This window comes from Pseudomonas sp. EU05-FHT14B02 (assembly GCF_058791055.1).
Genome location: NZ_JBYTDD010000009.1, coordinates 115344 through 173014, shown reverse-complemented (window position 1 = coordinate 173014; position 57671 = coordinate 115344). Strand labels below are relative to the sequence as shown.

Here is a 57671-nt window from a genome sequence, read left to right as displayed (position 1 = left end):
CCCCCGATGCCACCGTCAAGCTGTAACGGCTTTCACGGACGCTACTGTTAATCGCTGCCAAGACTTGTCAGCACACCGAATCCTCTGATCGAGATACACAAGTGATCGAAAATCTACGCAACATCGCCATCATTGCCCACGTTGACCATGGTAAGACCACCCTGGTAGACAAACTCCTGCGTCAATCCGGCACCCTGGAGCGCAACGAGCTCAACGACGAGCGCGTGATGGACTCCAACGACCAGGAGAAAGAGCGCGGTATTACCATTCTGGCGAAAAACACCGCCATCAACTGGAACGGCTACCACATCAACATCGTGGACACCCCGGGCCACGCCGACTTCGGCGGCGAAGTTGAACGCGTAATGTCGATGGTCGACTCCGTTCTGCTGCTGGTTGACGCTCAAGACGGCCCTATGCCGCAAACCCGTTTCGTGACCAAGAAGGCTTTCGAAGCCGGCCTGCGTCCGATCGTGTGCATCAACAAGGTTGACCGTCCAGGCGCGCGTCCGGACTGGGTTCTGGACCAGATCTTCGACCTGTTCGACAACCTGGGTGCCACCGAAGAACAGCTGGACTTCAAAGTCGTCTACGCCTCGGCCCTGAACGGTATTGCCGGTCTGGACCACACCGAAATGGCTGAAGACATGACCCCGCTGTACCAGTCGATCGTCGACAACGTACCGGCGCCGGCTGTTGACCGTGAAGGTCCGTTCCAGATGCAGATCTCCGCACTGGACTACAACAGCTTCCTGGGTGTTATCGGCGTTGGCCGTATCGCCCGTGGTCGCGTCAAGCCGAACACCCCGGTTGTGGCTATCGGCGCCGACGGCAAGAAGCGCAACGGTCGTATCCTGAAGCTGATGGGTCACCACGGTCTGCACCGTGTAGACGTTGAAGAAGCTGCTGCAGGCGACATCGTGTGCATCAGCGGGATGGATTCGCTGTTCATCTCCGACACCCTGTGCCACCCGGACACGGTCGAAGCGATGAAGCCGCTGACCGTCGACGAGCCAACCGTTTCCATGACCTTCCAGGTAAACGACTCGCCATTCTGCGGTAAAGAAGGCAAGTTCGTGACTTCCCGTAACATCAAGGAACGTCTGGACAAAGAGCTGCTGTACAACGTTGCACTGCGCGTTGAAGAAGGCGACTCGGCTGACAAGTTCAAGGTTTCCGGCCGTGGCGAACTGCACCTCTCGGTACTGATCGAAACCATGCGTCGCGAAGGCTTCGAAATGGCTGTAGGCCGTCCGGAAGTGATCATCCGTCTGGTTGACGGCGTGAAGCACGAACCGTTCGAAAACGTCACCATCGACCTGCCGGAAGAATCCCAAGGCAAGGTGATGGAAGAGATGGGCCTGCGTAAGGGCGACCTGACCAACATGGTGCCGGATGGCAAGGGCCGTGTACGTCTGGAATACAACATCCCTGCTCGCGGTCTGATCGGTTTCCGTAACCAGTTCCTGACCCTGACCAACGGTGCTGGCATCCTGACCTCGATCTTCGACCGTTACGACGTGATGAAGTCCGGCGACATGTCCGGCCGTCAGAACGGCGTTCTGGTTTCGGTTGAAACCGGTAAGGCGCTGACCTACTCCCTGGAAACCCTGCAGGCGCGTGGCAAGTTGTTCGTAGAACACGGTCAGGAAATCTACAACGGTCAGATCGTTGGTCTGAACAGCCGTGACAACGACCTGGGCGTTAACCCTACCAAGGGCAAGAAGCTCGACAACATGCGTGCTTCGGGTAAAGACGAAACCATCGCTCTGGTTCCACCTGTTCGCTTCACTCTGGAACAGGCTCTGGAATTCATCCAGGACGACGAGCTGTGTGAAGTAACTCCTAAGTCCATCCGTCTTCGCAAGAAGATCCTGGACGAAAGCGAGCGTACCCGCGCTGCCAAGAAAGCCAAGGCATAAGATTTAGCCCTGGCTGAACGAAAACGCCCCCGGTCGAGAGACCGGGGGCGTTTTTGTTTGTCTGGGATTTATGCGGTGTTTGTTCGGGCCTCATCGCGAGCAAGCTCGCTTCCACAGTGTTCGAGGTGAACCACAAATTGTGTGAACACCACAGAACCCCTGCGTTAGCGGCCGATCAGCCGCCACTGGTTTCAGGAAATATCAGAACCGCTCGATACTCCGCGAACTCCGCTCGCGCTCCACTTCCTTGGGCTTGTACGCGCAATACCCTGGCCGCGGGCCGATTTTCGGATGATTGCGGCAGGTATCCGGGCGCTTATCATAAATAGTGCACAGACGGCTCTTACGATCCAGGTACAGGCAATCGTTGTTGCTCATGCGTTGGAGGGTAAAGATCCCTGACTTCTGATTGAAGCGTTCGACCAAGCCCTCCTTTTGCAGGCGCTTGGCGATGTTCTTCGGCGGATCACCCAGCTCGAACTCATCGACCACGCCGATGCGGATCAGATCCTTGATCTTGACCTCGACGGGCAGGGTGCAGCAGCTGGACATGCACGAGCCGCACATCGGGGCAGAGTACTTGGCCCAGGTATCGAGGCGGTCGATCTCTGCGGCAGCGATCAGGTTCGGCTTCATCATCGTTTGTTACCAGCGTGTGCATCAGGGCGCGCGATCATACCGGGACTGGTGGATTTTTGAACAACCTTTCGCCAGATTTTTTCACAGCTGGCCAATAAACCGCTAATCCGGCACGGCCCCTGCATTGAATCAGGTACACGACAATGTATTGCCGACCCGATTCGCACTTACAGGAAAAACTGCCGAACCAGAGCCTCTACCGCCTGTCAGACCGTCTAGGCTCAGACAACTCCAAGCTCGCTCGAGGTCCTATCGATGACTCAAGAACCACTTGTTCGAGAAGCAGAGGTGGCCGCATTCCGCGATGCCGTCTTGACCAAACTCACTTATGCAGTAGGTAAAGACCCGGATCACGCCTTCGACCACGACTGGTTCGAAGCCATTGCCCTGGCCGCGCGGGATCACATGGTCGAGCACTGGATGGACCACACGCGGCAGATCTACCGCAAAGGCCAGAAGCGCGTTTATTACCTCTCGCTGGAATTTCTCATCGGTCGGCTGCTGTTCGACAGCCTGAGCAATCTCGGCCTGCTCGACGTGGCCCGCGAAGCTCTGACCGAACTCGGCGTCGACCTTGAGCGCATCCGTACGCTGGAGCCCGATGCGGCCCTGGGCAACGGTGGCCTCGGGCGCCTGGCGGCGTGTTTCCTGGAAAGCATGTCGACCCTCGGCATCGCCGGTCATGGCTACGGCATCCGCTATGAGCACGGGTTGTTCCGTCAGGCGATTGTCGATGGCTGGCAGCAGGAGCAGACCGAACACTGGCTGGATTTCGGCAACCCTTGGGAGTTCGAGCGGCCGGAAGTGGCTTACACCATCGGTTTCGGCGGCAGTGTCGAGACCCTGACCGACGACACCGGCAAATCCCGACAAGTCTGGTCCCCGGCGGAAACTGTGCGGGCGATCGCCTACGATACGCCGGTGGTCGGCTGGCGCGGGGCGAGCGTCAACACCCTGCGCCTGTGGCGTGCCCGGGCCATGGAAGATCTGCATCTAGAGCGTTTCAACGCCGGTGACCACCTGGGCGCCGTGGCTGAAGTGGCCAGGGCCGAAAGCATCTCCCGGGTGCTGTACCCGGCGGACAGCACCGAGGCCGGCCAGGAGTTGCGCCTGCGCCAGGAGTACTTCTTCGTCGCCGCCTCATTGCAGGATCTGCTGCGCCGCCATCGCAACATGCACACCTCGGTGCTGACCCTGGGCGATCACGCCTCTATCCAGCTCAACGACACTCACCCCTCGATTGCCGTGGCTGAACTGATGCGGCAACTGGTCGACGTGTATGACGTGGCGTGGGATGCCGCGTGGCAGGTCACCGTCGATACGCTGTCCTACACCAACCACACATTGCTGCCCGAAGCGCTGGAAACCTGGCCGGTCGGCTTGATGGAACGCATGTTGCCGCGGCACATGCAGATCATTTACCTGATCAACGCCCACCACATCGACTCCCTGCGGGCCAAAGGCATTCACGACTTCGACGTACTGCGCGCGGTGTCGCTGATCGAGGAAGACAACGGTCGCCGGGTGCGCATGGGCAACCTGGCGTTTCTCGGTTCCCACAGCATCAACGGTGTGTCCGGGCTACACACGCAGCTGATGCGTCAAACGGTGTTCTCCGAACTGCACAAGCTCTACCCGGAGCGGATCAACAACAAAACCAACGGCATCACCTTCCGTCGCTGGTTGTATCAGGCCAACCCCGAGCTGACCTCGATGCTGGTCGATGCCCTTGGCCCCGAGGTGCTGGATAACCCGGAAGAGCGTTTGCTCGCCCTTGAGCCGTTCGCCGAGAAAAGTGCATTCCGCAAGGCGTTTGCCGAGCAACGCCTGCACAGCAAAAAAGCCTTGGCGTACCTGATTCATGAGCGACTGGGCGTGGCGGTCAACCCGGCGGCGATGTTCGACGTGCAGGTCAAGCGAATCCACGAGTACAAGCGCCAGTTGCTCAACCTGATGCACACCGTGGCGTTGTACCAGGCGATTCGAGCGGAGCCTGAAATCGACTGGGTGCCACGAGTGAAAATCTTTGCCGGCAAGGCAGCCGCGAGCTATCACCAGGCCAAACTGATCATCAAGCTGACCAACGACATCGCCCGGGTGGTGAACAACGACCCGACCGTGCGCGGCTTGCTCAAAGTGGTGTTCCTGCCCAACTACAACGTCAGCCTGGCGGAGAGCATCATTCCGGCGGCGGATTTGTCCGAGCAGATCTCCACCGCCGGGTTCGAAGCCTCTGGCACCAGCAACATGAAATTCGGCCTGAACGGCGCTCTGACTATCGGCACCCTGGACGGGGCCAATGTGGAAATGTGCGAGCGCATCGGCGACGGGCACATGTTCATCTTCGGTCTCAGCGCGCAACAGGTGGAGGCGCGCAAGCAGAACCATGAGTTCAGTGCGGTGCCGGATATCGCCGCGTCCCACCGTCTGAACGATGTGCTGCAAGCGATTCGAGGCGGGGTGTTCTCGCCGGATGATCCGTCCCGTTACACCGGGTTGATCGATTCGCTGGTGGACTACGACCGCTTCCTGGTCTGCGCTGATTTCGATTCCTACTGGCACGCCCAGATGCGCGTCGAAGCCCACTGGCACGATTCGAAGGAGTGGTGGCGCTCGGCGGTATTGAACACGGCGCGGATGGGCTGGTTCTCGTCGGACCGGACCATTCGCGAGTACGCCACGGAAATCTGGAAAGCACTGGAGTAGTTTTCGGTCAGAACTGCGAGCAAGGCCCGGTTGTTGACGGGCTGGGTCGATATACTAGGCGCTGGATTACCGGGCGGCAGGGTTGATCAGATTCTGAACACACCACAATCCCTTGTGGGAGCGAGCTTGCTCGCGATAGCGCACTGACATTCAACATTAATGCTGAATGTTATGGCCTCATCGCGAGCAAGCTCGCTCCTACACTGGGTTGTGGTGTTTTCGCACTAGACTGATCAGACACTGTACCGCTTGGACTTGCCTCATGATGGGGCCGCTTAGGGATATCGACCATGCAATGGATGTTCATGCTGATAGGGCTGGTGCTCGGCTGGATACTCGACGAGTCATTCAGCGATGCGCTGCTGGGCGCGTTGTTCGGATTGGGTATCGGCCAGGCCCTTCGCATGGCTCGCATGGACTCGCAGGCAGTCGAGCAGCAGCGTTTGCTGGAACAGGCGCAGGTAGCGCTGCAGGCGGTCGAGCAACGGCTGGCGCTGCTTGAAGCATCGGGCGTCAAGGCGCCGGAAACCCGCGAGCCACTTGTCTCACCTGAAACCATCCTCGATGAAGCACCTGCCGCAGCCCCGGAGTTGGTCTGGGAGCTGCCGCCCGAACTAGAGCCGATCGCCGCAGCGGCCACCGAAACCAACCGTTCGCAGCCCGCCGATGCCTGGAAGTCCGAGCCGATCGCTCGCCAGGCACAACCACCTGTCCCTCCGCGTGGCCCGAACCTTATCGATCGCGCCATCAGCCGTGCCCGGGCCTGGTTGTTCGGTGGCAATACCGTGTTGCGGGTCGGCGTGGTGCTGTTGTTCCTCGGCCTGGCCTTTTTGCTGCGCTATGCCACCGAAGGCGTGGTGGTGCCGGTTGAGTTGCGGTACGCAGGCGTTGCGGCGGCAGCCTTGGGGTTGCTCGGGCTGGGCTGGTGGTTGCGGGCGCGCAACAGCAGTTATGCGTTGATCCTGCAAGGGGCCGGGATCGCCGTGTTGTACCTGACGGTGTTTGCCGCGATGCGCCTGCATCCGCTGCTCGATCCCACGGCGGGGTTTGGCCTGCTGGTGGCGGTGACAGTCTGTTCGGCGATTCTCGCCATTACCCAGGACTCCCTGGGGTTGGCCGCCGCTGCCGCACTGGGCGGATTCGCCGCGCCGCTGCTGGCCTCCACCGGCGCCGGCAGCCACGTCGCGCTGTTCAGCTACTTTGCCCTGCTCAACGCCGGCATCTTCGCCATCGCCTGGTTCAAGGCCTGGCGGCTGTTGAATGTCATCGGGTTCAGCGGCACCTTCGGCATCGGTTTCGCCTGGGGCCTGCGTTCCTACTCGCCGGAGCAGTTGTGGAGCACCGAGCCGTTTCTGATTTTGTTTTTTCTGATGTACCTGGCCATTGGTCTGCTATTCGCCCGTCGCAGGCTGCTGGAAATGAGCGATGCACCGGCAGAGAGCAGTCGCGAATCGCTGCTGCAATGGTCGGCGCGCAAGGGCGATTACGTCGACGGTACGCTGCTGTTCGGTCCGCCGCTGGTGGGTTTCGGCTTGCAGTTCGCACTGGTGCAGCATCTGGAGTTCGCTGCGGCGTTCAGTGCCTTGGCGCTGGGCATGATTTACATGGGGCTTGCCCGTTGGTTGATGGCCGGGCGCACGCTGTTGCTGGGGGAAACCTGCCTGGCCTTGGGCGTGATCTTCACCAGCCTGGCGATTCCGCTGGGGCTCGATGCACGCTGGACGACAGCGGCGTGGGCGGTGGAGGGCGCGGGGATCTTCTGGCTCGGTCTGCGTCAGCAAAGGCCCCTGGCCCGGGCGTTTGCCTTGCTCCTGCAGCTGGGCTCGGCGCTGGTGTTTCTCAGCGAGCTGCACAACAGCGAGAGCAGCCTGCTCGGTGGTGTACCGCTAGGCGCGCTGTTACTGGGCGTTGCGTTGTTGTTCAGCTTCTACCAGTTGCGTAAAGCCTTGCCGGAGCAGATCAGGCCTTGGGAGCTAAAAGGTCTGCCAGTCCTGGCGTGCCTCGGGTTGGCGTTTCTCTATTTGCTGGCGCCGTTGTTTTTCTTCAGCCACGGCACGGTGATCAGTTGGGCCTTGGCCGGGGCGTTGACGTTGTTGGTTGGCTTGCGCCTGCCATCGCGCACATTCGTGTTCACCGCGCTCACTGTGCAACTGTTGGGTGGTGCACTGTTCCTGGCGACGGGGCCGCTGTTCAGTGAAGGACTGAGTCCACTGGCTCATGCCGGATTCTGGGCGCCGCTGGTGTTGGGGCTGGCAGCGATGGTCGGGGCCTGGCGTTTGCAGATGGGTCATTCGCCCGAAGCATTCGAAGGGCTGAGCCTGTTGCGATTGTCCCAGGCGTTGCTGGTGTGGGGCGCAGGCTGGTGGGCGTTGGCCTGGGTCATCGAAGTGCTGCATTTTGCGTCGCTGCCGATGCAGGCGACTTTGTTGTTGAGCGTCGCAGCTGTGAGTGTTGCGCTGTGGACGGTGTTGGCGCTGCGCCTGAAATGGCCGTCACTGGGGGGGCTCAGTACGGTGTTGATTCCCGCGGCGGCGCTGGTGCTGCTCGCGGCCTGGCACTCGCGTTACCACCCGGCGGCCAACGTCGGCTGGCTGGCGTGGGCCGCCGTGTTCGTGGTGCATTTCATGTCCCTGCGACGCCTGGCACCCATGCTGCCAGCACACGTGACGAGTGTCGCCCATGTGCTCGGCTGTTGGCTGTTGATGGGGGTGCTGGCGCTGGAGCTGCGTTATGGCCTGCTGGTGTTGTCCGAGCAATACAACGCTTGGCGCTGGTTGGGTTGGGCGATTCTGCCAAGTCTGTATCTGGTGCTGATGGCGTCGCCTCGCGCGTGGCCGTGGCCGGTGGCGGCGTACTCGAGGGAGTACCGTGTATACGCCGCCGCGCCGCTGGCGTTGCTGATGCTTGGTTGGTTCTGGCTGGCGAATGTCGCCAGTGACGGCAACGCCGAGCCATTGCCCTACGTGCCATTGATCAACCCGCTGGAGCTGGGCTTGTTGTTCGCGCTGTCCGGCGTCTATGTCTGGTCCCGCAGCGCCATGACACAACTGGCGCTGTACAAGGATTACGCCGCCATCGTCACGCAAGGGGTCGCAGGTGCCTCGCTGTTCGTGTTCTTTACGGCATTGGTAATGCGTACGGCGCACCATTGGGGCGGGGTGCCGTTCGAGCTGGACCTGTTGCTGGCGTCGATGCGTGTACAAGCCGGCCTGTCCATCGTCTGGACCTTGATGGCCCTGAGTCTGATGATCGGTGGCCATTTGCGTCGCCACCGCGAAGTCTGGTTGATCGGCGCCGCCTTGATAGGTGTGGTCGTGGCCAAGCTGTTCTTTGTCGAATTGAGTAATCGCGGCGGGCTGGCGCGGATCGTGTCGTTTATCGGTGTCGGCGTGTTACTGCTGGTGGTGGGCTATTTCGCCCCGCTGCCGCCCAAGCGTGCCGAAGCTGTGCCGGATAACGAGAAACCGGTCCCGGAGTCCGAAGGAGTGTCGTCTTGAGTCAGAAGCTGAACCTGGGTTGGCTGGGCGCTGTTGCCATGGGCGTAGTGTTGTCGGCGGTTGCCCAGGAAAAACCGGCGGACTTCACCACCCAAGTGCCTTTGTCGGTGACGGGCGAAGGGCCCTGGTATCGCCTTGAGCTGCCCCTGAACGTACAACTGAATGCACGGCAGGCCGATCTGAGCGATGTGCGTGTGTTCAATGCGGCGGGCGAAGTTCAGGCTTATGCCCTGGCCCGGGAAACGGCGCGGAGCAATGAAGCGCGCACCTTGACCGAGGTGAAATGGTTTCCGCTGTACAGCTCGGTGGACGCCACTGAAACCGCGCCGAGTGTGCGGGTGCAATCGAGCACCAACGGCACATTGGTCGAGGTGCAGCCCTCCAGTCAGCTGGAGGCGGGTGAGGAAGAACTGCGCGGCTGGTTGCTCGATGCTTCGGCAATCAAGGCGCCGTTGCAGCAGTTGGTTCTGGACTGGAGCAGCGAGCGCGACGGCTTCCAGCGTTTCACCGTCGAAGCCAGCGACGATTTGCAGCATTGGCAGTCCTGGGGCGAAGGGCAGGTGGCGCGCCTGACCTTTTCCGACGAGCGGGTCGAGCAGCATGAAGTCAACCTGCCGGGCCAGTCGGCACGCTACCTGCGGTTACTGTGGATCACGCCGCATTCGGCACCGACACTGACTTCGGCGCAACTACAGAGCGCCAGTACCCGCAGCCTGCCGCTGCCGTTGGTCTGGTCCCAAGGGTTGACCGGCAGCAGCGTGAAGGCGGGTGAATACACCTGGCAGTTGCCGATGGGGCTGAATGTCGAGCGGGTGCAGATCGAGTTGAGCCAGCCCAACAGCCTGGCGCCAGTGAGCCTGGCCGGCCGTCGCGACAGCAGTCTGCCATGGCAGTCGTTGGGCAGCGGTTTGCTCTATCGCCTGGCCCAGAACGGTCAGGATGTGGTGCAAAACGAATTGCAGTTGTCCGGGCAGATCGTCCAGCAATTGAAGCTGACCGTGGACGAACGCGGTGGCGGCCTGGGTGATCAGGCGCCGACGCTGAAGTACGCCGTGCGCGTCACACAACTGGTGTTCCTGGCGCGCGGGTCTGGGCCTTACACGCTGGTCGTGGGGAATGCGACGGCGAAGGCGGCGAACCTGCCGCTGTCGACGCTGATTCCGGATTACAGCCCGGCGAAGCTCGCGACCTTGGGCAGGGCCATTGTGGATGTCGGGGCGGTTGTCTCGAATGCATCGACAGAGAAAACGCTGGCGACGACGGATACCCAGTGGAAGAAGTTCGGCTTGTGGGCGGTGTTGTTACTCAGTGTCCTGTTCCTGGCGGCGATGGCGTTCAGCTTGCTGCGCAAACCCTCTGTCAAATCCTGAAGAAGGCTGGCGCTTCGCGCCATTCGCGAGCAAGCCCGCTCCCACACTGGATCTGCTTCGTGGCACAAATGGTGTGTGTACAGCTGGTCCAATGTGGGAGCGGGCTTGCTCGCGAATACGGACTGCCGATCACCAAAGTTATCGAAATCTGGTATCCATTCGAGCTCCACGCGCGGCCCATTTCCTACTACGCTCATCCCCGCACATGAACTCTCTTTGGCCGATCACGTCTGATAGGAGGAAATGCGCCCCGACTCGCGTTAAACTGCGCGGGTTTTTAGCCCCCCCCCATTCCACCGGAGCCTTCCATGTCCCGCGTTACCTTGAGTCGCTATTTGATTGAGCAGACCCGCAGCAACAACACTCCTGCCGATCTGCGCTTCCTGATCGAAGTGGTGGCGCGTGCCTGCAAGGAGATCAACCACGCCGTGTCCAAAGGCGCCCTGGGTGGCGTTCTGGGCAGCATGGGCACTGAAAACGTCCAGGGCGAAGTGCAGAAAAAGCTCGACGTGATCTCCAACGAGATCCTGCTCGAAGCCAACGAATGGGGCGGTCACCTGGCCGGCATGGCGTCCGAAGAAATGGACAATGCCTACCAGATCCCGGGCAAATACCCGAAAGGCGCGTACCTGTTGGTATTCGACCCGCTGGACGGTTCGTCGAACATCGACATCAACGCCCCGGTCGGCACCATCTTCTCGGTACTGCGTTGCCCGAATGAATACCTGAGCCAGAACGAGCCCTTGAATGAAAAGGCTTTCCTGCAGCCAGGCACCCAGCAAGTGGCCGCCGGTTACGCGATCTACGGCCCGCAGACCATGCTGATCCTGACCCTGGGCGATGGCGTGAAAGGTTTCACCCTGGACCGTGAGATGGGCAGTTTCGTACTGACCCACGAAAACATCACCATTCCTGAAGCCACCCAGGAATTCGCCATCAACGCTTCCAACCAGCGTCACTGGGAAGCACCGGTACAGCGCTACGTCAGCGAATTGCTGGCCGGCGATGAAGGTCCGCTGAAAAAGAACTACAACATGCGTTGGGTTGCCGCGATGGTGGCTGACGTGCACCGCATCCTGACCCGTGGCGGTCTGTTCATGTACCCACGCGACAGCCGCGAGCCGTCGAAGCCGGGCAAACTGCGCCTGATGTACGAAGCCAACCCGATGTCGTTCCTGGTGGAACAGGCAGGCGGCGCGTCCACCGACGGTCACCAGCGCATCCTCGACATCCAGCCGGAAGGCCTGCACCAGCGTGTTGCGGTGTTCCTCGGTTCGAAAGAAGAAGTTGCCCGCGTCACGGCTTACCACAAGGAATAAACCATGACCGCGCCCTGGCAGCCGTTGCTTGATTGGTGGTTCGGAAGTTTCGGGTCAGCGAAGGAAGTGGCGGCGCAGAAGGGCAAGTTGTGGTTTGGCAAGCGTGACAGCCAGGACCTCGAAGCGCGTGAGCGTTTCGGGGGCCAGGCCGAGCAGGTACTGGCCGGCGGATTGACCGAGTGGATGCAATGTCCCGAAGGTTGGCTGGCCCTGGTGCTGTTGCTCGATCAAATCCCGCGAATGATCTTTCGCGATACTCCCAAAGCATTCTCCGGCGACTCCCGCGCACAAAAACTGGTAGCCCAAGGTATTGCGGCGGATTTCGATCGCCAGTTGCAGCCGATTCAGCGGGTGTTCATCTATCTGGTGTTCGAGCACAGCGAAAACCTCGCGGTGCAAAACGAAGGTGTCTCGCGCTATATCGAACTCGTGGCGCAGCAGCCTGAGGCTGATCAGGCACTGTTCAGCGATTATCTGGACTATGCCGAGCGGCATCAGCAAGTGATTGCGCAGTTTGGACGTTTTCCGCATCGCAATGCGGTGTTGGGGCGGGAGTCGACGGCTGAGGAGTTGGAGTTTCTGTCGAAGCCGGGCTCTCGGTTCTGATTTTTCGTTGTAGCTAAGGCCGTCATCGCGAACATGCTCGCGATGAGGCCAGTGAGGTTGCCTTAGATCCTGAAACTACCCACCAACTGCTTCAACCGCGCCGCCTGCTGCTCTAGATCGGCACACGCGCGCAAGGTCGACTGCAGGTTCTCCACACCTTCCTGGTTCAGTGTGTTGATTTCGGTGATGTCGACGTTGATCGACTCCACCACGGCGGTCTGTTCCTCGGTCGCGGTGGCCACCGACTGGTTCATGCCGTCGATCTCCCCGATGCGCTGGGTCACGCTGCCCAGGCGTTCGCCCGCCTGGTTGGCGATACCGACGCTGCTTTCGCTCTGACGCTGACTGTCGGTCATGATGCCCACTGCTGCCCGGGCGCCGACCTGCAGCTCCTCGATCATCGTCTGCACTTGCTGCGCCGAGTCCTGGGTGCGGTGAGCGAGGTTGCGCACCTCATCGGCCACCACGGCAAAACCACGGCCGGCCTCGCCAGCACGGGCCGCTTCGATGGCGGCGTTGAGTGCCAGCAAGTTGGTCTGCTGGGAGATGCTGGTGATCACTTCCAGGATCTGCCCGATGTTGACCGTGTTGCTGTTGAGGGTCTCGATGTTGCCGCACGAGTCGCTGATCTTGGCCGACAGTTGCTGCATCGCCGCGATGGTTTTATCCACCACCTGTTGACCGTCTTCGGCCAGGCTGCGGGCATCGCTGGAATGTTGCGAGGCGAGGGCGGCGTTCTGGGCGATTTCCTGGGCGGCCGCACCGAGCTGGTTGATCGCCGCGGCCACGCTGCTGGTGCGCGAGGCTTGCTGGTCGGAGTTGAACATCGACGAGTTCGAGGCGGCGACTACCCGCAGCGCCACTTCGTTGACTTGGCCGGTGGCCGAGGAAACTTCGATGATCGAGGTATGGATGCGTTCGACGAAACGGTTGAACGACAGCCCCAGCGCGCCGAATTCGTCGTGGCCGTGAATGGTCAGGCGTTTGGTCAAGTCACCTTCGCCTTCGGCGATGTCATGCATAGCGCGACCCATGGTCAGCAGCGGTTGCATCAACAGGCTGATCAGCATGCCCAGCAGGGCGATGATGATCACCACCGCAATGACCATGGCGATGATCGCCGAGGTGCGGAATTCGCTGAGCATCGAGAACGCGGTTTCCTGGTCGAGTACCAGCGCTACGTACCAGTCCGCTGACGGCACGCCGTTGACGTGGGTGAAAGAGACAAACTGACGCTTGCCGTCGATCTCGACTTCCTTCATGCCCGGGCTGACTTTCGGCGCGCCGTTGGGGTAGGCCTCGCTCAGGTTCTTGAGTACCAGCTTGCTGTCCGGGTGAATCAGGATCTTGCCGTCGGCACCGACGATGAACGCATGGCCGTGACCGCCGAAGTTCAGCGAGTTGATGATCGCGCTGACGCTGGACAGGTCGATGTCGGCGCCGGCGACACCGATCATCTGGCCCAGGTGCTGCACCGGGGTGGCGACTGTGATCACCAGCTTGCCAGAGGAGGCGGCGATGTAGGGTTCGGTGACGATGGTCTGTTGCGCACTATTGGCCGCTTTGTACCAGCCACGGGCGCGCGGATCGTAGTCCGCCGCGCGGTTGCCCGCCGGAACCGAGAACATCACGCCGTCGGCGCCACCGAAGTAACTCAGCTGGAAGTTACCGGTGTAGGCGGGCAGATCGATGATTCGTTTCAGGCCAGCGGGAGCATTGCCGTCGGCGTTGATCTGTTGGGCCATCGACTGCAGCAACTGCATGCGGCTTTCCAGCCAGGTTTGGATGTTGCTGGTGGTCAGGCTGCCGAGCTCCTGCATCGAGGCTTCGGTACTGTTACGCAAGGTTTCGCGTTGGCGATAGTCGTTGAACAGGATGAAACAAGCGAATGCGACGGCCACCACGAGGGCGGCAGCCAGCAATATCTTGTGGCTGAACTTCATGTTTCTGGTCATGGATGAGCTACCGCAGAGGGGCTGTTCTACAAAATGAGGGAGCAAATGCCACTGGCGTGGCTTTGCGTTGCATTTATGTCGACTGAACGGCGCCAAAGATTAGGCGAATTCTCTGAAAAACGACGAATTGCCCGGTAAACAGGCAAAGTGGCTGATTTTCGGCAAAAGGTAGACGAGTGGCCCGATAAATAGCCTGCCGGGCAGGGAACCTGACAGGGGTTTTCTCTTCTAAGCTTCAGCTTGGCAGCCATGCCAATCCCCTACGCCCCCCGGAGTTTCACCATGTCGTTGCGTTCCATCGCCCTGCTTTCGTTCTGCGTATTGCTCGCTGCCTGCAGCAAGGTCAATCAGGAAAACTACTCGAAGCTCTCCGCTGGCATGGCCAAGGCCGATGTGGAGACCCTGTTGGGCAAACCCGCCGATTGTTCAGGCGCGCTCGGCATGTCCAGCTGCACCTGGGGCGACAAGAATAGCTTTATCAGCGTGCAGTTCGCCGGTGACAAAGTGCTGATGTTTTCCGGCCAAGGCCTGAAGTAAACCGGGGCGATCGCCCACGGGAGAAAAATAATGAAGCGGTTATTGATCATCCTTTTTGCCGGCCTGGTGTTGGCCGGCTGTGCCACGTCTGGCCAGGACCCATTGGCCCCCAAAACGGTCAATAGCGTCAATCTCAAGCGCTACCAGGGCACCTGGTACGAGCTGGCTCGTATGCCGATGTACTTCCAGCGCGACTGCGCGCAGTCCGAAGCCCATTACACGCTCAAGCCCGACGGCAACCTCGCGGTGCTGAATCGCTGTCTGACGGCGCAATGGCAATGGGAAGAGGTCAAGGGCACGGCTTATCCACAGGTGCCCGGCAAGAGCGACAAGCTGTGGGTCGAGTTCGATACCTGGTTTTCCAGGCTGATCCCGGGTTCGGCGAAAGGAGAATACTGGGTGCTGTACGTCAGCGATGACTACAAGACCGCCATCGTCGGTGACCCGAGCCGCAAGTATCTGTGGCTGTTGTCGCGCACGCCGACCGTGAACGGTGTGGTACGTGAGGAGTTGCTGAGCAAGGCACGTCAGCAGGGGTACGACACCACGCGGCTGATCTGGCGGGCCTCGGAAAAGCAGATGGCCGAGACGTCCAACTGATTACAGATAACACTGTGGGAGCGAGCTTGCTCGCGATAGCGGACGGTCAGACAACATCAATGTTGAATCTGATGGCCCTATCGCGAGCAAGCTCGCTCCCACAGTTGTTTTGTGTCAGCCCAGGAGTTCGCGCAGGACTTGAGTGAAGGCGCGGCTGCTTTCTTCCTCGTCGGCATGCCGCCCGTCACGCACTACCCACTGGCCATTGACCAACACATCCCGCACCTGGCGATCGCCGCCGGCAAACAACCAGCGGTTGAGAATTCCGTCGCCGCTGGCCGTTGCAAGATACGGGTCGTTGCCATCGAGCACTAGCCAGTCGGCGCGCTTGCCGACTTCCAGAGCGCCAATCGGCTGCCCCAGCGCCTGGGCACCACCATCCAGCGCGGCATCAAACAGCGTGCGGCCGACCATTGGCTGATCCGCGCCATACAGACGATTACGTCGTTGGTCGCGCAGACGCTGGCCGTATTCCAGCCAGCGCAATTCTTCCACCACACTCAACGACACATGGCTGTCGGAACCGATGCCCATGCGGCCGCCCTGGGCGAGGAAATCCACCGCCGGGAAAATCCCGTCGCCAAGGTTGGCTTCGGTGGTCAGGCACAGGCCGGCGATGGCGCGGCTCTTGGCCATCGACGTAACTTCTTCCGGGTTGGCGTGGGTCGCGTGGACCAGGCACCAGCGCTGGTCGACTTCGACGTTTTCGTACAGCCATTGCAGCGGACGACGACCGCTCCAGGTCAGGCAGTCGTCGACTTCCTTCTGCTGCTCGGCGATGTGGATGTGTACCGGGCATTGTTTGTCGCTGGCGGCCAGCACTTCGCTGATCTGTTGCGGCGTGACCGCGCGCAGCGAGTGGAAACACAGGCCCAGGGCCTGCGCCGGCTGCTGCGCCAGGAGCGGTTGCAGGCGCGATTGCAGCTTGAGGTAATTTTCGGTGCTGTTGATGAAGCGGCGCTGACCGTCGTTCGGAGTCTGGCCGCCGAAACCGGAGTGGCTGTAGAGCACCGGCAGCAGGGTCAGACCGATACCCGCGGAACCTGCGGCCTGGCTGATACGCAGGGCCAGTTCGGCCGGGTCCGCGTAAGGCTGGCCGCTGATGTCATGGTGTACGTAATGAAATTCCGCCACCGACGTGTAACCGGCCTTGAGCATTTCGATGTACAGCTGACGGGCGATGACGCCGAGTTGTTCCGGGCTGATTTTTCCGACGAGGCGATACATCAAATCGCGCCAGGTCCAGAAACTGTCGTTCGGATTTCCCGCCACTTCCGCCAGCCCGGCCATGGCCCGCTGGAAGGCGTGGGAGTGCAGGTTCGGCATACCAGGCAGCAGCGGACCGCTCAACCGCTCGGCGTCATCTGCATGGGAATCGGCCTGGATATGGGTCAAAACGCCGTCGGCGCTAACCTCAAGACGTACATTGTTGGCCCATCCACTAGGCAGCAGCGCGCGTTCGGCAAAGAAGGCGGACATGGTTCAGCACCCCATCGTGTGTTATTTGTATATACATATACAGACGTTTGCCTGCCCGGTAAACTCCGGCAAGCTAGCAATCTCTTTTCAACGAACAAGGATTAACCGTGCCGACTCCGCCTCCAGTCTCTCCGTTGGCCGCGAACATGGGCGACAGTCCGGCGCCCTTGTACGCCCGCGTCAAACAAATGATCACCCAGCAAATCGACAGCGGAAACTGGCCGCCGCACTACCGCGTGCCGTCGGAAAGCGAGCTGGTCAGCCAGCTTGGCTTCAGTCGCATGACCATCAACCGTGCGCTGCGCGAGATGACCGCCGATGGCCTGCTGGTGCGCATGCAAGGCGTCGGCACGTTCGTCGCCGAGCCGAAAAGCCAGTCTGCACTGTTCGAGGTGCACAACATCGCCGACGAAATCGCCTCTCGCGGTCATCGCCACACCTGCAAGGTCATCACCCTTGAAGAAGAGGCCGCCGGCTCCGAGCGCGCCCTGGCCCTGGACATGCGCGAAGGGCAGAAGGTGTTCCACTCGCTGATCGTACATTTCGAAAACGATATTCCGGTGCAAATCGAAGACCGTTTCGTCAATGCACTGGTGGCGCCGGACTACCTCAAGCAGGACTTCACCCTGCAAACGCCCTACGCTTACCTGAACCAGGTCGCGCCGCTGACCGAAGGCGAGCACGTGGTCGAGGCGATCCTGGCTGAGTCGTCCGAATGCAAATTGCTGCAGATTGAAAAAGGCGAGCCGTGCCTGCTGATCCGTCGCCGCACCTGGTCCGGCCGTCAGCCGGTGACCGCCGCCCGCTTGATCCACCCCGGTTCCCGTCATCGTCTGGAAGGTCGGTTCCATAAATGAATCAGTTAAAGGTTTTACGCGCCAAGGATTACCCGCGCATGCCGTGGAAAAACGGCGGCGGCAGCACCGAAGAAATCACCCGCGATGCCGGCACCGGTCTGGATGGCTTTGGCTGGCGCCTGTCGATTGCCGACATTGGCGAATCGGGCGGGTTTTCCACCTTCGCCGGTTACGAGCGAGTGATCACTGTTTTGCAGGGCGATGGCATGAGCCTGACGGTGGATGGCCAGGATACTCGGCCACTGTTACCGCTGGACCCGTTTGCCTTCAGCGGTGAAAGCAAGGTTTCCTGCACATTGCTTGGTGGTGCGATTCGCGATTTCAACCTCATTTACGCACCGCAGCGTTACGCCGCGCGGTTGCAGTGGTTGTCGGGCGAGCAGCGGTTTTTCAGTGAGGCGGGGACTGTGCTGGTCTTCAGCATCAGCGATGCGCTTGAAGTAAAGGTCGGTACCAGCGCTTCACAACTGGGTCGCCACGATTGCCTGCAACTGGTCGGTAACACCGGATTGCTGGAAGTCTCCAGCAATGGCGCCTGCTGCGTGATCGAACTCATCGCACGCTGATACACCATCCCTGTAGGAGCGAGCTCGCTCGCGAATAACCCAAATTCGCCGCTGGGCATCTGGTTCTACGCGTTATCCTTCACGACCATCGCGAGCAAGCTCGGCTCCTGCAGGGGGCCATGGTTGCCCGCGATGTTGTGCTACCCCTCAGACCGTTTCCGTCCGCGCACCAACTTGTTACCGAACGCCCCAGTGTGGCGCAAAACCACGCTCAAGTAACAACCCGCCTATCCTCCAAAAAATCCCCTCGAAAAATTTCATCTACGCCAAAACCCTTGTTCCAAGGGCTCTCCAGCTGTTTCCGAACTTTTCTTGAATGCTCATCCAACAAGTTGGCCGCTTGATTGCATATGCTTGTATGTACAAGTAAAGACGTATGCGTATGAGTCACGAAGACTCAACCATCGTCCACTGATTCGCCGGTGTGCACTGATGCCCATTGGCTTGCTCGCCCACTGCCTGGGTTGGTTTGGATTGATTGCTGAGGAGTTCTTTTCGTGACCGAGAATAAACGTACCAAGTTTCGCGACGTCGAAATCCGTGCCGCACGCGGTAACAAGCTGACCGCCAAGAGCTGGCTGACTGAAGCGCCGCTGCGCATGCTGATGAACAACCTCGACCCGGAAGTCGCCGAGAACCCTAAAGAACTGGTGGTTTACGGTGGTATCGGTCGCGCTGCACGTAACTGGGAATGCTACGACAAGATCGTCGAAAGCCTGACCAACCTGAACGACGACGAGACCCTGCTGGTGCAATCCGGCAAGCCGGTCGGCGTGTTCAAGACCCACAGCAACGCCCCGCGCGTACTGATCGCCAACTCCAACCTGGTTCCTCACTGGGCGAGCTGGGAACACTTCAACGAACTGGACGCCAAAGGCCTGGCCATGTACGGCCAGATGACCGCCGGCAGCTGGATCTACATCGGCAGCCAGGGCATCGTCCAGGGCACCTACGAAACTTTCGTCGAAGCCGGTCGCCAACACTACAACGATGACCTCAAAGGTCGTTGGGTCCTGACCGCAGGTCTGGGCGGCATGGGTGGTGCTCAACCTCTGGCTGCAACCCTGGCCGGCGCTTGCTCGCTGAACATCGAATGCCAGCAAGTCAGCATCGATTTCCGCCTGAAAAGCCGCTACGTCGACGAGCAAGCCAAAGACCTCGATGACGCACTGGCCCGCATCGCCAAATACACCAAAGAAGGCAAGGCGATTTCCATCGCCCTGCTGGGCAACGCGGCGGAAATCCTGCCTGAACTGGTCAAGCGCGGCGTGCGCCCGGACATGGTCACCGACCAGACCAGCGCCCACGACCCGCTCAATGGTTACCTGCCAGCAGGCTGGACCTGGGACGAATACCGCGCTCGCGCCAAGACCGAACCTGCCGCCGTGATCAAAGCCGCCAAGCAATCGATGGCCGTGCACGTTAAAGCGATGCTCGACTTCCAGAAGCAAGGCATCCCGACCTTCGACTACGGCAACAACATCCGTCAGATGGCGCAAGAAGAAGGCGTGGAAAACGCATTCGACTTCCCGGGCTTCGTACCGGCCTACATCCGTCCACTGTTCTGCCGTGGCATCGGCCCGTTCCGTTGGGCTGCACTGTCGGGCAACGCTGAAGACATCTACAAGACCGACGCCAAGGTCAAGGAACTGATCCCGGACGACGCCCACCTGCACAACTGGCTGGACATGGCCCGCGAGCGCATCAGCTTCCAGGGTCTGCCAGCACGTATCTGCTGGGTTGGTCTGGGGCTGCGCGCCAAGCTGGGTCTGGCGTTCAACGAAATGGTCCGTAGCGGCGAGTTGTCCGCGCCAATCGTGATCGGCCGCGACCACCTGGACTCCGGTTCGGTATCGAGCCCGAACCGCGAAACCGAATCGATGCAGGACGGTTCCGACGCCGTTTCCGACTGGCCTCTGCTCAACGCCCTGCTCAACACCGCGAGCGGCGCGACCTGGGTGTCCCTGCACCACGGCGGCGGCGTCGGCATGGGCTTCTCCCAGCATTCGGGCATGGTGATTGTCTGCGACGGTACCGATGAAGCAGCCGAGCGTATTGCTCGCGTTCTGCACAACGACCCGGCCACCGGTGTCATGCGTCACGCCGATGCCGGTTACCAGATCGCCATCGACTGCGCCAAGGAACAAGGGCTGAACCTGCCGATGATTACCGGCAAGTAACGCTGTACGGCTTTATGTGGGAGCGAGCTTGCTCGCGATGAGGCCGGCACATTCAACACTTGTGCTGGCTGACAGATTGCTATCGCGAGCAAGCTCGCTCCCACAGAAAAGCAGATCACAACGACGCTCAGTGAACTATTAGAACAATCCACAGAGGTTGAACCATGGCTGTTAACAGCGAACGTGCAGGCAACAAACCGTTGATCGAGAAGCGTTCGATCGACTACATCCCGGAAGCGGAAAGACACGGTCGTCTGTTTAGCCAGTTCACCCTGTGGATGGGTGCCAACCTGCAAATCACCGCGATTGTCACCGGCGCATTGGCCGTGGTCCTTGGCGGTGATGTGTTCTGGTCGTTGATCGGTCTGTTGATCGGTCAATTACTGGGTGGTGGCGTGATGGCGCTGCATGCGGCGCAAGGCCCCAAGCTTGGCCTGCCGCAGATGATTTCCAGTCGGGTACAGTTCGGCGTGTACGGCGCGGCCATCCCGATCGTGCTGGTGTGCTTGATGTACCTGGGCTTCACCGCAACGGGAACCGTGTTATCCGGTCAGGCGCTGGGCCAGTTGTTTGGCGTTAGCGACACCGTCGGTATCCTCCTTTTCGCCAGTGTCATCGTCCTGGTCACGGTGCTCGGCTATCGGGTGATCCATTGGATCGGCCGTGTTGCCAGTGTCATTGGCGTGATCGCCTTTGTTTATCTGTTCAGTCGCCTGATGAGCCAGGTTGACGTTGGCGCACTGTTGCAAATCCGCCACTTCAGCTGGAGCAGTTTCTTGCTCGCGGTATCGCTTGCGGCGTCCTGGCAGATCGCGTTCGGCCCTTACGTGGCTGACTACTCACGCTACCTGCCGAGCAATATTTCCTCGGTGAAAACCTTTTTCGCCGCAGGTGCGGGTTCGGTCATTGGCGCACAGGTGGCGATGGTCCTCGGCGTGTTCGCTGCCGCTTCGGCGAACGGGCAATTCGCCGGTCACGAAGTGGCCTACATCGTTGGTCTGGGCGGTACCGGTGCCACTGCTGCGCTGCTGTACTTCAGCATCGCGTTCGGCAAGGTCACCATCTCCACGCTGAACTCCTACGGTAGCTTCATGTGCATTGCGACCATCATCAGCGGTTTCCGTGGTGACCTGAAGGTAACGCACTTGCAGCGTCTGGTCTTCGTGCTGGTCATCGTCGGTGCTGCGACCCTGATGGCGTTGCTCGGTCAGCACTCGTTCCTCGGCGCGTTCAAGTCTTTCATCCTGTTCTTGCTAGCGTTCTTTACCCCCTGGAGCGCGATCAATCTGGTGGACTACTACTGCATCACTCGCGAGCGCTATGACGTACCGGCTCTGGCCGATCCGAATGGTCGCTACGGTCGCTGGAACCTCCTCGGTATCAGCGTCTATGTGTTCGGTGTGCTGGTGCAACTGCCGTTCATCTCCACTAAGTTCTATACCGGTCCGCTGGTGGCGGTCCTGGGTGATGTGGATATTTCCTGGGTCATCGGCCTGGTGCTTCCCGCCGCCCTGTATTACCTGTGCGCAAAAAAATGGCACGGCACAGTGCCAGATCGTTTGACCCTGCCGGTCGAGCAGGGCGCGATCACCGAACAAAAGCTGAATGTCGGTCGCGCTGCGGCGCAGGCCTGATTGGACGTGGACAGGGCTGGATGCCTCTTGACTGCCGTAAGCCAATTCATGATTAGGAGCGTCATAACAATGAAATCGAACAAGACCCTGCTGACCGCATTGCTTTCCATGGGCCTGCTTGCCAGCGCTGGCGCCACTCAGGCGGCGGGTTGGTGCGAGTCGGGCAAACCGGTGAAATTCGCCGGTTTGAACTGGGAAAGCGCCATGCTGCTGACCGACGTGATGCAAGTCGTGCTGGAGAAAGGCTACGACTGCAAGACCGACAGCCTGCCGGGCAACTCCATCACCATGGAAAACGCCCTGAGCAGCAACGACATTCAAGTGTTTGCCGAAGAGTGGGTCGGCCGCAGCGAGGTCTGGAACAAGGCTGAGAAGGCCGGCAAAGTCGTCGGTGTCGGCTCCCCGGTTGTTGGCGCAATCGAAGGCTGGTACGTGCCGCGCTACGTGATCGAAGGCGACGCCAAGCGTAAGCTGGAAGCCAAGGCTCCGGACCTGAAAAACATTGCTGACCTGGGCAAATACTCGGCGGTGTTCAAGGACGCCGAAGAGCCTTCCAAGGGCCGTTTCTACAACTGCCCGGCCGGCTGGACCTGTGAGCTGGACAACAGCGAAATGCTGAAAAGCTACGGCCTGGAAAGCACCTACACCAACTTCCGCCCAGGCACCGGCCCGGCGCTGGATGCCGCGGTGCTGTCGAGCTACAAGCGTGGCGAGCCGATCCTGTTCTACTACTGGTCGCCAACGCCTTTGATGGGCCAGATCGACGCGGTGAAACTCGAAGAGAAACCAGGCGTGAACAAGACAGTGACCATCAAGGTCGGCTTGTCCAAGACGTTCCACGACGAAGCGCCTGAACTGGTGGCCGTGCTGGAAAAGGTCAACGTGCCAATCGACCTGCTGAACCAGAACCTTGGGCGCATGACCAAAGAGCGGATCGAATCACCAAAACTGGCCAAGATCTTCCTGAAGGAACATCCTGAAGTCTGGCACGCATGGGTGAGCGAAGACGCAGCCAAAAAAATCGACGCGGCCTTGTAGGTTGGGCTTCTCCGGCTGTCGGCAACGGCAGTCGGACGCTTGATCGCAACCCCTTGATTGAGAGTCTCTTATGTTTCCCGAAAGCTTTACCTTTTCCATCGCCGACTGGGTCAACGGTTGGGTCGATTCGCTGGTTACCAACTACGGCGACGTTTTCCGCAGCATCTCCGACACCCTGCTGTGGGCCATCGTCAATCTTGAAGGCCTGCTGCGTGCTGCACCCTGGTGGCTGATGCTGGCGATCGTGGCCGGTGTGGCCTGGCACGCGACCCGCAAGGTCGTGACCACCGCCGTCATCGTTGGTTTGCTGTTCCTGGTGGGCGCGGTCGGCCTCTGGGACAAGCTGATGCAGACCCTGGCGCTGATGATGGTGGCCACGGTCATTTCGGTGCTGATCGGCATCCCGTTGGGCATCCTCTCGGCGCGCAGCAATCGACTGCGTTCGGTGCTGATGCCGTTGCTGGACATCATGCAGACCATGCCGAGCTTCGTGTACCTGATCCCGGTTCTGATGCTGTTCGGCCTGGGCAAGGTCCCGGCGATTTTCGCCACGGTGATCTACGCCGCACCACCACTGATCCGTCTGACCGACTTGGGTATTCGCCAGGTTGACGGCGAAGTGATGGAAGCCATCAACGCCTTCGGTGCCAACCGCTGGCAGCAACTGTTCGGCGTACAACTGCCACTGGCCCTGCCGAGCATCATGGCAGGGATCAACCAGACCACCATGATGGCCCTGTCGATGGTGGTGATCGCCTCGATGATCGGTGCCCGTGGCTTGGGTGAAGACGTGCTGGTGGGGATTCAGACCCTCAACGTCGGGCGTGGCCTTGAAGCCGGTCTGGCGATCGTGATTCTGGCTGTGGTGATCGACCGCATTACACAAGCATACGGTCGTGCACGGCATGAGGTGAGCAAATGAACAACGCAACCGTGAGCAAGATCGAAGTCAAGAACGTCTTCAAGATTTTCGGCAACCGTTCCAAGGATGCGCTGGCCATGATCGGCCAGGGCAAGACCAAGGACCAGGTTCTGGCCGAAACCGGCTGCGTGGTCGGCGTGAACGACCTGTCGCTGAGCATCGGCAGCGGCGAGATCTTCGTGATCATGGGCCTGTCGGGCTCAGGCAAGTCGACCCTGGTGCGCCACTTCAACCGCCTGATCGACCCGACCAGCGGCGCGATCCTGGTGGACGGTGTGGACATCCTGCAATACGACATGGAAGCCCTGCGCGAATTTCGTCGGCGCAAGATCAGCATGGTGTTCCAGAGCTTTGGCCTGTTGCCGCACAAGAGCGTGCTGGACAACGTCGCCTACGGCCTGAAAATCCGTGGCGAAAGCAAAGCCATGTGCGCTGAGCGTGCGCTGCACTGGATCAACACCGTGGGCCTCAAGGGCTACGAAAACAAATACCCGCACCAGCTATCCGGCGGCATGCGTCAGCGTGTGGGTCTGGCCCGCGCCCTGGCGGCGGACACGGACATCATCCTGATGGACGAAGCGTTCAGCGCCCTCGACCCGCTGATCCGCGCGGAGATGCAGGACCAATTGCTGGAGCTGCAAAAGACCCTGCACAAGACCATCGTCTTCATCACCCACGACCTCGACGAGGCCGTACGCATCGGCAACCGCATCGCGATTCTCAAGGACGGTCGCCTGATCCAGGTCGGCACGCCAAGAGAGATCCTGCATTCGCCGGCGGATGAGTATGTCGACCGCTTTGTGCAGCGTCGGGCGGCGGTGGTTTAAAAAGTTTGTGCCGGCTGTGCTGGCCTCATCGCGAGCAAGCTCGCTCCCACAGTGGATCCCCGGTGTTCACAAAACCTGTGGGAGCGAGCTTGCTCGCGATAAGGTCGGTAAAGCTGCATCAATATTCAGGTTTGTACGCACGAGGTTAATGATGTCCCAGGCTGAAAAAATCGTTATCACCGAGTCGCAGGTCAGTTGGCAGGATGTGGTCGCCGTTGCCCGTCATGGCGCACAGCTTGAACTGTCGGCACCGATCTGGGCGCGCATCGAAAACGCGCAGGCCATCGTCCAGCGCATCGTCACCAGCGGCGAACGTGCCTACGGCATCAACACCGGCCTGGGTGCGCTGTGCAACGTCTCGCTGCAGGACGAACAACTCAGCCAGTTGTCGCGCAACACCTTGCTCAGCCACGCTTGCGGCGTGGGTGCACCGCTGACCGACGAGCAGACCCGCTCGATCATGTGCGCGGCCATCGTCAACTACAGCCACGGCAAATCCGGTCTGCACCGTCAGGTCGTCGAAGCGCTGCTGGCACTGCTCAACCGGGGCATCACTCCGCAGGTGCCGTCCCAGGGCTCCGTGGGTTACCTGACGCACATGGCGCACATCGGCATCGCGCTGCTGGGCGTGGGCAATGTCAGCTATCGCGGGCAGATCGTTTCTGCGCAGCAAGCGCTGGCCGAAGAAGGTCTGCAAGCAGTCAAGCTCGGCGCCAAGGACGGTTTGTGCCTGGTCAACGGTACGCCGTGCATGAGTGGCCTGAGCTGCCTGGCGATTGCCGATGCCACGCGCCTGCTGGAATGGGCCGATGTGATCGGCGCCATGAGCTTCGAAGCCCAGCGCGGGCAGATCGATGCGTTCGACGCGGAGATCATCGCGCTCAAGCCGCACCCGGGCATGCAACAGGTCGGGATCAACCTTCGGGCCTTGCTCGACGGCAGTGAAGTGATCGCCCAGAGCAAAGGCATTCGCACCCAGGATGCCCTGAGCATTCGCTCGATCCCGCAGGTGCACGGTGCTGCGCGCGATCAACTGGTGCACGCGATCAAACAGATCGAAACCGAACTCAACGGCGCCACCGATAACCCACTGGTGCTGGGCACTGCGGACAATTACCGTGTGGTGTCCCAGGCCAACCCTCATGGCCAGTCCGTGGCAATGGCGGCGGACCTGCTGGCGATCGCCATGGCGGAAATCGGCTCCATCGCCGAGCGTCGTCTGGACCGTTTGATCAACCCGCACGTCAGCGGCCTGCCGGCTTTCCTGGTGGCCAACCCGGGCGTGAACTCAGGGATGATGATCGTGCAATACGTGGCCGCTTCGCTGTGCGCGGAGAACCGTCAATTGGCGCAACCGGCAGTCCTCGACAACTACGTCACGTCCGGTCTTCAGGAAGATCACCTGAGCCTGGGCACCAACGCCGCGCTGAAGCTGCATCGCGCGCTGGAAAACTGCACGCAGATCCTCGCCATCGAGTATTTGCTGGCGGCCCAGGCGTTTGAATTTTTGAAGGAGCAACGCTTTGGTGCGGGCACCGATACCGCTTGGCGTCTGCTGCGTGAGCGAGTTCCTGCCTACGACCAGGACCGCTGGCTGGCACCAGACATTGCCGCCGCTGCCAGTGTTCTGAAAGACCCTGTTTTACTGCAAAAAATCTTACCGAATTTGAACTGATTTCCCTATAAAACCAGCGTGCCAAGGCGCCACCCCCTCAAAAAGGGGGAAGCGACGGACAACGGACATCTCCGGAGCGTCTGGTTAGTTAATAGCTAACTCTCAAAAGGAGCACAAAAATGACTGCGCTAAATCTGATTCCCGGCCAACTGACCCTCGCCCAACTGCGTGACGTCTATCAGCAGCCGGTGAAACTGACCCTCGACAACAGCGCCTCGGCCCAGATCGAAGCCAGCGTTGCCTGCGTGGAACAGATTCTCGCCGAGAACCGCACCGCCTACGGTATCAACACCGGTTTCGGCCTGCTGGCCTCGACCCGCATTGCCAGCGAAGACCTGGAAAACCTGCAACGCTCGCTGGTGCTGTCCCACGCCGCGGGTGTTGGCCAGCCGATCAGCGATGAGCTGGTGCGTTTGATCATGGTGCTCAAGGTCAACAGCCTGAGCCGTGGTTTTTCCGGCATCCGCCGCGTGGTGATCGACGCGCTGATCGCCCTGATCAATGCCGAGGTTTACCCGCACATTCCATTGAAAGGCTCGGTCGGTGCTTCCGGTGACCTGGCGCCTCTGGCCCATATGTCGCTGGTGCTGCTGGGTGAAGGCAAGGCTCGCTACAAGGGCGAGTGGATGGACGCCACCGAAGCGCTGAAAGTTGCTGGTCTGACCCCGCTGACTCTGGCCGCGAAAGAAGGCCTGGCGCTGCTCAACGGCACTCAGGTGTCCACCGCATTTGCCCTGCGTGGCCTGTTCGAAGGTGAAGACCTGTTTGCTGGTGCCTTGGCACTGGGCGGCCTGACCGTTGAAGCGGTTCTGGGCTCGCGCTCGCCGTTCGACGCCCGCATCCATGCTGCCCGTGGTCAGAAAGGCCAGATCGACGCCGCCGCCGCTTATCGCGATCTGCTGGGCGAGCGCAGCGAAGTCTCCGACTCCCATGAAAACTGCGAGAAGGTACAAGACCCGTACTCCCTGCGTTGCCAGCCACAAGTCATGGGCGCCTGCCTGACCCAGTTCCGTCAAGCGGCCGAAGTACTGGCGATCGAGGCCAACGCCGTTTCCGACAACCCGTTGGTTTTCGCCGCTGAAGGTGACGTGATCTCCGGTGGCAACTTCCACGCCGAGCCGGTGGCCATGGCCGCTGACAACATGGCCTTGGCCATTGCTGAAATCGGTTCCCTGAGCGAGCGCCGTATCTCGCTGATGATGGACAAGCACATGTCGCAACTGCCGCCGTTCCTGGTGGCCAACGGCGGTGTGAACTCCGGCTTCATGATCGCCCAGGTGACCGCAGCGGCATTGGCCAGCGAGAACAAGGCGTTGTCCCATCCGCATTCGGTGGACAGCCTGCCGACTTCCGCCAACCAGGAAGACCACGTATCGATGGCTCCGGCGGCTGGCAAGCGCCTGTGGGAAATGGCCGAAAACACCCGTGGGATTCTCGCGGTGGAATGGCTGGCGGCAGCCCAGGGCCTGGACCTGCGCAATGGTCTGAAGACTTCGCCAAAACTGGAAAAAGCCCGTGCCATTCTGCGTAACGAAGTGCCGTTCTATGAGAAGGACCGCTTCTTCGCGCCGGACATCAATGCGGCGTCTGAACTGTTGGCCTCGCGTTGCCTGAACGAACTGGTGACGGCGAAGTTGCTGCCTAGCCTGTAATTGCCCCTTCGCGAGCAAGCCCGCTCCCACATGGATTGCGTTGAACCTGTAGGAGCTGGCTTGCCAGCGATTCGATTTTGCGTCGAATAACAATAATTAGGGACGAGAAATGCAACAGCCAGAAAAAGGTTTGAAACGCGGGCTATCTGCCCGACATATTCGCTTCATGGCGCTGGGGTCGGCAATCGGCACCGGGCTGTTTTATGGATCTGCCTCGGCCATTCAAATGGCCGGTCCTGCGGTACTGCTCGCTTACCTGATTGGTGGCGCGGCGGTGTTCATGGTCATGCGCGCCCTCGGTGAGATGGCGGTGCACAACCCGGTGGCCGGCTCTTTCGGCCAGTACGCCAGCACCTACCTGGGGCCGATGGCGGGCTTCATCCTCGGTTGGACCTACGCATTCGAAATGGTCATCGTCGGCATGGCCGATGTCACTGCATTCGGAATCTACATGGGCTTCTGGTTTCCGGAGGTTTCCCGCTGGATCTGGGTGCTGGGTGTCGTTTCCATCGTTGGCGGCCTGAATCTGTGCAACGTCAAAGTCTTCGGTGAAATGGAGTTCTGGCTGTCGCTGCTCAAGGTCGCGGCCATCGTCGCGATGATCCTGGGTGGTTTCGGCATCATGTGGTTCGGCATCAGCTCGGCCCCCGGCCAAGCGACCGACATCAGCAATCTCTGGAGCCACGGCGGCTTCATGCCCAATGGCATGGGCGGTCTGATTGCTTCGTTCGCGGTGGTGATGTTTGCGTTTGGCGGTATTGAAATCATCGGCGTAACAGCAGGTGAAGCCAAAGACCCGCAGCACGTGCTGCCCCGGGCGATCAATGCCGTACCGTTGCGTATCCTGCTGTTTTACGTGCTGACGATGCTGGTGCTGATGTCGATCTTTCCATGGCAGCAGATCGGCAGCCAGGGCAGCCCGTTCGTGCAGATTTTCGACAAGCTGGGGATCAGCTCGGCGGCCACCATCCTCAACATCGTGGTGATCACGGCGGCGATTTCGGCGATCAACAGTGACATTTTCGGCGCTGGCCGCATGATGTTCGGTCTGGCCCAGCAAGGTCATGCACCCAAAGGCTTCGCCCGCCTGTCGCGCAATGGCGTGCCATGGATGACGGTGGTGGTGATGAGTGCTGCGCTGTTGCTGGGTGTGTTGCTGAACTACCTGATCCCGGAAAACGTGTTCCTGCTGATCGCTTCCGTCGCGACCTTTGCCACCGTGTGGGTCTGGCTGATGATTCTGGTGACCCAAGTGGCCATGCGCCGGTCCATGAGCGCCGAGCAGGTTGCACAACTGAAGTTCCCGGTACCGCTCTGGCCTTACGCGCCGGCGGCGGCTATTGCCTTCATGCTGTTCATTTTCGGCGTGCTGGGCTATTTCCCTGACACCCAGGCAGCGCTGATCGTCGGCGTGGTCTGGATCGTGTTGCTGGTACTGGCTTACCTGACGTGGGTGAAACCAGCGGCGGGCCAGGCAGCCCTGGTGACGCAAGATCCTACTTTTTCTCATCGATAACCTAATGGAGGCCACGGATGAAAACTCTCTGGCAACACTGTCACGTCGCAACCATGGCACAAGGCGTCTACTCGATCATCGAGGACGCCGCCATCGTGACGTCAGGAGCGCACATTGAGTGGATCGGCCCGCGCGGTGAGTTGCCGGCGGGCGAGTACCCGGCCGTCAATGATTTGAACGGGGCCTGGGTCACGCCGGGCCTGATCGACTGCCACACTCACACGGTGTTTGGCGGTAACCGCAGCGGTGAATTCGAACAGCGCCTGCAAGGCGTCAGCTACGCGGAAATCGCCGCCAACGGCGGCGGTATCGCCAGCACCGTACGCGCCACCCGCGCAGCCAGCGAAGATGAACTGTTCGCCAGTGCCGCCAAGCGCCTGAAAAGCCTGATGCGTGATGGCGTTACCAGTATCGAAATCAAGTCTGGCTACGGTCTGGACCTGGCCAACGAGCGCAAGATGCTGCGTGTGGCCCGCCGCCTCGGCGCCGAACTGCCGGTCAGCGTGCGCAGCACCTGCCTGGCGGCTCACGCCTTGCCGCCGGAGTACAAGGATCGCGCTGATGACTATATCGATCACATCTGCGCCGACATGCTCCCGGCCTTGGCTGCCGAGGGGCTGGTCGACGCCGTGGATGCGTTTTGCGAGTACCTGGCGTTCTCCCCGGCGCAGGTTGAGCGGGTGTTCATTACCGCCCAGAAACTGGGCCTGCCAGTGAAGCTGCACGCCGAGCAGTTGTCGTCGCTGCATGGCTCGAGCCTGGCGGCGCGTTACCACGCGTTGTCCGCCGATCACCTGGAGTTCATGACCGAGGACGACGCCATCGCCATGGCCAAGTCCGGTACGGTCGCGGTGCTGTTGCCCGGCGCCTTTTACTTCCTGCGGGAAACCCAGTTGCCGCCGATGGAAGCCCTGCGCAAGCACGGCGTGAAAATCGCCATCGCCAGCGACCTCAACCCGGGTACCTCGCCGGCGCTGTCGTTGCGCCTGATGCTGAACATGGCTTGCACCTGCTTCCGCATGACCCCGGAAGAAGCCCTGGCTGGCGCGACGATTCATGCCGCCACCGCGCTGGGCATGGCCGATACTCATGGTTCGCTGGAGGTCGGCAAGGTCGCGGATTTTGTCGCCTGGCAAATCGATCGTCCGGCCGACCTGTGTTACTGGCTGGGCGGCGACCTGGAAAAACGCGTCGTGCGCCACGGCGTCGAATCAAGTTTGTAGGAGATCTGTTGTGGATAAGGTTCTGAACTTCAAACAAGGCCGCGTACCGCTGCTGATCAGCATGCCCCACGCTGGCGTGCGCCTGACGCCTGCGGTCGAAGCCGGGTTGATTCCTGACGCGCAAAGCCTGCCGGACACCGACTGGCACATCCCGCAACTTTACGACTTCGCCGCGGAACTGGGTGCAAGCACCCTAGCGGCCGAGTACTCGCGGTTCGTCATCGACCTTAACCGACCGTCCGACGACAAGCCTTTGTACGTGGGCGCGACCACCGGCCTGTACCCGGCGACGCTGTTTGACGGCATTCCGTTGTTCCGCGAAGGGTTGGAGCCTTCTGCCGATGAGCGCGCGACTTATCTGGAGCGGATCTGGACGCCGTACCACAGCACTTTGCAGCAGGAACTGGCGCGGCTGAAGGCCGAGTTCGGCTATGCGTTGCTGTTCGATGCGCATTCGATCCGCTCGATCATCCCGCACCTGTTCGACGGCAAGTTGCCGGACTTCAACCTCGGTACCTTCAACGGCGCCAGTTGCGATCCACAGCTTGCGACCCGACTGGAAGCGATCTGCGCGCTTCACGACAACTACACCCACGTACTCAACGGGCGCTTCAAGGGCGGGCACATCACTCGCCATTACGGCAATCCGGCCGAGAACATCCACGCCGTGCAGCTGGAACTTGGCCAGTGCACCTATATGGAAGAGTTCGAGCCGTTCCGCTATCGCCCGGATCTGGCGGAACCGACGCGGTTGGTGCTCAAGGAGTTGCTGCAAGGGTTGCTGGCCTGGGGTGAAAAACACTACAAGCGCTAAAGCCTGACGCGTAACCCTGTGGGAGCGAGCTTGCTCGCGATAGCGGTCTGTCTGTTACATCTATGTCGACTGATCCACCGCCATCGCGAGCAAGCTCGCTCCCACAGGTAAGTGTTCATTTTGAAAGCGCGACGTAACAGTCGCCACCGTGCAAAACACGGTCGCCACAGGTCGCTTTTACCGCTCGTCTGCTGCGTAATGTTCTGGCCACGGTGCACAAAGACACCGACCTCACAATAATCGCTGCCGCACGAGATGCTCTCTATGACAAGCACCAAAGGTTTGTTCGCCCGCTGTCTCTCAATCCTCTGCGGCACGGCTCTCCTGAGCACCGGCGCCCTGGCCGCTGACGACGCCTCCTGCAAAACAGTGCGCATGGGCGTGGTCAACTGGACCGATGTGATCGCCACCAGTGGCATGGCCGACGTGTTGCTCAATGGCCTCGGCTACGAAAGCAAACAGACCAGCGCCGTTCAGCAAATCATCTTCGCCGGGATCCGCGACAAGCGCCTGGACATTTTCCTTGGTTACTGGAAACCGGCGATGGACAAAAACATCGCGCCGTTCCTGGCCGCCAATCAGGTCAAGGTCATGGACAAGCCGAACCTGGCTGATGCCCAGGCCACCCTCGCAGTTCCTGACTATGTGGCGGCGGCGGGCCTGAAAACCTTTGCCGACATCGCAAAGTTCAAGGATCAACTCGGCGGCAAAATCTACGGTATCGAGCCGGGTAGCGGCGCCAACACCACGATCAAGACCATGATCGAAACCAATCACTTCGGCCTGAAGGATTTCAAACTGATCGAGTCCGGTGAAGCCGGCATGCTCGCCGCCGTACAGCGCGCCGTGAATCGCAAGGAGTTCGTGGTGTTCGTCGGTTGGACTCCACACCCGATGAACATCAACATGAAGATTGCCTACCTGACCGGCAGCGAAGACGTGTACGGCCCGAATGAAGGTGCAGCGACCGTTTCCACCGTAACCGCGCCGGATTACGCCCAGCGCTGCCCGAACGTCAATCGACTGCTGGAAAACCTGACCTTCACCGCCGCCCAGGAAAGCCAGTTGATGGTGCCGATCATGGAGCGCCAAACGGCTCAGGATGTCGCGAAAAAATGGCTGCGCGAGCATCCGGAAGATCTCCAGCGCTGGCTGGCGGGTGTCAGCAGTTTTGATGGCAAGGATGGCGTGGCGACGGTTCAGGCCAGCCTGAAAAACTGACACCAAAACCTTGTAGGAGCGAGCTCGCTCGCGATAAACCCGAGAACGCCGCGGGGTATCAGGCTCCCCGCGTTATCGTTGACGATCATCGCGAGCAAGCTCGCTCCTACAGGGGCCATATATTCCCTTGAACGGGTACCAGGCTCATGGCTCCTTATCCACTTTCCGAACAGATGACGGCTTTCGTCGAGAAAACCGTCAGTTTCAACAGCATTGACAGCAGCCCCGACGGTCTGCGCCAGGCCTACAGCGAGATGTACCGGGCATTCACGCCGCCGCGCCCTGCCGGGTTGTATGTGGTCGATTTCGAGTTGGCGGGGGTTGCCGTTCGTTCGTATCAGCCGCCGGTTTCACCTTCTGCTGGTGGCGTGCCGTGCATCGTTTATCTACATGGCGGTGGCTGGGTGGTGGGGAATCTGGATTCCCACGACTTCATTTGCGCGGAACTGGCCTCGACCCTCGGCGTGCTGGTGCTCGCCATCAATTACCGTCTGGCGCCGGAACACCCGTTTCCGGCGGCCTTCGACGATTGCCTAACAGTCTGGCGAGCACTGCGCACCGGGCCGTTCAAACTTGACGCTGCGCGCACGCTGGTGGCCGGCGACAGTGCCGGTGGCAACCTCGCGGCAGCGTTGTGCCTGGCGCTGCGCGATGCCGGTGAGCCGGTGCCGTGCGCGCAGATCCTGATCTATCCGGGGTTGGGCGGCGATCACCGGCTGCCGTCGCGCAGTGAGTGCATCGACGCGCCGTTACTCAGCAGCAGTGACGTAGATTGCTATCACGCGCTTTACCTGCAGGGCACCCGCCATCCGAACGCCTACGCCATGCCATTGCTTGCCACGGATTTCAGCAGACTGCCACCGGCATGGATCGCCGTGGCGCAATTCGATCCGTTGCGCGATGACGGCGTGCTGTATGCCGAGCGACTGAACGCTGCCGGTGTGACTGCGACGCTGTATTACGGCGAAGGGCTGGTACACGGTTGTTTGCGGGCGCGGGGGCAGGTAGCCGAGGTGGATGTGTTGTATGAAAGGTTGCTCGGATACCTGGCTGTAAAGCTCTGATCTACAGCAACCGTTTGTCGAGACTGTTATTTCTGACAGGTCATTAATTTTTTGCTTCACGTTAAAACACTTCTGGAACGCAGGCGATCGTGCCTGCCCACAGGAGCAAGAAAATCATGGCACGTACAAACAAGGATACGAAGGATAGTGCGGCGGACTCTCGCGAACGTGCGGTGGCTACAAAACCGCCTGCCCCCGAAATGCTCTGGCCAAAAGAAGGTATCGAGCACGACGGAGGTTTTGTTCGTTGCGCAGGCACCTGCCTGGAAGGTGCCGTTGTCCAGATGTTGATCCTCCCTGATATCACATGGAAAGATGTGCCGGCGATCGGGACTAATTGGAGTCTTACGCTAGAAAAGATGGTGCCTGGAGTCCAGCGCCTCCACGTACGGCAAATCCTCGACGCTGCTATTTCAGATCCAACTCCTGAGCGCGAGATCATTGTGCGCGAGCCGTCCTCCAATGTACCCCCGCCGGTGGTAACCCTTCCGCTCGTCAACAGCCTTATGCCAATCAACCAGGAAGTGCGGTTCGAGGGAACCTGCGAACCAGGCGCGAGTGTGTACATCCGCGATGTCGACGAAACCTTGATCGGGGAAGCCAGCGTCATCGGCACCACATGGTCTTTTGAACACATCTGGACTAGTAGTGAAGTTGTCTATATCAAAATCGTACAGTCAGTAAGTAACGTGTTGTCTGACCCGACGGAGCGCTGGATTGGCGTAGGACTGGGGAACGACAGGATCGAAGTGACCGTGACGGAGCCTGAGGCCGAAAATGTCAATGTTCCCTTTAGAGGTTATCTTGATTTGGAGGGTACCTGCACGCCCTGTTCGAATGCGGGGAGTGTTATCCAGGTGGAGCTTGTTCGAATTGGATTATATACAGGTTATGTAGTGGGCAATCGTTGGGTGGTCCGCCGCGTCGGACCATTTACTTCTCGTCCTCCTGAATTCGAACGCCTGATGGTTTATGTGCAAGATGGAGCCGAAAAGAGGATTCCGTCTCGTCGTGTCCCCCTCTTTGTCACCACTGAGCCGGTCGGCATCAAGCCCCCTCCGCCATCGATCAGGGTGCCTGTATCAGGAGGCACATATCCCATCGGCGGCATGGCTATCGACGGTATTTGCGAAGTGGGAGCGACTGTCGAGCTTTTGGATGAAAGAGGTGTCAAGTTGAACGATGCATTAGTGGTGGATAACAAGTGGTACACATCGTTTACTTGGGGCCCAGGAGTTCATCGCATCAAAGCGTGGCAGAAGAAAGGCGACATTGTTTCCGAGCCAAGTGTACTCGTTGAGTTCACTGTGACGCCGTAGAATGGGTGATGTACTTGAGTTCATCATTCGATAGCGCCTGAACCAGGATTGCGGCTCAACGCTCCAAAAAACCGCTGTTTCAGTCGTGCGCTGAAATAGCGGTTTTCTTTATTGCATACGAATGCCTTCACAGGCTTCATTTTCGGGCGCGAGCTGAGTGCGACAGGTATCCAGAGCCCTCAATCTCTCCAAGGACATGCTCATCGCTCCATTCGGGTTTATGATGCCCAACGGCAGAATAATAGAAGTCCCCCCAGGGATGACCTCGACCCCTTACGGAGTGCGCAATGCAGACTTTGTACCCGCAGATCAAACCCCACGCCCGGCACGATCTGGCTGTCGACGAAACCCACACACTGTATGTCGACGAAAGCGGTTCACCGGAAGGTTTGCCGGTGGTGTTCATCCACGGCGGCCCCGGTGCCGGTTGTGATGCCCAGAGTCGTTGCTTCTTCGATCCCAACCTCTATCGCATAGTCACGTTCGATCAGCGCGGCTGCGGTCGCTCGACCCCCCACGCCAGCCTGGAAAACAACACCACCTGGGACCTGGTCGCCGACCTCGAGCGGATTCGCCAGCATCTGGGCATCGACAAATGGGTGCTGTTCGGCGGCTCCTGGGGATCGACTCTGGCCCTGGCCTACGCGCAAACCCATCCTGAGCGTGTGCACGGCCTGATCCTGCGCGGGATCTTTCTCTGCCGTCCGCAGGAAATCGAATGGTTCTACCAGGCCGGCGCCAGCCGCCTGTTCCCCGATTACTGGCAGGACTACATCGCGCCGATCCCGCTGGACGAGCGCGACGACTTGCTCACTGCGTTCCACAAGCGCCTGGTCGGTAACGACCAGATCGCCCAGATGCACGCGGCCAAGGCCTGGTCGACCTGGGAGGGCCGCACCGCGACTCTGCGTCCGAACCCGATGGTGGTCGATCGCTTCTCCGAGCCACAACGTGCCTTGTCGATTGCCCGCATCGAATGCCACTACTTCAGTAACAACGCCTTCCTGGAGCAGAATCAGCTGATCCGCGACATGGGCAAGATCGCCCATTTGCCCGGCGTGATCATTCATGGTCGCTACGACGTGATCTGCCCGCTGGATAACGCCTGGGAATTGCATCAAGCCTGGCCGAACAGCGAATTGCAGGTCATCCGCGATGCCGGTCATGCCGCTTCCGAGCCGGGCATCACCGACGCGCTGGTACGCGCCGCCAATCAGATGGCCCGGCGTCTGCTCGACCTGCCGCCTGAAGAAGCATGAAGGGCCTGTTGCAGCGGGTGCGCGGCGCGCGGGTCGAGGTCGCGGGCGAGATCGTGGGTGCCGTCGATCAGGGATTGCTGGTCCTGGTCGCCGTCGAGCCCGACGATACGCGGGCCAGCGCTGACAAACTTCTTAATAAGCTGCTTAACTATCGGGTATTCAGTGACGCTGAAGGCAAGATGAATTTGTCCTTGGCGGATGTGGGCGGCGGGCTGCTGCTGGTCTCTCAGTTCACTCTGGCTGCCGATACAAAAAACGGGCTGCGTCCGAGTTTCTCGACCGCGGCCCCTCCGGCGTTGGGCGAGGAGCTGTTCGACTATCTATTAAGCAAAGCGAAACAGGTGCATGGCACTGTGGCATCAGGTAGATTCGGCGCGGATATGCAGGTGCACCTGGTCAATGATGGCCCGGTAACCTTCCTGTTACAGACCTGAAAGCGCTTGAAACAAGTTTTTACGTTCATTTCGGCTGAAAACAGGGCTTTTTCGCGATAAATACTTTGTTACCCCTGATGCGTTGTAACGCGGCCTACTAGATAATCCCGCGCTACGGGGATCAGCGTTCGTTGGTCCATTTTGACTTAGGTAGAGACTTGTCCGGATCCGATTGGGGAATCATTTTGCCCCAGCGGAGTCGGAACAATGCTCGCCAACTTGGCAAGAGTGGTTTGCAAGGGCGGTTTTTTCATACCGTACACCGTGCAGGCCCTTTAACTGGCCGTTGGTTTTTTGATCTGTTTTCGGCGAGGGTTGCTCGTGATTGTTAGTCCCTGTAACGCACCAAAATTGTCTGCCAAACGGTTACGCAGCGCTCTGGTAGCGGGCTCTGCACTGCTCTGCCTGCTCAGCGCCGGTCAGCTTTGGGCATTCAGTCTGGATGATGTATCGGTCAAGGCAAAAGAACTGGCCGCGCAGAAATTCGAAGCGCCGCGCAGTAACCTGCCGAACGAGTTCCGCGACATGAAATTCGCGGACTATCAGAAAATTCGTTTTCTGACAGAAAAAGCCGAGTGGGCTGACCAGAAGACGCCGTTCAAGCTGTCCTTCTATCACCAGGGCATGCATTTCGATACACCGGTGAAAATCAACGAAATCACGGCGAACACCGTCGAAGAGATCAAATACGATCCGAGTCGTTTCGACTTCGGCGATATGAAGTTCGATCCAAAGGCCACCGAACAACTGGGTTATGCCGGTTTCCGTGTGCTGTACCCGATCAACAAGGCCGACAAGCAAGACGAAATCATGACCATGCTTGGCGCGAGCTACTTCCGCGTCGTCGGCAAGGGTCATGTCTATGGTTTGTCCGCTCGCGGCATGGCGCTTGATACCGCATTGCCGTCCGGCGAAGAATTCCCGCGTTTCCGCGAGTTCTGGATTCAGCAGCCCAAGCCGGGCGACAAGCACCTGGTGATCTTCGCCCTGCTGGATTCGCCTCGTGCCACCGGCGCCTACCGCCTGACCCTGCGTCCGGGCAGCGACACCATCGTCGACGTCAAGGCGCAGATGTTCCTGCGTGACAAGGTCGGCAAACTGGGCATTGCCCCGTTGACCAGCATGTTCCTGTTCGGCGCCAACCAGCCGTCGAAAGTACTGAACTACCGTCGCGAGCTGCACGACTCCAGCGGCCTGGCGATCCATGCCGGCAACGGCGAATGGATCTGGCGTCCGCTGAACAATCCGAAGCACCTGGCCGTGAGCAACTTCAGCGTTGAAAACCCGCGTGGCTTCGGTCTGCTGCAACGTGGCCGCGACTTCAGCCACTACGAAGACCTCGACGACCGCTACGACAAGCGCCCAAGCGCCTGGATCGAGCCGAAGGGTGACTGGGGCAAGGGCACGGTCGACCTGGTCGAGATTCCGACCGCCGACGAAACCAACGACAACATCGTTGCTTTCTGGAATCCGGAAAAATTGCCGGAACCTGGCCAGCCGCTCGATGTCGCTTATCGTATGCACTGGACCATGGATGAAGCCTCGATTCACGCGCCGGACAGCGCTTGGGTCAAACAGACCCTGCGCTCCACTGGCGACGTCAAGCAGTCCAACCTGATTCGTCAGCCGGACGGCAGCGTTGCCTACCTGGTGGACTTTGAAGGCCCGTCCCTGGCGGCTTTGCCGGCCGAAGCGGACGTCCGCAGCCAGGTCAGCGTCGGCGACAACGCCGAGCTGGTGGAAAACAGCGTTCGCTATAATCCTGAAACCAAAGGCTGGCGCCTGACCTTGCGGATGAAGATCAAGGATCCGAGCAAGTCCACCGAGATGCGTGCCGCGCTGGTGCAGAACATCGTACCGGCGGACCTGGCCAAGACTTCGATTCCGTCGTCGAACTCGTCGGTTGCCAAGGCCGACAAGGTTGCCGCCAAGCAACAAGAGAAAGCGGACAAGGAAGCCAGGCAAGCGGAGGCCAAGCAGGCCGAAGCCAAGCCTGTTGCAGATGCCAAGGACAAGGCCAATAAAGACGCCAAGCAGCCTGTCGCTGCCGACGCGGCCCCAGCCACACCGGAATCGGCCCCGACTGAAGAAGTCCTGACCGAGACCTGGAGCTATCAGTTGCCTGCCGATGAGTAACTCTCAAGTACGGCCAGAAACTCTCTCCGAGTATCTGGCGCATCTGCCGATGACCGACCAGCAGCGCGCGGAACTCGCGGGCTGCAAGTCTTTCAGTGAACTGCATGAGCGTCTGTCGTCCTCGACTTTCGACGCGCCAGCCGAGGCCGCCCAGGCTTCGGTCGGCAAGCGCTTGACCCTGAGCACTGCCGAAGAATTGCAGGACGCCGAAATGCTGGTGCTCGACGCCAGCGGTCGCGTCTGCCTTAAGGCGACCCCACCGATTCGTCGGACCAAGGTCGTGCCGGAGCCGTGGCGCACCAATATTCTGGTGCGCGGCTGGCGGCGTCTGACCGGTCGCACCAATCCGCCGAAGCCGCCGAAAGACGAGAACGTGCTGCCGGCCGCGCGCTGGCGCACCGTCGGTTCGATCCGCCGCTACATTCTGCTGGTACTGATGCTCGGTCAGACCATCGTCGCCGGCTGGTTCATGAAAGGCCTAATGCCTTACCAAGGCTGGTCATTCGTCGACCTCGACGAAGTCTTGCACCAACCGTTACTGCAAACCGCCACCCAAGTGCTGCCATATGCATTGCAGACCAGCATCCTGATTCTGTTCGGGATCCTGTTCTGCTGGGTTTCGGCCGGTTTCTGGACCGCGCTGATGGGCTTTCTCGAGTTGCTAACCGGGCATGATAAATACCGCATCTCCGGTAAAAGTGCTGGTAACGAGCCGATTCCAAAAGATGCGCGCACCGCGCTGGTGATGCCGATCTGCAACGAAGACGTGCCTCGGGTATTTGCCGGTCTGCGTGCAACGTTCGAATCGGTCGCGGCCACGGGTGACCTGGACCGCTTCGACTTCTTCGTCCTCAGCGACAGTAACGACGCCGATATCTGCGTCGCCGAGCAACAGGCCTGGCTGGATGTCTGCCGCGAAGCCGGGGGCTTCGGCAAGATTTTCTATCGCCGCCGTCGTCGTCGCGTAAAACGTAAAAGCGGCAACCTCGACGACTTCTGCCGTCGTTGGGGCGGTGACTACAAGTACATGGTCGTACTCGACGCCGACTCCGTGATGAGCGGTGAGTGCCTGACCAGTCTGGTACGCCTGATGGAAGCCACGCCGGACGCCGGCATCATCCAGACCGCGCCGCGTGCGTCGGGCATGGACACCCTTTATGCGCGCATGCAGCAGTTCGCCACCCGCGTGTACGGGCCGCTGTTCACCGCCGGCCTGCACTTCTGGCAGTTGGGCGAGTCGCACTACTGGGGCCACAACGCGATCATCCGCATGAAGCCGTTCATCGAGCACTGCGCCCTGGCGCCGCTGCCCGGTAAAGGCGCATTTGCCGGTGCGATTCTGTCCCACGACTTCGTTGAAGCCGCGCTGATGCGCCGAGCCGGTTGGGGCGTGTGGATTGCCTATGATTTGCCGGGCAGCTATGAAGAACTGCCGCCGAACCTGCTGGACGAACTCAAGCGTGACCGTCGCTGGTGCCACGGCAACCTGATGAACTTCCGCCTGTTCCTGGTAAAAGGCATGCACCCGGTGCACCGTGCGGTGTTCCTGACCGGCGTGATGTCCTACCTGTCGGCGCCATTGTGGTTCTTCTTCCTCGTGCTTTCGACAGCGTTGTTGGCGGTCAACACGCTGATGGAACCGCAGTACTTCCTCGAACCGCGCCAGCTCTATCCGCTGTGGCCGCAATGGCATCCGGACAAAGCGATTGCGCTGTTCTCTACCACCATCGTGCTGCTGTTCCTGCCGAAGTTGCTGAGCATCATCCTGATCTGGGCCAAGGGCGCGAAAGAGTTCGGCGGCAAGTTCAAGGTGACGCTGTCGATGCTGCTGGAGATGTTGTTCTCCATGCTGCTGGCGCCGGTGCGGATGATTTTCCACACCCGTTTCGTCCTCGCCGCGTTCCTCGGCTGGGCCGCGACCTGGAATTCGCCGCAACGTGACGACGACTCCACGCCTTGGAGCGAAGCGGTCAAGCGCCACGGTCCACAGACCTTGCTGGGCTTCTTCTGGGCGCTGCTGGTGATCTGGCTGAACCCGAGCTTCCTGTGGTGGCTGGTGCCGATCGTCGGTTCGTTGATGCTGTCGATCCCGGTGTCGGTGATCTCCAGCCGTGTCGGCCTGGGCCTGAAGTCCCGTGACGAGAACCTGTTCCTGATCCCTGAGGAATACAATCCGCCGCAGGCACTGCTGGCGACCGACCAGTACACCCACGAAAACCGCTGGCACGCGCTGAACGACGGCTTCGTCCGTTCGGTGGTCGATCCACAGCAGAACGCCCTGGCGTGCTCGCTGGCGACCTCCCGGCACCGCGAGGCTGAGCCGATTGAATGGTTGCGGATCGAGCGGGTGCGCCACGCGATGAAAGTCGGACCTGAAGGCCTGACCAACAATGAGCGTGTACAACTGCTGAGTGATCCGGTGGCTCTGGCTCGCTTGCATGAGCAGGTCTGGAACGAAGGCCATCCAGAGTGGCTGGGCGCGTGGCGCAAGTCGGTGAAAGCCGACCCCCACGCACCGTTGTTGCCGCTCAAGCCGTTGAGCGTGCAGCCTCAGATGGCCTGACTCAAAGACACGCAAAAGCGGGATGAAGAACCAAAAGCCCTGTAGGTTTACACCTATAGGGCTTTATTCGTTTTGGGGCTATGTTTAACCCTTGGTCCGGGCTGTTTTTGAAATTCTCCCTGCTAGTAAAAGCCATCGTTAGAGGTGGTTCTCTCGGACATCTTAAAAGAGTTTTAGGACCTAGGGGGTACGATCAACTCAATCCAGGGTGATTCCGCTCCCCCCTCAAGCAAGCACTTAAGCCTTACTTTTAGCTCAGTTGAAGGGTTCCTATCGTCTATCGTGATCCATTCCTTTAACCCAACTGGAACGGGTAGCGGCATTCCGGCGACAACGATTACGAATTTATACTCAATGACTTCCCCTTGATCTGCAAAAGGTGGGGACCAAGCAAAAGTGATGCGCTGATCGGCAATGTTCGAGACGCGAAAGTTGCGTGGAGCGTTCGGCTCATCACCTTGTAAGTACACGTCGAGCGAAGTTGTCTGAGAGAGGTTTCCCGAGTGGTCTTGGGCGAGAACTTCAAACCTGTGGGTGCCAGGCATCAGCCCGATGGCGCTGTATTGGGTGAGTGGCGTCCTGTCGAAGTACTCCTGATTGTTGTAGATGACGTAGTCGCAGACCCCTATGTCATCTGTCGATGCTTCCCAGACCAGCGTCACCGAATCCGAGGTGGAGTCTGTCACTCTCAAGCTTCCCGGAGTGCTGGGAGGCGTGGTGTCTTTAAGCTCATGGGTAAGTATCGTGGGCTCCGACAATTGACCCCATATGTCAAAGACCGACACACTGATGACATATTCGAGACCGGGATTCAGATTCAGCATAGTTACACTTGGAAGTAGCAATACATCGCGCCAGTGTTCGTCGTTGCGCGCGATCCTGACGCCTGAGGCTCCGTTTAGAGAGCCCCAGTGCAATGTCAGTGAAGTTTCTGTCTCGTCAGTAATTCTCACAGTTGGTGCTGGAGGAGGGGGAGACGGCGACTGTCCTGTGGTTTTGAATACTGTGCTCCTGCCAGGGGTAGAGAGGTTTCCGTCCTTATCCTGGGCTCTTACGAATACGTAGTAATAGGCACCTGGGGTAAGAGCTGTGAAGGTATAGCGAGGCTCTTGCGTGGTGAATACCAGAACTCCGTTCAAGACAACCCGATAACCCGTTACACCTATGTTGTCACTGGATGCTTCCCAGGTCAGCGTAACCGATGTATCCGTGATGTCACTGGCAACGGGTGCACCAGGTTGATTAGGTGGAACGTCATCAGTCAGGATTTTCTCCAGTAAGCTTTCCTCGGAGCTGGCACCGTCAAGTTGAGCGCGAACCCTGAACGAGAGTTTGTGTGGGGCGGGACCAGATGAAAGATCGGACAATCTGAAGCTGTAACCGATGCGTCCTGGCCCAGTATTGAAAACTCTACCATTGATTGATACTTCATGAGACGGCAGCACACGGAAAACCGGGTTCCATGCCAGTCTGCAGCGGCCATTGAGGTGGCTGAATCTCAAGTTGACTGGAGGCGCGAGTAAGGTTCTGAACTTCGTGGCAGCCGGCTCGGACACTCCGCCCGGATTGAATGCATGGACTTCTACCTGATAGTCGGTATGACCTCTAAGATGAGTAATAGTGAAAAATGGCTCTTTGGTTTGAGCGACGAGGAATCCATTCAGTAAAACCTTGTACTGAACGTCCAAGCCACTTGAGGCAGCCCAGCGGAGCTCCGCGGATGAGTGGGTGATTTTGCTGATTTGGGGCGTGCCCGGGTTACCAGGAAGTAAATACTTGGTGGTGAATGAGGCGGTGTTGGGCTCTGACAGATTTCCTGCGGCATCAAAGGCCTTTATTTCAATTGCATACCGAGTTGCCTCCTCTAATTCGGTAAGAGTGTGTTGCGTGTGGGCAGTTGAAATAGGTGGATTATTGTTAATGGTGATTGTGTAACCGGTTACAGCGACATTGTCTGAGGCCGGTGTCCAGCTGATTTGTGCTCCGCTATTTGTGATGTTTGTTATCGTCGGAACGCCCGGTTTGTCGGGGGCGACATTATCAACAGGTTCAATTGTGAGGGTCTCGATAATCGAGCAAGCGTCGACATTGTTAATTGCCCATACTTCGATCGAAAATGTTTCGTCTAATGGCATTTGTTCGAATGTATAGGTGTTCACTGATTTAGAGACTAATACTGGAATTTCTTCGTTTACCGAAATTGCATAGTTTGTAATGTCGGCGCTGGTTGAAGGCTCCCAAGAGATGGATGTAGCGCTTTGTGTGCGAGACGTGACTTTCAAATTGTTAGTCGGGACCGGAGGTGTTGAGTCGAAAACGAAGTCGAAAGAAATAAATTCACTTACTGGATAGCGCCCGTACCATGTTATGCAGCGGTGCGTTATGCGCTCATTTTGACTGGCCTGGAAGTTGAATGTTGGTCCTTCGCCTGACTCGGGACGATAGAGTTCCCTGTACTCTGCGTACCCTGAGTACCACTTTGTTTCACCTTCGTACATAATCTCCGGAGATGAATATGCATCAGTATCCCACACGATGTTGACACTATATTTTTCTGTTGATTCGTCATATCCGACGATGGAATATCGAGGATTGACTACCGTTGGGCGGGGATAGAGTGTTATTGTTGCGAATTCTGAATAGAGATCATTATTGTCTCTGGCGCGAACTTGTATCTCGTATTGTTTGGTGTTTGTTAGGTTGTAGATGTCAGTAATTGCTCTATTGGTTGGTTTGTAAGGTTCATATTGTAAAAATTCATTATCTAAATATATCTCGTAACCTGCTACTCCTCTCGCATCGGTTGAGTGGTCCCACACTAAAGTAACGGAGGTGCCATGGATTCCTTGCTTGAGTTCAAGATTTCCAGGGATGGTAGGAGGTATAGAGTCTTGGATAAGATCAAATGTAAAAGAAAATTCTGAGTGGTTATCCACGCAGTCGATAGCTTTAACTTTAAAAGAATAGTTTTTTAGAGGAAAATTTTTGCCCTCATAGGGCATTTGGCTTGTTGACTTGAATTTTTCGCCATTGCAGTAGATTTCGTGTTTTCGTATACCTAAATTGTCGAGCGGTTGGCTCCAGTGGAATACCAGTGTGTTTTGAAATTTGCCCCCGATATTCTCCTCGTCTTTTGCTGTAACTACCAATCTGGTTGGACCAGGGGGGCTGGTTCTATCTGAGGTCCTCTGTCTGTTTAAATTGATGCAGCGATCTGTCACACTAGCTTTGGAGTTTGAGCCGTCAATAAAATCGACCATGACGATATTTGCGTTCTGAAAACCTGGTTTAAAGACTTCTGTTCTAACAGGGCTGGTGGTTGCCAAGTCTTTCGGAAAGGTTTGCTCAGTGACAGCAGCAGAGAGCACCCAATAATGATTCTCTGGAGGTGACTTCATTGAATTAACAACGAGTGATATTATGTTGCTTTCGGAAGCTTCCGGAGTCCACTCATGTCGCATAGGATGCCATATCTGCTCTCTGCGTATCGTCCCGTTCGGCCACTTGTCTTGCACATTGCTGGGAGGCACTGGATAGTTGTGAGCAAGGCACAAGACTATATTGCAGCCTGGATGATTTTGACGAATTTCTCCGATACTCAACTCATTGGCTGAGGGTGGTATTAAACGATTTTTGATTGGGTTGAACTTAGGCAGGCATCGCTGAAGGCTGTCGCTCGAATGATTACGTCCTCTATCATAATGGTGGAAGTCAATAAATATAATTTCAAACGGGTTGGCCGTGGCGAAGCTGTTAACTGCTTCAACCAAATGTTCAAGCCGTCGGCCTGCGCTGATATCGCCATGTTTGAATTCAAAAATCTCGATGAATTTATATGTTGGGAATTTGTTGCCTATTGTTTTTTTATAACTGCTATCAACTAGGCGTAAGTCCAGATACCGCGCACCCGCGGATAATTGCTGGGTGAAGCTATTGTATTGACAAGCGGCCCATCTATTGCCGACATGAAAACTTCCGCTTCGGTCAACACCTGAATTATGCGCACCAGGAATGGCCAATTGGTAAAGCTTCAGATGCGCAATCTCCGACGCCATGTGGGTCATCCAGCGGCTGTAGTTGGTGTTGGATGCAACGTCGTCGGATGAAACAGATTCTGAGGCCGCAAAATTGTCGATTGGATCGTTACTCATGATTGCGCTCCTGAAAAAAAGCAGAAGCAGATCGTGCGCCGTTCTGAAAGCTGGCGTAACTAGCAGAACTGTTAGTTGTCCGAGGTCGTTATTTTGGTAATGCTTTGAGGTTAAGTCATGAGTTTGGATGAACGTAAATTTTCATTTCATATCCCCTGAAGAGGTTGATCGGCGAATGGCTCGCCGGCGACCAATGCTCTTCCATCTGCTAGCGTTTCAAACCCTGAACCGCCCCACCAACATCTGCAAATGCGTCCCCAACCGCGCCAGCTCAACGCTGGACGCTGCCGTCTCCTCACTCGCCGCCGACGTTTGATCCGACACATCCCGCACATTCAGCACGCTGCGGTTGATCTCCTCCGCCACGGCGCTTTGCTGTTCGGCAGCCGCGGCGATCTGCTGGTTCATCGCCTGGATCGCCGACACCGTGCGGGTGATGCTTTCCAGTGAACCGCCGGCGCGGCGGGTCAGTTCGACGCTGCTGTCGGTCAGGGTGCGGCTGTTGTCCATGATGGTCGCGACTTGCTGGGTGCCGTTTTGCAGGCCGACGATCAGCTCTTCGATCTCTTCGGTGGACTTCTGTGTGCGCTGGGCCAGGCTGCGGACTTCGTCGGCGACCACGGCAAAACCGCGTCCGGCTTCACCGGCGCGAGCGGCTTCGATGGCGGCGTTGAGGGCCAGCAGGTTGGTTTGCTGGGCCACCGACTTGATGACGTCGAGCACGCTGCCGATCTTGTCGCTTTCGCGCTTGAGTTCGCCCATGGCCTCGGTGGAGTGACCGACTTCCGCGGCCAGGCGTTCGATCTGGGCGATGGCTTCGCCGACGACTTTGTCGCCCTCCCGGGCCTGCTGATCGGCGGCGACGGCGGCTTCGGAGGCTTCTTCGGCGTTGCGCGCCACTTCCTGCACGGTGGCGGCCATTTCGTTCATGGCGGTGGCGACCTGATCGGTTTCGACCTTCTGACTGTTGACCCCGGCGCTGGTCTGCTCGGTGACGGCAGACAGCTCTTCAGCGGCGCTGGCGATCTGCGTGACGCCATCGCTGATGCCGCCGATCAGTTCGCGCAGCCCTTGGGTCATGCTTTGCATGGCTCGCTGCAACTGGCCGAGTTCGTCACGGCGCTGCGATGTCAGGTTGTGCGTCAGGTCGCCACTGGCGACGCGCTGGGCCACGATCAGGGTCTGGTTCAATGGAATGATGATCTGTCGGGTGATCGCCCAGGCGGCCAGCAGGCCGAAGGCGATGGCCAGCACGGTGGCGAGGGTCAGCATGTTCTTGGCATGGGCGGCGTCGGTGTCACGCACGACGGTTTGCGAGACGGTGAGTTTCTGGCTCATGTCCAACAGGATGTCGCCTTGGGTGGACATGCGTGCCAGGGCCTTGGCGCTGGCCACCTGGGAGTCGTGGAACTGGCTGACGGCGGCGCGATAGGCCCTCAGCGAGTCAGTTGCCTGTTGCAGGTTGGCGATGTGTTCTTCAGGCAGTTTGGTCGGCAGGCTCTCGAGGTTCTTCAGGGCGTTTTCGATCGCGTCGAGGGCTGGCTGTTCGGCTTCGCTCTTGCCGCTGTAGGTGTAGCCGCGAACCTGGAAGCGCGCCTGCTGGATCAGTTTGCTCAGGTCGATCACGCTGTTGAACGCCGCTACGCTGTCACCTTGCAGCATGGATTTTTCCACTTCGGCGACGCGGGCCACGGCATTGTCTGCAGTGGCGCCGAGTTTGCTGCGGGCGTCTTCACGCTGGGCACCGGCCTGGGTCATGTCGTTGAAGGCGCGGCGGTATTCGGCGACAGCGGCCAGTTGTTGATCGACCATGGCCGTATCTGCCGGTTGCTCGATCAGGCCGCGGGCGGTCTGCAGGCCGCTATCGAGCTTGCCCAACAGATCGTTGACAGCGCCGGGACCTTGTTCGCCGCGACGCATCTCGTAATCCAGGCGTGCAATGCGCAGGTCCTTGGTCAGGTCGTTGAGGCTGGCGATGAACCCCAGTTTATCGCCACGGCTGGTCACGCCGCTCAGGCCGCTCCAGCCGGTGAAGGTGATCAGCAGGGTCAACAGCAGCACCAGACCGAAGCCGATCCCCAGCTTGCGTTTGACGCTGACGTTACCCAGATTCTCGGCTAGCCATTGATACATGCTGAAACTCCCCGGACCAAACAATGGTTTTATGGGGGCTTTATCGGCAGGAGGGCTGGATTCTGTAGGTGACTCCCGATGTACGGGCAAGTGATCATCTGTGGCAAATGTTGACCTGTGGGAGCGAGCTTGCTCGCGATGGCGTTGTTTCAGGCAACACGGATGTCGACTGTTACTCCGCTATCGCGAGCAAGCTCGCTCCCACAGGGACAGTGTCTGGATTTAAAAGAGGCGTGCCAGCAACGCGGTCACGGCGGTTTCGACCCGCAGGATGCGCTCGCCCAGTTGCACCGGTTGCAGACCGGATTTGCCCAGCAGGTCGATCTCGTAGGGAATCCAGCCACCCTCGGGGCCGATGGCCAGGGTCACCGGTTCGCTGAGTGCGCGAGGGCAGGGCGGGTAATTGCCCGGATGCCCCACCAGGCCGAGGGTGCCTTCGGTCATCGCGGGCAGACGGTCTTCGACGAAGGGCTTGAAGCGCTTCTCGATCACGACTTCCGGCAACACACTGTCCCGCGCCTGTTCCAGGCCGAGGATTAACTGCTCGCGAATCGCCTCTGGCTCCAGGAACGGGGTCTGCCAGAAGCTCTTCTCGACGCGATAGCTGTTGACCAGCACGACCCGTGGCACACCCATGGCCGCCACGGTCTGGAACACCCTGCGCAGCATCTTGGGTCGTGGCAGGGCCAATACCAGGGTCAATGGCAGCTTGGCCGGTGGTGGCTGGTCGAGGGTGACGCGCAATTCCGCTTCGTCGGCGTCCAGGCGCAGCACTTCGGCCGAACCCATCAAACCGCCGATTCGCCCGACGCGCATGCTGTCACCGACTTCGCAGCGGTGGACTTCCTGCATGTGGGTCAACCGGCGATCACGCAGGATCGCGCGGTCGGCCGCAATGAAATCGGCCTCTTCGAGGAGCAGCAGGTTCACGCTTGGGTCGCTGGCGGCTGGTCGTTGTGATCGTCAGCCGGTTGGTCTTCCGGATGGTCGCCGCGCTTGCTGATCAGACTGCCGAACAGGATGCCGATCTCGAACAACAGCCACATCGGAACGGCCAGCAGGGTCTGCGAGAAGATGTCGGGTGGTGTCAGGATCATGCCGACCACGAAGCAGCCGATGATCACGTACGGACGGATTTTCTTCAGGTATTTGACATCGACCACGCCGATCCACACCAGCAGCACCACGGCCACCGGAATCTCGAACGCTACGCCAAAGGCGAAGAACAGCGTCATGACGAAATCGAGGTAACTGGTGATGTCGGTCATCATTTCCACGCCGGCCGGGGTGGCGGCAGCGAAGAACTTGAAGATCAGCGGGAACACCAGGAAATAGGCGAAGGCCATGCCGGCGTAGAACAGAAAGATGCTGGAGACCAGCAAGGGCACGGCGATGCGCTTTTCATGCTTGTACAGGCCGGGGGCGATGAAACCCCAGATCTGGTGCAGGATCACCGGAATGGCCAGGAACAGCGAGACCATCATCGTCAGCTTCAGTGGCGTCAGGAACGGCGACGACACGTCAGTGGCAATCATCGTCGCGCCAGCGGGCAGGTACGCGCGCAGCGGCGTGGAGACGAAGGTGTAGATCTGCTGGGTAAAGGCAAACAGCCCGGCAAAGATGATGAAGATCGCCGCTACGCAGCGCAGCAGACGGGTACGCAACTCGGTGAGGTGCGAAACCAGCGGCATGTGCTGGTCGTTTTCAGGGAGATCGCTCATGGGGCTCGCGGCGGCAAAGTGGTGTCATTGGGCGCTGGCGTTGTCGGCGCGGTGGCTGGAGCAACGGGTTCAACCGGCATCGCTGCCACAACAGGCGCAGGTTCCGCCGTCGGAGCAGGTGTCGGGTCGACAGCCGCGGCAGGCGCAAGAATCGTCTGCGTACCCACATGTTCCACCGGCGTCGGCTCCTGCTGGGTCGGCGTGAAGATTTTCCGCGCCTCCTGCTCAAGCGACAGGATGTGCTCGTTGTGCAGTTGCCGACGAATCTCGTCGGCACCGATTTCACGTTCAACTTCCTGTTTGATTGCGTTGAAGCTGCGCTTCAGGCGCCCGACCCACAGGCCGGCGGTGCGCGCAGCGCCCGGCAGGCGCTCGGGACCCAGCACCAGCAGGGCGACGAGGCCGACGAGCAGCAGTTCAGAGAAGCTGATACCAAACATTAGTCAGTGCTCACACGTCTTTGCGGATCGGCTCTTCGACTTTCTGTGCCTGCACGTCGATGGTGTGCGGCTGGTTCACGGATGCCTGTGGCTGAACCGGAGGAACCGGTTGGGCCGGGGTCGCGTTCGGGTCGGCCGGTTTTTCATCGTCGTTCATGGCTTTGCGGAAGCCCTTGATCGACTCGCCGACGTCAGTGCCGAGGTTTTTCAGTTTCTTGGTGCCGAACACCAGTACCACGACAACCAGGATGACGACCCAGTGTTTCCAGTCAAAAATGCCCATGCTGCTGCTCCTCTCTAATAGTTATTCAGGCGGACGGGCGCGAGGCTTTCTCGGCGTGTCCGGAGAGACCGAAACGACGGTCCAGTTCATCGAGTACAGCCTGTGGATGCTGCCCCAATTGGGCGAGCATGACCATGCTGTGGAACCACAGGTCGGCGGTTTCGTAGATCACATCGCTGCAGTCGCCGCTGACGGCGGCGTCCTTGGCGGCGATGATGGTTTCGACCGACTCTTCGCCGACTTTTTCCAGAATCTTGTTCAAGCCCTTGTGGTACAGGCTGGCGACATACGAGCTGTCGGCGGCGGCGCCTTTGCGCTCCTCCAGTACCTCGGCGAGGCGGGTGAGAGTGTCACTCATGTTTGTGCCCTGCGGAATAGATGGCGTGCGGATCTTTCAAGACCGGGTCGACGGTTGTCCAGTCGCCGTTCTCATAGACGCGGTAGAAGCAGCTCTGGCGGCCGGTATGACAGGCGATGTCGCCGATCTGCTCGACCATCAGGATGATGACGTCGGCGTCGCAGTCCAGGCGCATCTCGTGCAGGTTTTGCACGTGGCCGGACTCTTCGCCCTTGCGCCACAGCTTGCCACGGGAACGTGACCAGTAAATGGCACGGTTCTCGGCAGCGGTCAGTTCCAGTGCTTCGCGGTTCATCCAGGCCATCATCAGGACGCGCCCGGTCTTGTGATCCTGGGCAATGGCCGGCACCAGGCCGTCAGCGTCCCACTTGATCTCGTCCAGCCAGTTTTTCATCTTCGACTCCGACAGCGGGCTCGACACTTCAATAGCCGAGCTCAGGCGTTCAAACAGTGTGCCAGTCGTTCACACAACTGGCTATCGGCGCACGACCAGATACAAACCGACCGCCATCATGATTCCCGCCGGCCAATAGGCCAACTGGTTCAGCGGTCCGCCAGCGGCAAGGACGGCGCCACCGGCCAGATGGGCCGTACCGAGCAGGCGCAGGAACCAGTCGTCACGGCGTCGATGCCACGGTGACGGCGGGTCGTAGGCGTGGGGTTGGGACATGCGTTCGAGCAGGTCGCGGGCCATGCTGGCCAAGTGCGGGATCTGTTCGAATTGGCTGTGCACGTTGCCGAGCAGGGCTTTGGGGCTGACCCGCTCGCGCATCCAGCGTTCGAGGAATGGCTGAGCGGTGTTCCATAGATCGAGGTCCGGGTACAGCTGGCGGCCCAGGCCTTCGATGTTCAACAGGGTTTTTTGCAGCAGGACCAACTGCGGCTGCACTTCCATGTTGAAGCGGCGCGCAGTCTGGAACAGGCGCATCAGCACCTGACCGAAGGAAATATCTTTTAACGGTTTTTCGAAGATCGGCTCGCACACGGTACGGATCGCCGCTTCGAATTCGTTGAGCTTGGTTTCCGCCGGCACCCAGCCCGAATCGATGTGCAACTGCGCCACTCGACGGTAATCGCGCTTGAAGAAGGCGAACAGGTTGCGCGCCAGGTAATCCTGGTCTTCCGGGGTCAGGCTGCCGACGATGCCGCAGTCGATCGCAATGTACTGCGGGCTCCACGGATTCACGGTGCTGACGAAAATGTTGCCGGGGTGCATGTCGGCGTGGAAGAAACTGTCGCGGAACACCTGGGTGAAGAAAATCTCCACGCCACGCTCGGCGAGCATTTTCATGTCCGTGCGCTGGTCGGCCAGAGTCGCCAGATCGGTAACCTGAATACCGTAGATGCGTTCCATCACCAGCACTTTCGGCCGGCACCAGTCCCAATAGACTTGCGGGACGTACAGCAGCGGCGAGCCGTCGAAGTTGCGCTTCAACTGGCTGGCGTTGGCCGCCTCGCGCAGCAGGTCGAGTTCGTCGTAGATGGTTTTTTCATAATCGCTGACCACGTCCACCGGGTGCAGCAGGCGCGCATCGGCCGAGAGTTTTTCGGCGGCGCGGGCGAGGATGAACAGCCACGCCAGGTCCTGGGCAATCACCGGTTTGAGGCCTGGGCGGATCACCTTGACCACCACTTCCTCACCGGTTTTCAGTTGCGCGGCGTGCACCTGCGCCACCGAGGCCGAGGCCAGCGGTTCGACGTCGAAACGGCTGAAGACTTCGCTGATTTTCTTGCCCAGCTGTTCTTCGATCAGCTTGACCGACACTTGCGAGTCGAATGGCGGTACGCGGTCCTGCAGCTTCATCAGTTCGTCGGCGATGTCCTCGGGCAACAGGTCGCGGCGAGTAGACAGGATCTGCCCGAACTTGATGAAGATCGGCCCCAGGTCCTGCAACGCCAGGCGCAAACGCGCGCCACGGCTCAGGTCCAGGGTCTTGCGCGGAAACCAGCGCCACGGCAAGGCGTAACGCAGCGCCCGCAAGAACCAGGGCAGCGGCAGGGCGAACAGCAGGTCATCGAGGCGGTAGCGGATCACGACGCGCTGGATGCGCAACAGACGGCGGACGGCAAGCAGCTTCATGCGTTATCGCTTGGGTCGAGGGATCGGGAAAGGCGCTCGAAACGCGCCTCGAGACGTTCAAGATCAAGCTTGATCTGGTCCAGTTCACTGAATCGGGCTTCGGCTTCGCGCTGGCCGACGAGGGTGCGCGATTCTTCGGCCAGGTATTCGCCCAGGTTCTGGTTGAGGCTGGCGAACCCTTGCTGATACCAGCGGGCGCGGCTGCGCAGGTGACCGCCGACCAGTTGCGTGGCCACAGGTCCCAGCCAGCGCGAGAGTTCGTACTCCCAATCCAGCTCCAGGTCCTGGAGGATCGCCGCCAGTTCCAGCAGCACGCCGCTGTCGCCGTCGAGTTCGACTTCAGGGGCGTGCAGGACCGAGGTCTTGTCCTTGCTCATCGCCAGTTTCAACAGGCTCGAGGCCGGTGCACGCAAAGTGCAGTCGGCGCCGGTTTCCCACTGGGAGGCGAGCATCAGGCCTTCGTCGCTGGGCAGGATGAACAGTTGCAGCACCGGGCTGCGGCAATCGACGGCAATCACTTTGCCGGTCAAATGCGCCAGCCGCGGCAGCGCCGTGCTGTCGAGACGCAGCACCCGGTTCAGGCCGAGTTCAATGCTGGCGAACAGGCCGGCGAGCAACATCAGGGCTTGATGCCGCGGTGCAGGGCAACGATGCCGGCGGTCATGTTGTGATAGGTCACACGGTCGAAACCGGCCTCGACCATCATCGACTTCAGGGTTTCCTGGTTCGGGTGCATGCGGATCGATTCGGCCAGGTAGCGATAGCTTTCCGAGTCGTTGGTGATCAGCTTGCCCATCAGCGGCATGAAGGCGAACGAGTAAGCATCGTAGGCCTTGGACATCAGTGCGTTGGTCGGCTTGGAGAACTCCAGTACCAACAAGCGGCCGCCCGGCTTGAGCACGCGCAGCATCGAGCGCAGGGCATCTTCCTTGTGGGTCACGTTGCGCAGGCCGAAGGCGATGGTCACGCAGTCGAAATGGTTGTCCGGGAACGGCAGTTTTTCCGCGTCGGCCTGGACGAATTCGACGTTGCCGGCCACACCGAGGTCCAGGAGGCGGTCACGACCGACCTTGAGCATGGATTCGTTGATATCGGCCAACACGACCTGGCCGGTAGGGCCCACCAGGTGCGAGAATTTTCTGGTCAGGTCGCCAGTACCGCCGGCGATGTCGAGCACGCGGTTACCGGCACGAACGCCCGACAGTTCGATCGCGAAACGCTTCCACAGACGGTGCATACCGCCCGACAGAAGGTCGTTCATCAGGTCGTACTTGGCGGCTACCGAGTGGAAAACCTCAGCGACTTTTTCCGCTTTCTGGCTTTCCGGAACGTTTTTGAAGCCGAAGTGAGTGGTGGGTTCGGCATCGCTGCCTTTGCGCTGATCAGTCATATCGCTGTCACCAAAAGAGAATGCGCGACATTCTAATCCCCAAGGCATGCTTTGTCTTGGCAAGGCTGAAGGTAAGATGAGCAACTATCGGGACGTTTTGACGCAGCAGAGGTCAAGATGTCTCGGGAAAGCATCCATAAAGCAGGAGTCATTTGATGGCCCGTATTAGTGTTGAACGTGCCCACGGCCTGGGTAAGGAAGCGGCTCGCGAGAAGGCCGACAAGCTGGCGCAGAAACTTTCCGATCAGTATGGCCTGGAGCCGCAGTGGTCCGGCGACACCCTCAATCTCAAGCGCTCGGGTGTGAAGGGTGCGGTGCATGTCAGTGAAGATTCGATCAAGGTCGACGTGGAGTTGGGCCTGATGATGTCGGCCATGAGCGGCATGATCAAAGCGGAAATCGAAAAGGCGCTGGATAAAGCGTTGGTCTGATCTCCAGCTGTAATGAGATCCCCTGTGGGAGCGAGCTTGCTCGCTCCCACAGTTTTTTGTGTGGCGCTCTCAAAGGTTTATGTCATTTGTTAGGGTGCCGTTTCTAATTTTTCTCCCTACTTTGTGCCAGAGCCCGACACTTACCCGGGCAGTTCCTCAAACCTTCTGCGCGTGAGGTGCACCATGGCCAAAGTTATTTTGAAGAAAAAAATCGACCCGTCGACCGGCACGCTGGGCGACGTCAAATCCTATGCCCGCAAGATCTGGCTGGCAGGCCTGGGTGCCTACGCCAAGGTCGGCCAAGAGGGCAGCGAGTACTTTCAGGAGCTGATCAAGGCTGGTCAGGTTGTTGAAAAGAAAGGCAAAAAGGTAGTCGCTGAGAAGCTTGAAGCGGCCAATGCCGAGATCGATGAAGCCAAGAGTGAAGTCAGCACTTTCAAAGGCAAGGTCGAGGTTCAACTCGACAAGGTCGAGAAGGCGTTCGACACGCGTGTCGCAAGTACCTTGAATCGTATCGGTATTCCGTCTAAACATGACGTTGAGACACTCTCTGCTAAGCTCGATGAGCTGACGGCATTGCTCGAACGTGTCGCGCGTAAATCTTAAGGAGAACGGGATGGCTGTTAAAAAGAAAACCGAAAAAGAAGGCAGCTCGTGGATCGGGAAGGTTGAAGATTACTCCCGAAAAATCTGGCTGGCTGGTTTAGGCGTGTACTCGAAGATCGACACTGACGGCAGCAAACTCTTCGATGCATTGGTTAAGGACGGCGAGAAAGCCGAGAAGCTCACCAAGAGTGCTGTTGGCAAGACTGTCGACGCCGCCAAGGACTCCGCTTCTTCGGCCAAGTCGCGCATCAGCGGCGTGAAAGATCGCGCACTGGGCAAGTGGGATGAGCTGGAAGGTGCTTTCGACAAGCGTCTGAACAGCGCCATTTCGCGTCTGGGCGTACCGAGCCGCAACGAGGTCAAGGCACTGCACAGCAAGGTCGAAACCCTGACCAAGCAAATCGAAAAACTGACCGGTGCCAAGGTTGCGCCTGTTGCGGTGAAAACCGCGGCAGCCAAACCTGCTGCCAAAACCGCAGCCAAGCCACTGGCAAAAGCAGCGGCTAAACCTGCTGCCAAGCCTGCGGCTAAAACTGCAGCCGCCAAACCGGCCGCAGCCAAACCTGCAGCCAAACCTGCAGCCAAACCAGCGGCTAAACCGGCCGCCAAGCCTGCAGCGAAAACTGCAGCGGCCAAACCCGCTGCGGCGAAAAAACCAGCGGTGAAAAAGCCGGCAGCTCCAAAGGCCGTAGCACCAAAACCAGCAGTGGCAGCTGCCAAACCGGCAACGCCGGCAGCTCCGGTCAGCGCTTCGAACTCCGCTACCGCACCGACCCCTGCGGTCACCCCGACTGTCGCGCCAGCTCCATCGACGCCAACCAGTCAGTCCTGATTTTCAGGGCTCAAGAAAACGCCCGGCCTGTGAAGGTCGGGCGTTTTTGTTTGTGTGCGAATCTCTGACCGACACAAGCCCAATGTGGGAGCGAGCTTGCTCGCGATGAGGCCATCACATTCAACATTGATGTTGGCTGATCCGCCGCCATCGCGAGCAAGCTCGCTCCCACAGGGTTGGTGGGTGTCAGGGTTATTCGTGGTCTTCCAGGTACTCCATCGCCATCTGTTCGGTCGCAGCCTTCATCGATGGCAGCAGGTGCGGCGCCACCAGCATCATGATCTGGTAAACCACCAATCGCACCTCGCCCTGACGATCAAGAATCCGCTGATAGTCCAGTGAGAAAAGCAGTGTCATGGTGATCTGCTCCACAAGTTGCCCCAGTGCCTGGGTATCGCTGACCAGCAGCCCTTGCGCCTTCAATCGTGCCAGCAGCGATGCCAGTGTGCGCTTGAGTGCATTGAGCAGGTTGCGAATGCCCTTGGCCAGTTTCGGCAGGCGCCCGGCGAGGTTCGACAGATCCTGGAACAGGAACCGGTAGTGGGACAGGCGTTCGACGATCAGGTGCAGGAAGAGCCAGTATTCTTCGGGTGCCAGTTCGGCATCGGCCGGTGGATCGAGCAAGGGGGCCAGTTCGCCCTGGAAACGCTCGAACAGCCCGAGAATCAGAGGCTCCTTTCCGTGGAAGTGGTAGTAGAGGTTGCCCGGGCTGATGCCCATCTCATTGGCAACTTCCATGGTGGAGACATTCGGTTCGCCCTTCTGATTGAACAACTGCAGGGCACATTCGAGGATCCGGTCGCGGGTTTTCATCCAGTCTTCTTAATGATCGGGTCTTGCCACGGCCGACAGTGGCCGTGGCTCGTTGAACGTCAGCGCACGCGCACGTAAGTACCGGGTGCTGCCTCCATCGGTGGATAGTTCTGGTTGCCGAGCGCCATGTGGGTTTCCTTCTGCGCACCGGAGCGTTCCTGAATCCAGCTAAGCCATTGGGTCCACCAACTGCCATCGACACGCTTGGCGTCGTAGTACCAGGCCCGTGGGTCGCTGCTGAATTTGCCGTTCTCGACGTAGTTGGCTTTCGGGTTGCTCGGCGGGTTGAGGATGCTCTGCACATGGCCGCTGTTGGACAGCACGAAGCGCCGCTCGCCACCGAGCAACAGCGTCGAGCGATACACCGCGTCCCACGGCGTGATGTGATCGTTGATGCCGGCGACGCTGAAGCTGTCGACGGTGACCTTCTGCAAGTCGATCGGCGTGCCACACACTTCCAGGCCACCCGGGTGAGTCAGCGGGTTGTGCTTGAAGAAGTCCAGCAGGTCACCATGCAGGGCGGCCGGCAGGCGCGTGTTGTCGTTGTTCCAGTAGAGGATGTCGAACGCCGGTGGCTCTTTGCCCAACAGGTAGTTGTTGACGAAGTAGCTCCAGATCAAATCGTTGGGGCGCATCCAGGCGAAGACCTTGGCCATATCGCGGCCGTCCAGTACACCTTTCTGATAGGAGCGGCGTTTGGCGGCTTCCAGAGTCTGTTCGTCGGCGAACAGCGTTGCGGGGCTGTCCATCTGGCTGTCGAGCAGGCTCACCAGATAAGTTGCGCTGGACACCCTGCGCAGCTGCCGCTTGGCCTGCAGGTGTCCTTGCAGCGCGGCAATGGTCAGACCGCCGGCGCAAGCGCCCATCAGGTTGACCTCCCGTGCGCCGGTGATCGCCCGACAG

General features: G+C 59.3%; 46 protein-coding genes and 2 pseudogenes (1 of these 48 only partly in view). 30 read left to right on the top strand and 18 right to left on the bottom strand.

Features of this window, described 5'->3' with window-relative positions; genetic code table 11:
* The first annotated feature begins 101 nt into the window (after positions 1 to 101).
* The gene (gene typA, locus AC3WTM_RS11330) at positions 102 to 1922 is read left to right on the top strand and encodes a translational GTPase TypA (RefSeq protein WP_007989225.1); all 1821 of its coding nucleotides are present in this window, start codon (positions 102 to 104) and stop codon (positions 1920 to 1922) included.
* A gap of 201 nt (positions 1923 to 2123) precedes the next feature.
* On the opposite strand, the gene AC3WTM_RS11325 is transcribed toward typA, so the two are convergent.
* Complete coding sequence (locus AC3WTM_RS11325; RefSeq protein ID WP_090452613.1) at positions 2124 to 2561, bottom strand: YkgJ family cysteine cluster protein; 438 nt, start codon at positions 2559 to 2561, stop codon at positions 2124 to 2126.
* A 255-nt stretch (positions 2562 to 2816) separates the two neighbouring features.
* On the opposite strand from AC3WTM_RS11325, the gene AC3WTM_RS11320 reads away from it, so the two are divergent.
* The 5 genes from AC3WTM_RS11320 to AC3WTM_RS11300 all read left to right on the top strand — a co-directional run bounded on the left by AC3WTM_RS11320 (position 2817) and on the right by AC3WTM_RS11300 (position 12059).
* Complete coding sequence (locus AC3WTM_RS11320) at positions 2817 to 5267, top strand: glycogen/starch/alpha-glucan phosphorylase (protein ID WP_102672703.1); 2451 nt, start codon at positions 2817 to 2819, stop codon at positions 5265 to 5267.
* Between the two features lie 290 nt (positions 5268 to 5557).
* Positions 5558 to 8764 (top strand): DUF2339 domain-containing protein, encoded by a 3207-nt coding sequence (locus AC3WTM_RS11315; protein ID WP_102672704.1) that lies wholly within the window; start codon positions 5558 to 5560, stop codon positions 8762 to 8764.
* Positions 8761 to 10134, top strand: coding sequence for a DUF3999 domain-containing protein (locus tag AC3WTM_RS11310; RefSeq protein WP_102672705.1), 1374 nt, complete (start codon positions 8761 to 8763; stop codon positions 10132 to 10134). Before AC3WTM_RS11315 ends, AC3WTM_RS11310 begins: the two co-directional genes overlap by 4 nt.
* Before the next feature lie 308 nt (positions 10135 to 10442).
* Positions 10443 to 11453, top strand: a complete 1011-nt coding sequence (locus tag AC3WTM_RS11305; RefSeq protein WP_007975526.1) for a class 1 fructose-bisphosphatase — start codon at positions 10443 to 10445, stop codon at positions 11451 to 11453.
* Between the two features lie 3 nt (positions 11454 to 11456).
* The gene (locus tag AC3WTM_RS11300; protein ID WP_102672706.1) at positions 11457 to 12059 is read left to right on the top strand and encodes a DUF924 family protein; all 603 of its coding nucleotides are present in this window, start codon (positions 11457 to 11459) and stop codon (positions 12057 to 12059) included.
* 62 nt (positions 12060 to 12121) lie between these two features.
* Here AC3WTM_RS11300 and AC3WTM_RS11295 read toward each other — a convergent pair whose 3' ends face one another.
* Both AC3WTM_RS11295 and AC3WTM_RS11290 read right to left on the bottom strand, forming a co-directional pair.
* Positions 12122 to 12886, bottom strand: a complete 765-nt coding sequence (locus tag AC3WTM_RS11295) for a methyl-accepting chemotaxis protein (RefSeq protein ID WP_371318464.1) — start codon at positions 12884 to 12886, stop codon at positions 12122 to 12124.
* Between the two features lie 93 nt (positions 12887 to 12979).
* Positions 12980 to 14002 (bottom strand): annotated as a pseudogene (locus AC3WTM_RS11290) (HAMP domain-containing protein); the annotation flags it as partial.
* Between the two features lie 294 nt (positions 14003 to 14296).
* Here AC3WTM_RS11290 and AC3WTM_RS11285 point away from each other — a divergent pair.
* Together AC3WTM_RS11285 and AC3WTM_RS11280 are read left to right on the top strand one after the other, a co-directional pair.
* Positions 14297 to 14551: a hypothetical protein gene (locus AC3WTM_RS11285; RefSeq protein WP_007975531.1), complete on the top strand. Its 255-nt coding sequence runs from the start codon at positions 14297 to 14299 to the stop codon at positions 14549 to 14551.
* A 30-nt stretch (positions 14552 to 14581) separates the two neighbouring features.
* Positions 14582 to 15151, top strand: a complete 570-nt coding sequence (locus tag AC3WTM_RS11280) for a lipocalin family protein (RefSeq protein WP_057712393.1) — start codon at positions 14582 to 14584, stop codon at positions 15149 to 15151.
* Between the two features lie 114 nt (positions 15152 to 15265).
* On the opposite strand, the gene AC3WTM_RS11275 is transcribed toward AC3WTM_RS11280, so the two are convergent.
* Positions 15266 to 16630: a formimidoylglutamate deiminase gene (locus tag AC3WTM_RS11275; protein ID WP_102672708.1), complete on the bottom strand. Its 1365-nt coding sequence runs from the start codon at positions 16628 to 16630 to the stop codon at positions 15266 to 15268.
* Between the two features lie 146 nt (positions 16631 to 16776).
* Here AC3WTM_RS11275 and hutC point away from each other — a divergent pair, with 146 nt between their 5' ends.
* The 19 genes from hutC to mdoH all read left to right on the top strand — a co-directional run bounded on the left by hutC (position 16777) and on the right by mdoH (position 41530).
* Entirely contained in the window at positions 16777 to 17487 is a 711-nt protein-coding gene (gene hutC, locus AC3WTM_RS11270; RefSeq protein WP_173677901.1) for a histidine utilization transcriptional repressor HutC, read from the top strand.
* The gene (locus tag AC3WTM_RS11265) at positions 17484 to 18053 is read left to right on the top strand and encodes a HutD/Ves family protein (protein WP_102672709.1); all 570 of its coding nucleotides are present in this window, start codon (positions 17484 to 17486) and stop codon (positions 18051 to 18053) included. Before hutC ends, AC3WTM_RS11265 begins: the two co-directional genes overlap by 4 nt.
* 497 nt (positions 18054 to 18550) lie before the next feature.
* A complete protein-coding gene (hutU, locus tag AC3WTM_RS11260) occupies positions 18551 to 20233 on the top strand; it encodes a urocanate hydratase (protein WP_102672710.1) in 1683 nt (560 codons plus the stop codon).
* Positions 20234 to 20397: 164 nt separating this feature from the next.
* The gene (locus AC3WTM_RS11255) at positions 20398 to 21867 is read left to right on the top strand and encodes a purine-cytosine permease family protein (RefSeq protein ID WP_102672195.1); all 1470 of its coding nucleotides are present in this window, start codon (positions 20398 to 20400) and stop codon (positions 21865 to 21867) included.
* A gap of 69 nt (positions 21868 to 21936) precedes the next feature.
* The gene (locus AC3WTM_RS11250) at positions 21937 to 22905 is read left to right on the top strand and encodes an ABC transporter substrate-binding protein (RefSeq protein WP_102672196.1); all 969 of its coding nucleotides are present in this window, start codon (positions 21937 to 21939) and stop codon (positions 22903 to 22905) included.
* Positions 22906 to 22975: 70 nt separating this feature from the next.
* Entirely contained in the window at positions 22976 to 23827 is an 852-nt protein-coding gene (locus AC3WTM_RS11245; RefSeq protein ID WP_008058061.1) for an ABC transporter permease, read from the top strand.
* A complete protein-coding gene (locus AC3WTM_RS11240) occupies positions 23824 to 24654 on the top strand; it encodes a quaternary amine ABC transporter ATP-binding protein (protein ID WP_052961897.1) in 831 nt (276 codons plus the stop codon). Before AC3WTM_RS11245 ends, AC3WTM_RS11240 begins: the two co-directional genes overlap by 4 nt.
* A gap of 151 nt (positions 24655 to 24805) precedes the next feature.
* A complete protein-coding gene (locus AC3WTM_RS11235) occupies positions 24806 to 26329 on the top strand; it encodes an HAL/PAL/TAL family ammonia-lyase (RefSeq protein ID WP_102672197.1) in 1524 nt (507 codons plus the stop codon).
* 119 nt (positions 26330 to 26448) lie between these two features.
* Positions 26449 to 27981 (top strand): histidine ammonia-lyase, encoded by a 1533-nt coding sequence (hutH, locus tag AC3WTM_RS11230; protein WP_102672198.1) that lies wholly within the window; start codon positions 26449 to 26451, stop codon positions 27979 to 27981.
* Positions 27982 to 28090: 109 nt separating this feature from the next.
* Positions 28091 to 29497: an amino acid permease gene (locus AC3WTM_RS11225; protein ID WP_102672199.1), complete on the top strand. Its 1407-nt coding sequence runs from the start codon at positions 28091 to 28093 to the stop codon at positions 29495 to 29497.
* 17 nt (positions 29498 to 29514) lie between these two features.
* Entirely contained in the window at positions 29515 to 30720 is a 1206-nt protein-coding gene (hutI, locus tag AC3WTM_RS11220; RefSeq protein WP_102672200.1) for an imidazolonepropionase, read from the top strand.
* Between the two features lie 10 nt (positions 30721 to 30730).
* Positions 30731 to 31534 carry an N-formylglutamate deformylase gene (gene hutG, locus AC3WTM_RS11215; RefSeq protein ID WP_102672201.1) on the top strand — a complete coding sequence of 268 codons (804 nt, stop codon included), beginning with the start codon at positions 30731 to 30733 and terminating at the stop codon, positions 31532 to 31534.
* Positions 31535 to 31798: 264 nt separating this feature from the next.
* The gene (locus tag AC3WTM_RS11210; RefSeq protein ID WP_102672202.1) at positions 31799 to 32755 is read left to right on the top strand and encodes a choline ABC transporter substrate-binding protein; all 957 of its coding nucleotides are present in this window, start codon (positions 31799 to 31801) and stop codon (positions 32753 to 32755) included.
* 146 nt (positions 32756 to 32901) lie between these two features.
* Complete coding sequence (locus tag AC3WTM_RS11205) at positions 32902 to 33819, top strand: alpha/beta hydrolase (protein ID WP_102672203.1); 918 nt, start codon at positions 32902 to 32904, stop codon at positions 33817 to 33819.
* A gap of 116 nt (positions 33820 to 33935) precedes the next feature.
* Positions 33936 to 35138 (top strand): SRPBCC family protein, encoded by a 1203-nt coding sequence (locus AC3WTM_RS11200; RefSeq protein WP_102672204.1) that lies wholly within the window; start codon positions 33936 to 33938, stop codon positions 35136 to 35138.
* Positions 35139 to 35425: 287 nt separating this feature from the next.
* Positions 35426 to 36397, top strand: a complete 972-nt coding sequence (gene pip, locus AC3WTM_RS11195; RefSeq protein WP_102672205.1) for a prolyl aminopeptidase — start codon at positions 35426 to 35428, stop codon at positions 36395 to 36397.
* Positions 36394 to 36831: a D-aminoacyl-tRNA deacylase gene (gene dtd / locus AC3WTM_RS11190; RefSeq protein WP_057712378.1), complete on the top strand. Its 438-nt coding sequence runs from the start codon at positions 36394 to 36396 to the stop codon at positions 36829 to 36831. Before pip ends, dtd begins: the two co-directional genes overlap by 4 nt.
* 321 nt (positions 36832 to 37152) lie before the next feature.
* Positions 37153 to 38967, top strand: a complete 1815-nt coding sequence (locus tag AC3WTM_RS11185) for a glucan biosynthesis protein G (RefSeq protein ID WP_090452641.1) — start codon at positions 37153 to 37155, stop codon at positions 38965 to 38967.
* Positions 38960 to 41530 (top strand): glucans biosynthesis glucosyltransferase MdoH, encoded by a 2571-nt coding sequence (gene mdoH, locus AC3WTM_RS11180; protein WP_102672206.1) that lies wholly within the window; start codon positions 38960 to 38962, stop codon positions 41528 to 41530. The genes AC3WTM_RS11185 and mdoH overlap by 8 nt, the downstream gene beginning before the upstream one ends.
* A gap of 173 nt (positions 41531 to 41703) precedes the next feature.
* Here mdoH and AC3WTM_RS11175 read toward each other — a convergent pair whose 3' ends face one another.
* From AC3WTM_RS11175 to ubiE, 12 genes and pseudogenes are all read right to left on the bottom strand, one after another.
* The gene (locus AC3WTM_RS11175; RefSeq protein WP_102672207.1) at positions 41704 to 45681 is read right to left on the bottom strand and encodes a fibronectin type III domain-containing protein; all 3978 of its coding nucleotides are present in this window, start codon (positions 45679 to 45681) and stop codon (positions 41704 to 41706) included.
* A 216-nt stretch (positions 45682 to 45897) separates the two neighbouring features.
* Positions 45898 to 46611, bottom strand: coding sequence for a methyl-accepting chemotaxis protein (locus tag AC3WTM_RS11170; protein ID WP_372884021.1), 714 nt, complete (start codon positions 46609 to 46611; stop codon positions 45898 to 45900).
* A gap of 141 nt (positions 46612 to 46752) precedes the next feature.
* Positions 46753 to 47814, bottom strand: a pseudogene (locus tag AC3WTM_RS11165) (methyl-accepting chemotaxis protein); the annotation flags it as partial.
* 222 nt (positions 47815 to 48036) lie between these two features.
* On the bottom strand, positions 48037 to 48744 hold the full coding sequence (locus AC3WTM_RS11160; RefSeq protein ID WP_102672209.1) for a 16S rRNA (uracil(1498)-N(3))-methyltransferase: 708 nt from the start codon (positions 48742 to 48744) through the stop codon (positions 48037 to 48039).
* Positions 48741 to 49535, bottom strand: coding sequence for a twin-arginine translocase subunit TatC (gene tatC / locus AC3WTM_RS11155; protein WP_057712372.1), 795 nt, complete (start codon positions 49533 to 49535; stop codon positions 48741 to 48743). The genes AC3WTM_RS11160 and tatC overlap by 4 nt, the downstream gene beginning before the upstream one ends.
* Positions 49532 to 49975 (bottom strand): Sec-independent protein translocase protein TatB, encoded by a 444-nt coding sequence (gene tatB, locus AC3WTM_RS11150; protein ID WP_102672210.1) that lies wholly within the window; start codon positions 49973 to 49975, stop codon positions 49532 to 49534. Before tatB ends, tatC begins: the two co-directional genes overlap by 4 nt.
* Before the next feature lie 10 nt (positions 49976 to 49985).
* Positions 49986 to 50258, bottom strand: coding sequence for a twin-arginine translocase TatA/TatE family subunit (locus tag AC3WTM_RS11145; protein WP_057712370.1), 273 nt, complete (start codon positions 50256 to 50258; stop codon positions 49986 to 49988).
* Between the two features lie 25 nt (positions 50259 to 50283).
* The gene (locus AC3WTM_RS11140) at positions 50284 to 50616 is read right to left on the bottom strand and encodes a phosphoribosyl-ATP diphosphatase (RefSeq protein ID WP_007975564.1); all 333 of its coding nucleotides are present in this window, start codon (positions 50614 to 50616) and stop codon (positions 50284 to 50286) included.
* Positions 50609 to 51010, bottom strand: a complete 402-nt coding sequence (hisI, locus tag AC3WTM_RS11135; protein WP_102672211.1) for a phosphoribosyl-AMP cyclohydrolase — start codon at positions 51008 to 51010, stop codon at positions 50609 to 50611. Before hisI ends, AC3WTM_RS11140 begins: the two co-directional genes overlap by 8 nt.
* 81 nt (positions 51011 to 51091) lie before the next feature.
* Entirely contained in the window at positions 51092 to 52696 is a 1605-nt protein-coding gene (ubiB, locus tag AC3WTM_RS11130; RefSeq protein WP_102672212.1) for a ubiquinone biosynthesis regulatory protein kinase UbiB, read from the bottom strand.
* Positions 52693 to 53316 (bottom strand): ubiquinone biosynthesis accessory factor UbiJ, encoded by a 624-nt coding sequence (locus AC3WTM_RS11125; RefSeq protein ID WP_102672213.1) that lies wholly within the window; start codon positions 53314 to 53316, stop codon positions 52693 to 52695. Before AC3WTM_RS11125 ends, ubiB begins: the two co-directional genes overlap by 4 nt.
* Positions 53316 to 54086, bottom strand: a complete 771-nt coding sequence (gene ubiE / locus AC3WTM_RS11120) for a bifunctional demethylmenaquinone methyltransferase/2-methoxy-6-polyprenyl-1,4-benzoquinol methylase UbiE (protein WP_007975568.1) — start codon at positions 54084 to 54086, stop codon at positions 53316 to 53318. Before ubiE ends, AC3WTM_RS11125 begins: the two co-directional genes overlap by 1 nt.
* Before the next feature lie 155 nt (positions 54087 to 54241).
* Between ubiE and AC3WTM_RS11115 the strand changes: the two genes are divergently transcribed.
* The 3 genes from AC3WTM_RS11115 (at position 54242) to AC3WTM_RS11105 (ending at position 55955) form a co-directional block, all read left to right on the top strand.
* A complete protein-coding gene (locus tag AC3WTM_RS11115) occupies positions 54242 to 54517 on the top strand; it encodes a polyhydroxyalkanoic acid system family protein (protein ID WP_015093124.1) in 276 nt (91 codons plus the stop codon).
* Positions 54518 to 54700: 183 nt separating this feature from the next.
* The gene (locus AC3WTM_RS11110) at positions 54701 to 55123 is read left to right on the top strand and encodes a phasin family protein (RefSeq protein WP_057712367.1); all 423 of its coding nucleotides are present in this window, start codon (positions 54701 to 54703) and stop codon (positions 55121 to 55123) included.
* Positions 55124 to 55133: 10 nt separating this feature from the next.
* Positions 55134 to 55955 carry a phasin family protein gene (locus tag AC3WTM_RS11105; protein WP_102672214.1) on the top strand — a complete coding sequence of 274 codons (822 nt, stop codon included), beginning with the start codon at positions 55134 to 55136 and terminating at the stop codon, positions 55953 to 55955.
* A gap of 192 nt (positions 55956 to 56147) precedes the next feature.
* On the opposite strand, the gene AC3WTM_RS11100 is transcribed toward AC3WTM_RS11105, so the two are convergent.
* Both AC3WTM_RS11100 and phaC read right to left on the bottom strand, forming a co-directional pair.
* Positions 56148 to 56768 carry a TetR/AcrR family transcriptional regulator gene (locus AC3WTM_RS11100; RefSeq protein WP_057712365.1) on the bottom strand — a complete coding sequence of 207 codons (621 nt, stop codon included), beginning with the start codon at positions 56766 to 56768 and terminating at the stop codon, positions 56148 to 56150.
* A 59-nt stretch (positions 56769 to 56827) separates the two neighbouring features.
* Positions 56828 to 57671, bottom strand: the 3' portion of a protein-coding gene (phaC, locus tag AC3WTM_RS11095) for a class II poly(R)-hydroxyalkanoic acid synthase (RefSeq protein WP_102672215.1). The gene runs 839 nt beyond the window's last position; the window shows 844 of its 1683 coding nt (coding positions 840-1683); its start codon lies beyond the right edge, outside the window; its stop codon occupies positions 56828 to 56830.

Bases quoted from the DNA above. Each gene is read 5' to 3' on its own strand.
- AC3WTM_RS11245 (WP_008058061.1), top strand. From the start codon at position 22,976: ATGTTTCCCGAAAGCTTTACCTTTTCCATCGCCGACTGGGTCAACGGT.
- AC3WTM_RS11125 (WP_102672213.1), bottom strand. From the start codon at position 53,316: ATGTTGCTCGCCGGCCTGTTCGCCAGCATTGAACTCGGCCTGAACCGG.
- hutC (WP_173677901.1), top strand. From the start codon at position 16,777: ATGGGCGACAGTCCGGCGCCCTTGTACGCCCGCGTCAAACAAATGATC.
- ubiB (WP_102672212.1), bottom strand. From the start codon at position 52,696: ATGAAGCTGCTTGCCGTCCGCCGTCTGTTGCGCATCCAGCGCGTCGTG.
- AC3WTM_RS11205 (WP_102672203.1), top strand. From the start codon at position 32,902: ATGGCTCCTTATCCACTTTCCGAACAGATGACGGCTTTCGTCGAGAAA.
- ubiE (WP_007975568.1), bottom strand. From the start codon at position 54,086: ATGACTGATCAGCGCAAAGGCAGCGATGCCGAACCCACCACTCACTTC.
- pip (WP_102672205.1), top strand. From the start codon at position 35,426: ATGCAGACTTTGTACCCGCAGATCAAACCCCACGCCCGGCACGATCTG.
- AC3WTM_RS11295 (WP_371318464.1), bottom strand. From the start codon at position 12,886: ATGTTCAACTCCGACCAGCAAGCCTCGCGCACCAGCAGCGTGGCCGCG.
- AC3WTM_RS11175 (WP_102672207.1), bottom strand. From the start codon at position 45,681: ATGAGTAACGATCCAATCGACAATTTTGCGGCCTCAGAATCTGTTTCA.
- hutH (WP_102672198.1), top strand. From the start codon at position 26,449: ATGACTGCGCTAAATCTGATTCCCGGCCAACTGACCCTCGCCCAACTG.
- mdoH (WP_102672206.1), top strand. From the start codon at position 38,960: ATGAGTAACTCTCAAGTACGGCCAGAAACTCTCTCCGAGTATCTGGCG.
- AC3WTM_RS11265 (WP_102672709.1), top strand. From the start codon at position 17,484: ATGAATCAGTTAAAGGTTTTACGCGCCAAGGATTACCCGCGCATGCCG.
- AC3WTM_RS11250 (WP_102672196.1), top strand. From the start codon at position 21,937: ATGAAATCGAACAAGACCCTGCTGACCGCATTGCTTTCCATGGGCCTG.
- AC3WTM_RS11240 (WP_052961897.1), top strand. From the start codon at position 23,824: ATGAACAACGCAACCGTGAGCAAGATCGAAGTCAAGAACGTCTTCAAG.
- AC3WTM_RS11320 (WP_102672703.1), top strand. From the start codon at position 2,817: ATGACTCAAGAACCACTTGTTCGAGAAGCAGAGGTGGCCGCATTCCGC.
- AC3WTM_RS11200 (WP_102672204.1), top strand. From the start codon at position 33,936: ATGGCACGTACAAACAAGGATACGAAGGATAGTGCGGCGGACTCTCGC.
- AC3WTM_RS11145 (WP_057712370.1), bottom strand. From the start codon at position 50,258: ATGGGCATTTTTGACTGGAAACACTGGGTCGTCATCCTGGTTGTCGTG.
- AC3WTM_RS11300 (WP_102672706.1), top strand. From the start codon at position 11,457: ATGACCGCGCCCTGGCAGCCGTTGCTTGATTGGTGGTTCGGAAGTTTC.
- hutI (WP_102672200.1), top strand. From the start codon at position 29,515: ATGAAAACTCTCTGGCAACACTGTCACGTCGCAACCATGGCACAAGGC.
- AC3WTM_RS11305 (WP_007975526.1), top strand. From the start codon at position 10,443: ATGTCCCGCGTTACCTTGAGTCGCTATTTGATTGAGCAGACCCGCAGC.
- AC3WTM_RS11235 (WP_102672197.1), top strand. From the start codon at position 24,806: ATGTCCCAGGCTGAAAAAATCGTTATCACCGAGTCGCAGGTCAGTTGG.
- AC3WTM_RS11110 (WP_057712367.1), top strand. From the start codon at position 54,701: ATGGCCAAAGTTATTTTGAAGAAAAAAATCGACCCGTCGACCGGCACG.
- tatB (WP_102672210.1), bottom strand. From the start codon at position 49,975: ATGTTTGGTATCAGCTTCTCTGAACTGCTGCTCGTCGGCCTCGTCGCC.
- AC3WTM_RS11100 (WP_057712365.1), bottom strand. From the start codon at position 56,768: ATGAAAACCCGCGACCGGATCCTCGAATGTGCCCTGCAGTTGTTCAAT.
- AC3WTM_RS11280 (WP_057712393.1), top strand. From the start codon at position 14,582: ATGAAGCGGTTATTGATCATCCTTTTTGCCGGCCTGGTGTTGGCCGGC.
- hisI (WP_102672211.1), bottom strand. From the start codon at position 51,010: ATGAAAAACTGGCTGGACGAGATCAAGTGGGACGCTGACGGCCTGGTG.
- AC3WTM_RS11170 (WP_372884021.1), bottom strand. From the start codon at position 46,611: ATGAACGAAATGGCCGCCACCGTGCAGGAAGTGGCGCGCAACGCCGAA.
- AC3WTM_RS11325 (WP_090452613.1), bottom strand. From the start codon at position 2,561: ATGATGAAGCCGAACCTGATCGCTGCCGCAGAGATCGACCGCCTCGAT.
- AC3WTM_RS11115 (WP_015093124.1), top strand. From the start codon at position 54,242: ATGGCCCGTATTAGTGTTGAACGTGCCCACGGCCTGGGTAAGGAAGCG.
- AC3WTM_RS11105 (WP_102672214.1), top strand. From the start codon at position 55,134: ATGGCTGTTAAAAAGAAAACCGAAAAAGAAGGCAGCTCGTGGATCGGG.
- AC3WTM_RS11210 (WP_102672202.1), top strand. From the start codon at position 31,799: ATGACAAGCACCAAAGGTTTGTTCGCCCGCTGTCTCTCAATCCTCTGC.
- AC3WTM_RS11315 (WP_102672704.1), top strand. From the start codon at position 5,558: ATGCAATGGATGTTCATGCTGATAGGGCTGGTGCTCGGCTGGATACTC.
- tatC (WP_057712372.1), bottom strand. From the start codon at position 49,535: ATGAGCGATCTCCCTGAAAACGACCAGCACATGCCGCTGGTTTCGCAC.
- AC3WTM_RS11285 (WP_007975531.1), top strand. From the start codon at position 14,297: ATGTCGTTGCGTTCCATCGCCCTGCTTTCGTTCTGCGTATTGCTCGCT.
- AC3WTM_RS11225 (WP_102672199.1), top strand. From the start codon at position 28,091: ATGCAACAGCCAGAAAAAGGTTTGAAACGCGGGCTATCTGCCCGACAT.
- dtd (WP_057712378.1), top strand. From the start codon at position 36,394: ATGAAGGGCCTGTTGCAGCGGGTGCGCGGCGCGCGGGTCGAGGTCGCG.
- AC3WTM_RS11255 (WP_102672195.1), top strand. From the start codon at position 20,398: ATGGCTGTTAACAGCGAACGTGCAGGCAACAAACCGTTGATCGAGAAG.
- AC3WTM_RS11275 (WP_102672708.1), bottom strand. From the start codon at position 16,630: ATGTCCGCCTTCTTTGCCGAACGCGCGCTGCTGCCTAGTGGATGGGCC.
- AC3WTM_RS11140 (WP_007975564.1), bottom strand. From the start codon at position 50,616: ATGAGTGACACTCTCACCCGCCTCGCCGAGGTACTGGAGGAGCGCAAA.